The sequence below is a fragment of the Colwellia sp. BRX8-9 genome, assembly GCF_014077245.1.
Taxonomy (GTDB): domain Bacteria; phylum Pseudomonadota; class Gammaproteobacteria; order Enterobacterales; family Alteromonadaceae; genus Colwellia_A.
In genome coordinates this window covers 173,014-230,684 of record NZ_JACGVN010000004.1, presented here as the reverse complement: position 1 = coordinate 230,684, position 57,671 = coordinate 173,014, and the positions used below count along the sequence as shown (strand labels likewise).

Here is a 57,671-nt window from a genome sequence, read left to right as displayed (position 1 = left end):
TAGAAGATATTAAAGATTGTGTTGAACGCGGACAACCTGTGCTTGTTGGTACGATCAGTATAGAAACCTCTGAGTTTTTATCTGACTTCTTAAAGAAAGCAAAAATTAAGCACAAAGTATTGAATGCTAAGTTTCACCAGCAAGAAGCTGAAATTGTTGCTGATGCGGGTAAAGTTGGCGCAGTAACTATCGCAACTAACATGGCAGGTCGTGGTACCGATATCGTCTTAGGCGGAAACTTTGATGCGATTGTTGCTAAATTAAAAGACCAAAGTAAAGAAAGCATCGCTAAAGCGAAAGAAGAATGGATAATACAGCACAATAAAGTCTTAGAATTAGGTGGCTTACACATAGTTGCCACTGAACGCCATGAGTCTCGTCGTATTGATAATCAATTACGCGGCCGTTCAGGACGTCAAGGTGATGCAGGTTCAACTCGCTTCTACTTATCGATGGAAGATGCCCTGATGCGAATTTTTGCTTCAGAACGTATTTCAAACATGATGCGCAAGTTAGGCATGGAGCACGGCGAAGCCATTGAACATCCATGGGTAACTCGCAGCATCGAAAATGCTCAGCGTAAAGTTGAAGGTCGTAACTTCGATATTCGTAAACAACTTCTTGAGTTCGATGATGTTTCTAATGATCAACGCCAAGTTATTTATGAACAACGTAACGAGTTAATGGACGAAGCTGATATTGCTGATGTTATTAAAAATATTCGTACAGATGTAGTAACTGGTATTATAAATCAGCATATTCCTCAGCAATCTATGGAAGAAATGTGGGATATCTCTGGTTTAGAAGAGCGCTTTAAGGGCGAACTATCTTTAGAGTTCCCTATTGCAAAGTGGCTTGAAGAAGATACTAAATTGCATGAAGAAACTTTACGCGAAAAACTACTAGCAGAAGTTGAAGCTAACTATACCGAGAAAGAAGAGCAAGCTGGTGCCGATGTTATTCGTCAATTTGAAAAAGCGGTTATGTTACAAAGCTTAGATTCTCATTGGAAAGAACATTTAGCAGCGATGGATCATCTACGTCAAGGTATACATTTACGTGGCTATGCTCAGAAAAACCCTAAGCAAGAGTTTAAACGTGAATCTTTTGAGTTATTTGGTGAATTACTTGAGACCCTGAAATATGACGTTATTAGTATTCTTAGCAAAGTAAAAATTCGCGCTGAGTCTGATGTTGAAGCCGTTGAAGAGCAACATCGTAAAGCTGAAGATATTCCAAAAGAATATACCCACGAATCTGCTAGCAGTACAGAGACAAAGCCAGAAATACAACGAGTAGGTCGTAATGAAGCTTGTCCATGTGGTTCAGGTAAGAAATATAAGCAATGTCATGGTAAATTAACCTAATCGTTATTTATTAATATGTATGAAAAAAACGCCAGTTATTGACTGGCGTTTTTTATATGCGCAATGCTAATGACGATTATTATTGCAGTGTTTAGTTATAATTTTTGTTACAGACGAATCATCATTAACTAAATTCATTCGGACAATGTCGTTTTCACAGACATGGCAATGCATGGTTATGTAAAATTATGCGTAGGGTATGATTAGACGCTTTGTTGTTTAAGCTAGGTTCGTCTTCTGCGTTAACAACGAAATCATTGATTAATTTAAAACTTTAGGAAAGAGTTATGCAAAAAGTAGTACATGTAGCTGTCGGTGTTATCATGCGAGAAGAGCAGTACTTTCTTACCAAGCGCCTCGCTAATGCTCATCAAGGCGGGAAATGGGAGTTTCCTGGTGGTAAGGTGGAAAAAGATGAAACAGTTGCTCAGGCTTTACACAGAGAGCTTCAAGAAGAAGTAGCAATAGATGTTCTATCTTGCTACCCGCTCATTGAAGTTAGCCATGATTATGGCGATAAAAAGGTGCTATTAGATGTTTATGTGGTTGATAACTTCCAACATGAACCTATTGCCCAAGAAGGACAGCAATCAGCTTGGTTCACATTAGCGCAATTAAGCCAATGTGACTTTCCCGCCGCTAATGTTGCGATTGTTGAAAAACTGCTGATGAACAAATAATACTATTCTGGTTCAACAAAAAACTTATTACTTTGTAAAAACTCACCTTCAAGTGCGTCAAGCATCTCTTCGGTTAACTGAATATCACCTTGTAATGGCTGGCTGATTTTATGTCCTTCATCAGCCCATTCACCAATATCAATTAACTGGCAACGTTTGCAGCAAAAAGGGCGAAACTGACTCTCTGGTTGCCAAATAACTTCTTTTTGACACGTTGGACAAGATACTTTTAAGGTCATAGTTGGTGCTTGTAATTAAATACTTAGTGGTAGGATTATACCCTTCCTACTCCAAGATGAAACCTGCATATTGAATGGATAAAGGGTATTTGTGAAATTAATTAAGCCAATGCTAACAGCGAGCTAATTGAAATGAAGTGGCCTTATTCGAATACTTACGTCCGGTTTCATCACAAAGAGACATAAAGCGAATAGAATAACGCAGACGATTACCACTTACCGTTGGGTAATAAGGTGATTTTTGGTCGACTTTAATACGAAGTAATAAAATACCTTCACCATTATCTTGGTAAAAACCACTCTCGGTATCTATCTGTTTGAATTCAGCCCGTTGGCGAATAAACTTTAATATCATATCTAAAGCGCTTTTAACTTGTTCAAGAAGGGCAAGCCAGCCTTGGACATCTTTAGCAAGAATCTCACTGTCTTGATGTAACCAAAACTGTAATTGTGGTAAATCGAAACTTGAGCTGCCACCCTGCATGGCAAAGCGTTGTTTTAAGGTCGCCAGAAACTTGTCGTGTTTGAGTTGTGCCCACACAGGAGTATTTGGTTTTAATTGACAAATAAGCTCGACAGTTTGTTGTAGATTTTCAGCTAAGATACTGTCATCTATTTCAGGCGCTTGTGACCATATCACTAAATTTTGTTCTAGTTTTTCAAGATCTTTAATTAAGTCACCGCGAACATCATTTCGTTCTAAGGTATCAATAATGGCAAATAAGGCGTTAAAGAAAACTTGATGGCTGACTGAAATTTTACGCTGCAGACAATCTTGTGCCTGAGCAAATAAATGTTCAAGTTTAAGGTAGTTACGGATCCGTTCGTTAAGCGGATGTTCATATAAAATTTTAGTCATTAACCTAATGTCATCAATAAAGCTGAGTGTTTAGCTTTCCATACTAACGACACCCAACAGAAATGGCGAATTTTTTTGCTAAAAATAGTAAAATTTGTACAATTTTACTAACTCGTTGCTAAATTTCGATATTTTTGGTCTAGCTTAATGACACTCGCTTTTATTAGGCTCAAGTCAGAACTGGAGTTATCAATAATATCATCGGCATGTTTTAAGCGATCTTCCCTTGATATTTGACTGGCAATAATACGCTTTATTTCATCTGATGAGCTAGGATCACGCAATACCGCACGCTTAACTTGTGCTGATTCACTGATATCAATTACTAAAATACGTGCAACTAAACTCTGTAAGTTGTTCTCGATAAGTAAAGGTGCGACAAGCAAGCAATATGGTGACTGACTTTGCTGGATCTCTTCGAGCATGGTTTGTCTTATTAACGGGTGAAGTAAGTTATTAAGCCATTGTTTATCTGATTCATTACTGAATATTTGACTGCGTAATAAGGCCCGATTAAGGGTGCCGTCTGGCATAATAAACGTCTTGCCAAAATGCTGAGATATTTGCAGTAATGCGCCGCTGTGAGGTGCGACAACTTTTCTTGCCGCGATGTCGGCATCAATAATATCGATGCCTAAGTCGGCAAAAAAATTAGCAACGGTTGTTTTGCCACAACCAATACCGCCGGTTAAACCAATAACGATCTTTTTTGCTATAGTCATTTTCATTCGGCTAAAGCACTTGGACTAAATACCAAGACCATATATTTTCACCCCATAAAAATGTGATCCAACCTGCGATCGCAAGATAAGGGCCAAAAGGAATCGCCTGATCTTTTTGATGATTTTTAAAAAGCATTAAACTAATGCCGATAATGGCACCGACTACTGATGCCATTAAAATAAGTAAGGGTAATAATTGCCAACCTAGCCAAGCACCAAAGAGTGCAAACAGCTTAAAATCACCAAAGCCCATGCCTTCTTTGCCAGTCGCTAATTTGAACAGCCAAAAAACGGTAAAAAGGCTGGTGTAGCCGGCAATAGCGCCGATAACAGCATCTTCTAAAGGCACAATTCCATTTGATAGATTTACGATTAAGCCTAACCACATTAATGGCAGAACAATTTGGTCGGGGAGCAGCATATGATCAAAGTCGATCATCGTTAAGGCAATTAGGCCCCACGTCAATATTAAGGCGTAACAAGTGATAACAGTGACACCAAAATGTTGAGCAATAACTAAACTCAATAAAGCGGTACTTAATTCAACTAATGGATAACGCGCAGAAATTTTATTTTTACATTGGCTACATTTTCCTTTCAACACTAACCAGCTAACCACAGGAATGTTTTCATAAAAACGTATGCTATGTTGGCAATGTGGACAGGTAGAATCGGGCGTTGATAAAGTAAGGGGTTCTACTTGCTTTGTCGATGATGGCTTGAGCTCATCGGCAAGAAATTCTCGACACTCTTGATACCAACCTTGTTCTAACATTTTTGGAAAACGATAAATAACTACGTTTAAAAAGCTACCTATCATTAACGAGAAAACAAAAACAAAGCCATAAAAAAACAGCGAGTTACTTTCTAACAGATGAATAAATTCAGACAAGATAAAACCTTTTATTATTTATTAATTATTAATTATTATTTATTAATTATTATTTAACTATGTTGAAAACTAATATAAAAATATTAGCGTGCGCACTAAACAACTTTACCTATTTCGAAAATAGGTAAGTACATAGCGATAATTAACCCGCCAATCACTACACCAAGCACTGCCATTATCATCGGCTCTAATAAACTGGTCAGTGAGTCTACTGCGTCATCAACTTGTTGCTCATATATTGTGGCAACTTTGGCAAGCATATCATCTACAGCGCCTGATTCTTCACCAATTGCGACCATTTGTATAACCATGTCAGGAAAGATATTACAGTTACGCATTGCTAAATTCATTTGCATACCCGATGACACTTCGGCGCGAATTTCAAGGATCGCTATACGAAAAACCGCATTACCAGACGCACCCGCAGCCGACTCTAATGCGTCAGGTAAGGGAACACCGGCGGCAAAGGTGGTAGATAAAGTTCTCGCGTAGCGGGCAACGGCTGCCTTTTCGAGTAAGGCACCAATAACCGGAATTTTTAATATTATTCTATCAACTCGGTCTCTAAAACTTTGGCTGTTAAGATGAGCTTTTTTAAAAAAGAAACTGGCAATAAATAGCCCCGCTAAGCCTAAATACCAATAAGCTTGCATAAATTCTGATATGGCAATAACAAATAAAGTAAACGCAGGTAACTCAGCGCCAAAGCTGGCAAAAATATCTTGAAATACCGGCACGACAAAAATTAATAATATTGAGGTAACAATAAATGCTATCACTAATACAGAAATAGGATAAGTCATCGCTTTTTTAATTTTAGACTTTAATGCTTCGGCTTTTTCTTTGTAAGTCGCAATACGATCATAAATGGTCTCAAGTGCGCCCGATTGTTCGCCAGAACTGACTAAATCACAATATAAGTCATCAAAGTATTTAGGATGGTCGCGTAAACATTCTGATAAAGGAATACCCGATTGCAGTTTATTATTGATATCACCTAACAATCTTTGCATATTGCCATTGCTATGACCTTTACCAATCATTTCAACGGTTTGTACTAAGGGGACACCAGCGCCAAGCATGGTGGCAATTTGCCGTGTAACAATGGCAATATCTGCAGGTATTATTTTTTTGTCATTGGCATTCCCAAAAATTGATTTGGCTTTCTTTTTTACTTTCCCTGGGGTAATGCCTTGTTTGCGTAGCTGAGATTTTAGCTCTAGCATGCTGGTCGCGGGTAGCTCACCATTAACTTTTTTACCCTTACGGTTTACCCCTTGCCAAACAAACGTATCAAGAGCTTTAGCTTGCGGTAATTTTCTTTTTTGAGCCCCTGAAGTTGCCATATAGTGTTTACCTGTAAAGTTAAAATATTAATCATTGTTAATACTAGTCAAGATCACTAAAAATAAAAAGTGAGTGGTTTATTGTTATGCAGACGTTATTCGGTTTATTTCTGCCAAACTTGTTACCCCTTGATGGGCTTTTTCTAAACCCGATTGGCGTAAGTTATTGTAACCTTCTTTTTGACACTGCTGAGCGATATCCATAGAATTTCCGCCTTCCATAATAATAGAAGACATTTTTTCACTGATTTTTATCACTTCATAAACACCAACACGACCTTTATAGCCGCCCGTACATTGATCGCAACCTACGGGTTTAAATAATTTTATTTCACTAAGTTGTTCAGGGGTAAAACCTTGCTTTTCTAGTTCAGGTCTAGGTATAACATCCTCAACTTTACAGCGATTACATAAGCGTCTGGCTAAACGCTGAGCAATAATAATACTGACCGAACTGGCAACGTTATATGAAGGAACGCCCATGTTTAATAATCGAGTCAGGGTTTCTGATGCCGAGTTTGTGTGCAATGTGGACAACACTAAGTGACCCGTTTGCGCGGCTTTAATCGCTATTTCAGCAGTTTCAAGATCACGAATTTCCCCTACCATAACAATATCAGGATCTTGACGAAGAAAAGAGCGCAGCGCATTAGGAAAGGTTAAGCCGGCACGCACATTAATTTGTACTTGATTAACGCCGTCTAAATTTATTTCTACCGGATCTTCTGCTGTTGATATATTACGTTCTTCGGTGTTAAGAATATTTAACCCGGTGTAAAGAGACACTGTTTTACCTGAGCCGGTCGGGCCCGTGACTAATATCATACCTTGTGGCTGCGCTAAAGCGTCCATGTAAATTTGCTTTTGCGCCGGCTCATAGCCGAGCATTTCAATACCTAACATCGCACTTGAAGAGTCAAGAATACGCATTACCACTTTTTCGCCCCACATCGTCGGTAGCGTTGAAACACGAAAATCAATTGATTTTTTCTTGGACAAGGCTAATTTTATCCGTCCATCTTGGGGAACTCGCCGTTCAGCGATATCGAGCTTTGACATGACTTTTAAACGTGCCGCCATTCGAGAGGCAAGTGATACTGGCGGCTTTGCCATCTCAGTTAAAATGCCATCAACACGAAAGCGTATACGGTAAGATTTTTCGTAAGGTTCAAAGTGTAAATCTGAGGCGCCTTTGCGAATAGCATCAAGTAGTATCTTATTGATATAGACAACAATCGGTGCATCTTCTTTATCACCGGTAGCGCTATCATCTTCTTGGCGCTCCTCTTGAACGTCAATACCGGCAAGTTCAGCAGCATCAATATCAGTAATATCTAAAGCATCACTTTCTTCTTCCAGAATTTTATCAATAAATATTTGTAAATCTTTATCGTTAGTCAACACTAATTCGGTAGGAAAACCGGTGTTGAACTGAATATCTTCTAATGCATCTAAATCAGTGGGATCAGACATCGCTACGAATAATACTTTACCTCTAAGAAATAGCGGCAATGCATTATGTTTGCGGATCAATTTTTCGTTACGGATCCCTTCGGGGATCATAGCCGTGTCAAAAGCGTTTAAATCTATGAGAGGATAGCCAAAACTGCGAGAGAGTATTTTGGCAATATTTTCAGCGTCTAAACTCTTATCTTCAATAAGAAAACGAATGAAAGGTTTTGATTGTTTAAGGAAGTCAGCACTTATAATGTCAACCTTATTTTCGGCGACAATATTATGTTTTAAAAGTGTAGATAATACACTTAATTGTCTGTGATGTCCTTTCATAGCAACCTTTTATTGTGAACTTTTAGATATATGCAAGTCATTATGTATTTACTCATAATGTTTACAATAAGTATAGCTTAACCCGTGATTGATTTAAGTAATAACAACGAGTTAATAAAGTTTAGACAATAAAAAAGCTCCCAAAGGAGCTTTTTTATAAATATTTACTAACTTATATTATTTTGCTTTACACCAGCCGCTAGTTAAACAACTAGCTACTGTTGAAGTTATCGTCCAAGTTAAAGGGCTTCCTGTAGGAGTAGCAATCATATTGGAAGAATCAGTCGCTGCTGTTGAAGCTGCTGTTATAACACCGGCTGCAATAGTCATAGTGTCAAGGTTTGCATAAGTACCACTAGTTACTTCAGCTGGAATACCTCCGACGCCTTGATTACATGTAGTTAATGCACCTTCAGTTTGGAAGCAAAGCTCAACTGCAGTTCTCGCTGCACCAACCATTGAAACTACTTCAGCAAACTTCGCTTTTTTTGTATAATCTTGATAAGCAGGTAGTGCAACTGCGGCTAAAATACCGATGATCGCAACAACGATCATTAATTCAATAAGGGTAAAACCCTTTGCTTTATTTAAAGATTTATTTCTTAAAGATTTAACATTGTTCATAATAGGTATATCCATACATGATTACGGGGGCTGAATTTATATTGCGACAAAAATCAGGAAATGTAAAATTTTGTGACACTTTTTTTATCATTTTTTTGATATTAGTTAAAAAAATATCAATAAGTAACATTTTTTTAACTAATTGTGACACGCTAAAATGTTAAACAAAGCGCATAGAAAGGTCAATAGCATTGATGTTTTTAGTTAATGCGCCCACTGAAATAAAATCGACACCTGCTTTTGCATAGCTTTTTAGTGATTCTATGGTCATATTGCCAGAAACTTCTAATTTGGTTTTACCTTGTGAAATTTCAGCGGTTGCTATAACCGCTTGCTCAATCATTTCATGACTAAAGTTATCAAGCATAATAATATCGCTGCCAGCCTTTAATGCTTGAGTGAGTTCTTCGATATTTTCAACTTCAACTTCAACCGTTTTATTTGGATGGTTTTTTCGAGCTGTTTGAATCGACTTCTCGATGCCACCACAGGCGGCAATATGATTTTCTTTAATTAAAAAAGCATCAAATAAACCAATACGATGATTAACACCGCCGCCACATGTTACCGCATATTTTTGCGCGCTACGTAAGCCAGGCACTGTTTTTCGGGTATCAAGTAACTTAGTGTTACTCGCCGATAATTCTTTAACATAGCGACTGGTTAATGTAGCGGTTCCTGAAAGGGATTGTAAAAAATTTAAAGCACATCGTTCGCCAGTAAGAAGAACACGTGCGTTTCCAGATAATTCAAATAAAGTGCTATTGGCTTTGACACTTTCGCCGTCGTTAACAAACCAAGTAATATCCGTTTTTGTCTTATGTATCACATCGAGCTGGGCAAAAACTTCGTTAACCCAAGCCACACCACAAATAATACAATCTTCACGGGTAATGATATTAGCAACCGCTATATTTTCCAGTGGAATTAACTCAGCTGTAATATCTTGGCTATTTTTTAATGCGTCGGCGTTATCAACACCTAAATCTTCACATAATGCCCAAGTTACTGTTTTTTTAATATCGTGTTGTAGTTGCACAGAAAGCATTGAATTTTATTCTCTTGTTGGTAAATAATTAAGTGAGTTTTTAGTGGGGCGTTTATCGCCAGTAAATCACAGCAGATAGATCATTGCTCGCGTAAAATAAGTTTCTTACCTATCTGGCTGAATTCTACCCTTTTTAATGCACTCATGCCCAATAGAATTTCATTAGACTGCATGCTGGGATTGATGTGGGCGCTAACATCATACAAATAAATATTACCAATACTGAGCTGTTGTAATTCAGTTTGATAAACAGTGGTAGTGCCATTGGCCGTATTAACGAGTGACGGTCTGTTTCCCTTGAGCTGCAATTGCTCTGCTATATGAGCGGGAATCGACACTTGTGTTGCTCCAGTGTCGAGTAAAAAAACCACAGGCATCTCATTTATTTCACCATGTACTACATAATGACCTTGGCGGTTTTGTTGTAATGTTACTTCCGCTTTACCCTGTGTATTTAAACTCATCTGTGGATCTTTGTTAGGATCCCATTGCTTATCAAGTACATCTTGAAAAAAAAACACCATTAACGCCAACGCAATTAACCACGCTAACCAAATAAATATTTTTCCCATTTTGTTTGTCGAATCAAATTCAGTCATACTCTGTTCACAAATCTTGAAATTAAATATTAACGCTATTGTATGACGAAAGACTTAAAAAATAAATTGTCCACCAAGCAAAATAATAATATGCCTATTATCAGTGGCTGGCTTGTTAATGAAGAACAACAAAAATCACCACATTTTAGTGTGCGAGATAAAAATGATACGGTTCATTTATTGGTTGTACATAATATCTCATTACCGCCAAATCAGTTTGGTGGTAGCTATATTACTGATTTTTTCTTAGGAAAGTTAGATAGCAAAGCACATAGCTATTTTGAAGAGATTGCCCAGCTAAAAGTTTCTGCTCATTGTCTGATAACCAGAGTAGGGCATATTATTCAATACGTTTCATTTGATGATAAAGCTTGGCATGCTGGTGTATCCTCCTATCAGGGGCTTGATAAATGTAATGATTTTTCTATTGGTATTGAGCTTGAAGGCGCTGATGATATTCCTTATGAAGCGGCGCAATATCATACTTTGGCGCAATTAACCCAAGCATTGCAGCAATGTTATCCCGACATAAAAAGTAATATAGCCGGGCATAGTGATATTGCGCCAGGGAGAAAGACAGATCCGGGTGATGCTTTTAATTGGCAACATTTTCATGATTGTTTAAAGTCTAGTTAATTCAATAGCAAAGGGTATATACTCGTTACCAATGAAAATGCAGATATCAGAGTGTTTGAATGGCCACGGCGATATACTCATTTTACAAGTGGATAATAAATTAGGAAAACTATATGAGTCTTATTAGCTTACTTATTGCCTTGGCGGCAGAGCGTTACTTGTCGACGACAGCGTGGCAATTTCAAACCTATTTTCATGCTTATGTTGATCTATTTAAACGCACTAAATTAATGCATTTAGCCAAACCGTCAATTGTCTCACAGCTTATCTTTATTGCCATCCCCGTTGTTGTTTGTGACTTATTGCTCGAGCTTGTTGATGATGGCTTACTCTATTTAATCTTTTCAACCTTGATTTTGATTGTTTGTTTTGGTTGTACGAAAACGCGGCAGAGCTACAAAGCTTATTTATTGTCGGCTTTTCGAGGCGAACCGACAACATGCGAATTGCATCATAGCCAACTGCAACAAGATACTTGCAGCGCACCAATGAGTTTTGGTCAATTATTGGTATGGTTAAATTACCGATATTTTATCGCCATTATGATTTTATTCGTTGTCTTTGGACCCGCTGGTGCATTATTTTATCGTCTACTAGTGACCATGAATGAATGTCCTGAAGTGCTTGCAGAAGAATGTTCAGACAAGCAAGAAAAAGCTAACGCTGAGGTTGATGAAGCCGATGTTAAAGTAAATAATGAGGCTAAAACAACAGATTCTATGGAAAAAAATGAATCTCAGTTATTGAAAGATATGCTCTTTTGGGTCGACTGGTTGCCAGTACGCATGGTTGCTTTTGGTTATATGCTGGTAGGACACTTCTCAAAAGCCATGCCGGTATGGTTAGAAAATTTATTTGATATCAACAAGCAGCCCAACCAAATATTGATTAGCGTTGCGCAAAAGTCTGAAGACTTTATGGTTGACCCTGATGACTGTACTGCGGAACCTTGTTTATTAGTGAGGTTGGCAAAGCGGACTCTGTTGTTGTGTCTAGCTGTTATAGCGGTATTAATATTAACAGGTATCCTTAACTAATCTCTTCTTTATACTTTTTGGATGGCACCTCGTGACATCCTTTTTCAAGTACTGAATCGAGTCAACCACATAGTGATATTTTTGCATAAGCGATAGTATCACTATTAATTTGAACGTGTTCAATCACCAGTAAAATATTACCCTGCCTTTTTAAAGCGCGTGTTTCTTTTTTATTTTCGCTTAAAAGGCACTTTGGGTAATTGCTCAAAAGACTGTTGCCCCAAGCCTACCTTTAATCCTGCAGTTGGCATACTTGTCCTTTGACTCTGCTAAAACTCGTAATTCACCGATAAACGTACTGTTCTTGGTGTTTGCCAACTAGTTGGTAAACCGTAACTCGCGCTCTTTAATGGCGAAGTTACCGCTATGGTATTATCTTCATCGTCCCACATTTCATCCACTTGGGTAACACTGGCTGAATTTAACAGGTTGAATACTTCGACACGTAAATTAACAGTAGAGTCGTCTAAGTCAAACTGATAGCTAGCAGACACATCAAGGGTCATCACACTGTCGGTCCGACCTTTTGAGCCGCGGGGTACTAATTGTCCTTGGGCGTAAAACGATTCAGCGTCATAGGCTTGTGCACTTTCATCCGTTGGGTGATAACCAAATGCGTTGACTGGACGGCCCGTTTGATAACTGAAATTAGCCGCTAAGCTTATTTGTTCAGTGATTTGATACGCCCCGTATATTTTGACTTGATGACGGCGGTCGTTGGGTAAATCACCGTAGGAGCCATCCATTAGACCCGGCAGGTCATATTGTGTCGTTATCCCAGTATTGATGCCAGTGTTGTCTTGGCGGTTGTCTGAGCGAACTAAGCCTTCATAATTACCTTTTGACTTCGACCAAGTATACGTGGCATTTAACATCCACAGACCGTCCCATGCATGTTCAACTGAAAAACTCATCGCCGTATATGTGCGCTCGGGCTTTGCGTGGCCTAAGTCGGCGGCTGGAATCGTATATTCTTGATATTGGAGTGGCCCTTCATAGTCTGGGTTCGCTTTGATGGTCACATCTTGTCCTGGGTTGGCCAATACATAGTAACGAGAACCTGAGCACCGTGTACAACTGGCATTAAATTCTCGCTCAAGATAACGATTAAAGCTCGCGTCTACGTTTATATCTTCAACCGCCATAGCTAAATTACGGTAAGTACCTTCAATAGTCAGCAGCCAGTTGTCCGTGACGGGTATTTGAAAACCAATATTGACGTTGTCAGACGTCATTGGTTTTAAATCTTTATCGGTAATGTCGTAGTTTTCAGGAGGAGACCCATTATTATAATGGTCAAAGTAATAGATTGGAGTGCCGCTAATATTGGGGATTTGTAAAATCGGATCGGCGAAGCCATCAAAGGCATAATAATCTTGCCTGTAGGTTTCATTCCCTGCGAGTCGCAAGTTTGCATTCATTGGAATAGGTGAGTAAAAGCGACCGGCATTTAGCCAAAGTCGCGTTCGGCCATCTGCTGATAAGTCATAAGTTAGGCCCAAACGTGGTGCCCAATGGTTATCCATGGTTGAGAAGTTTTCTCCGACTCCATCAGCATTTTTGAAGGAGTCGCTGCGCAAGCCAAAGTTTACTGTTAACAGGTCGGTGGCTTGCCATTTGTCTTCAAGGTAGTAGGCGATATTTTCCGACTCATAGCTACCGCCCGATTCATATTGGCGGTGACGGACCTGCCTGAATTGGGGGTTGTCGGGATCGGTATAATCGTCGACGTAAAGTAAGTAATAAGCGCCACCCGAGTTGATGGTACGCTGGTTTGCCGTTAATTTCTCGGCGTCGAGTCCAAAACTTAACTCGTGACTACCGAGCGTCCAATTAATATCAACACGAATAGTCTGGCGTTCATCGTCTCCTTCATCAATTAGAAAATTAAGAAATTGGCCCTGTTTAACAAACTCTCCAGCACTTTCATAAAGGTAATACACCACAGGGTTGTCATCCAGTTCATTTTTACTGGTACGTTCAGCTTCATGGACACCGTACTGCACGCTTAACGCTAAATCATCGGTGATAATCGAGGTATATTTTAGCGTCCAATTTGTGCCTCCCGTGTAGTCAACCCCATTGCGCGACTCTATCGTGTCGCCATGGGGGCTGACGATTTGGGTGGCGTTATTACTACTATCGGAAAACAGCGTGAATTCGAGTAGATTGTTATCGGTAATATAGCCGTCGAGCTTCATTCCCCAATACGGATCTTCTTCCGTGACTTGATATCGGGCTTTATTATTCGGCCCCGGATTAATCGGATCGCTCACAAAATTACTATACTCCACTTTTCTAGGGTTGAATAAAACATAGAAAAATAGCTGATCTTCAATCAATGCGCCCGACGCCCAAAGATTAGTGTCGATATTTGAGTATTCACTGGCCCGATTGTCAATAAAATATGAACCATCCGCTAGCGTAACTGATGGGGACGACTCTCGAAGAAAATCAGGTTCATAATTCAGGTTTATACCCGCCTTAAATTCGTTACTCCCCGATTTTGTTTGAGCATTGATCATGCCACCGTGATAACGGCCGTATTGAGCGGAATAACCATCGGTTATAACCTCGACAGACTCGAACATATCAAAAGGTACAGTCGCAAAACCGGTATTATTTCTAACATTGGTGATATTAAGGCCATTGACATAAAACACATTTTCAGCGACAGAGGCGCCATTAATAGCGGGTAAATTTCCAAACGCGGTGTAGCCTTTTACGGTACCTGGTGTCAGCATTACCACGTCGGTGAGTGAACGACCTATTGGAATTTTATTGTTGACCAAGTTATTTGTTGATTGGTCTAATGCATCGACTACCTTATTACTAGATCCGTCTTTTGTTACCGAAGAGAGAGTCTGTTTTGCATGTTTGTTGATCATTTTGCTGGCGATGATATTATTTGCGAATGCAGAACTATGACAGACTATTGTAAAGGCCACCGTAACTAGGTTTTTATTAAACTCTTTCATTTACGATCCCTATAATTTGAGCTTGTTTGTCTTTGATTTGTACTTACTTACGGAGCTTGAGAAAGTACTAAGACTATTATTATTAACTCTAGTTTGCATTATGGGTATTTATTGTGCAAGTCTCTATTTTTTAATCAATATTTGACTAACCCTTTTACTGTTTTTGTAGTATTAAAATTTCCCCAGTATGATCTTCCATTATAACGGTGAGGCCTAACTTTGCTGTAATATCCAATAATATAGTTAACTACTGAGTTTTCAGCTTCAAAAAATGAGCGATAACCCGTTGTTGGTATTCATTGTTTTTTAAACGTCTAAAAACCCTTTCATTGAGCTATTATCGCAACAGTTTCCACGACGACTCATTTCTCATTTTATCAGCTCTCCATGAGTGTCAAATTAATATTCGCACTTCATTTCATTGCTTTAGTCAGTAATGATATTATTGATATAGTCATAGCAAGATAGGGTTAAAATTAAATACAGATACTTAATAAACTAACGAGTCTACTCTAGACAATTAGCTTTAATAGATGATTTTTATGTTGCTCGCTTTCTATTTCTTTTTTTAGTAAATCTTCTTGGGGTATTGGATTGGGGCAAATCAGTAAATGCAATATCTTTAACTTCAAGGATGAGTTGTTGTAAGTTTTTTTCAACTCCTTTAATAAAGAATTGGTAGTTGAGTGTTTTATTACTTATTGATTCTAGCTGTGACTCCCATAGTGCTGTCATGTCAGGCTGGGAGATTTGAACGGGTAAAGAGGTAATGAGTTTTTTCCCAATCTCTGTTGCTCTTATATCCTTTCCTTTTCTCACTAAAAATTGACGCTTAAACAGGAGTTCTATAATACCAGCACGTGTTGCCTCCGTACCTAGTCCATCAGTATCTCTTAGTAACTTTTTTATTTCAGCATTCGTCACATAACGAGCTATGCCGGTAAGGGCACCTAATATCGTTGCATCAGTAAAGTATTTAGGTGGGCTAGTATTTTTTTCTACAAGCTCGCCATGTAAACAATGCACGCAATCACCCGCTATAACATCGGGTAACTTAATCGCAGAAAATTCGGAATTATCTTTACTTTTATTAGAGCTAGGAAATAAATCTTTCCAGCCATTTTTAATGATATCTTTTTGCTTACTGATAAATAAACCACCATCAATAATAGTGTCTATTTGCTTGTCCATATATTCAAAATTTGGATAAAATTGTGCAATATACTGCCGAGATATTATTTCATAAATTTTAGCTTCATCATTTGATAGTGCGCCAGTTGGGGTGTTTTTAGCTGTGGGTATAATAGCATGATGAGCACTGACTTTTTTATTGTTCCAAGCTCTACTTCTTATCTTTAAATCTGCATTTTTTAACATATCGGCTAATTTCTCAGATACGTTACTCATAGCGTTGGTTACGGCAGGTACATCATTGAGGTGTTCGGTCGGTAAGTATTGGCAATCAGATCTAGGGTAAGTTATTAATTTGTGCTTTTCATAAAGTTGCTGACAGATATCTAATACTTGCTTTGCACTCATACCAAAAGCTTTAGCGGCTGATATTTGTAAGCCAGATAAACTGAAAGGTAATGGTGCTACTTGCTGTTTTTTATCCTGTGTAACCTTTTCAATTTTTGCCGGTTTGTCATTAATACGATTGACTACATTTTCAGCTAGCTTTTTTGATAATATGCGTTTCTCTTCATCCATGAAAGGCTCACAAGCCTTACTTGGCTTCCACTTACCCTGATACTTTTCACCGTTTTTTGTCGTGATATGAGCAAGTACTTCATAAAAAGGCTTTGAGATGAAATTTTCTATTTCAATATCTCGGTTTACCACTAAACCTAATATCGGAGTCTGTACCCGACCAATTGATAATACGCCTTGATAGCCTGATTTCTGCCCTTGTAAAGTACAAAGACGAGTCATATTTAAGCCATAAAGCCAATCAGCTCTAGCTCTTGATAATGCTGAAACAGCAAGAGGGATATAATTTTTATTAGATTTTAAGTTATCTACCGCTTTTTTAACCGCATTAAAATTCATATCGGTTATTAGACACCTCAAAGCATTATCTATTTTGGATTTAGATGCTCCGCTAAAGCTAATCGCTTCATCAACTAATATTTGACCTTCACGATCCACATCACCAGAATTTACGATGGTATCAGCTTGTTTTATTAGCCTTTTTATAACGGTCAGTTGTTTTCGAGTTTTTGGTTTTGGTTTTAACTTCCATTGCTCAGGAATTATGGGTAAATGTTCAACTACCCATTTTTTATATTTAATATCGTAATCTTCAGGTGGAGCTTGTTCTAATAAATGTCCTATGCACCAGGTAACGACATCGCCATTACCTGCTTCTATATAACCATCATTTTTTTTATGAGGTTTAGGTAGTACGTCTACAATTGCTCTTGCTAAGCTAGGTTTTTCTGCAATAAATAATTTCATAAATATTAAGCCTGGTCTAACAGTGGGTTGTGATTGTCAAACAGAGTCAAGAACAAGCTCTTTTTTTGTATGTATTTGTCAATAATAGTGAGGCTTTTTTTCAACGTTTTTAGCTTGGTAACTGCGTCAAGCTTATATCGTGATAATATGACCTTGTTTATTGAATTATATAATAAAAATATAGTGTCAAACTTATGGTGATTGATTGTTACATCATTGCCGTGCGCTATATAGCCTTGTTGACTTTTATGGGGATTGGGTAAAACTGCCGCAATGGCACGCCCTAAACTTGGCTTTTCGACAATATATAGTTTCAATAGAATTTCCAAGGGTTCAATACAGACCATTAGAATAAGCTTAGCACAATAACTGTTTTTATATACAGTATTTATTCTCGGTTATAGTCAAATTGTTTCATCCGTAACCATATTTAGTTAGGAAGCGACCCACTCATTCACTATGTGGTGAGTAGGTCATTATCACAGCGGTAGGATAAAAGTGGTTTTACTTGTCTTTAGGTAAATATTTAAAGCCGTGGATCATTGAAGAAACAATAGAATGTTTTTCACGTCGTTCAGCAAAAAATACGGCTAAAATATGTAGTGGGATCAACAGCAACAAAAAGTAAAAGCTATAAACGTGAGCAGTTATAAAAGGCTTTCTTACATTGCGCATTTCTTTATAAGCATCTGCATCAACATTTTCTTTACTGTAGGGCTTAATCAAGGCTACTTGGCTTTTATCTTGAGCTATGCTGCTAGCAAAGTATTGCCCAAAAGGAGGATAATAAATGTCAGTACCCGCAATCACTAAACCTGAAACCATTTGAATAGAAAGACTTAACATTAAAGCGCCAACCATAAGTTTCCCCAGTGGACTATGACCTTTAAATGTCTTATTTTTATCTTTTTTGAAATCGGCTAGTTCTTGTTTAAAGACTTTATTAAAAGGCAGTGTTTGTCCCCAACGTTCATATCCTTTACCAATAAAACCAAGAATAATTCTAAAAATTAAATTTGCAGCAAAAACATAGCCCACACATACATGTATTGTTTTAAGCAGTATTTTACCTTCTGTTGAGATACCTAGGTCTTTACCAAAATAAATAACGCTACCAATAACAATAAGCAAAAGTACTGACAAGACATTCAACCAATGAAATAAACGAATGTTTCTACTCCAAACAAAAGTTTTTACTATAGTGGAAGTGATATTTACTGGGTTATCTTGCATGATGATGACTCTTTTTATTTGTTAACGTTTTGCCTGTTATTTTAATAATAACCGAAATATTTATCCGCTTCTAACACTAAGTGATAGTTATTTGGATTAATGGTTACAAGATATCTTAAAGTAGCTGTGTGTCTTTTCAATTAAGCGGCGTTATTTTAGTTTACTGACGATTACCTAGCAGATAATTTAATTTAATTTTCCGCAAGTGTCAGCGTTTTTCAAGATAAGTTCCTGTAAACTAGCCAAACAGCCGTAAAATAATTCTGTGTATTATAGTGTGTATTATGGGCACCCATTTAACATTTATTTGTTGAAGATAATGCAGCGAATAAATAACCAAGGAAATTTAGCATGAAGAAAATTGTCTTATATAGTATGAGTAACTGCCCTCATTGTGACACGGCGAAAGCGTACTTAGATAAAAACAACATTGCTTATCGTTTATGTAATGTAAAAACAGCCGCGGGACAAAAAGAGTTTCGCAGAGCAAACTTTAGATCCGTACCGGTAATAAAGATTGGTGAAGAGTATCTGCAAGGATTTAAAGTGGCGGCTTTTAAAGCGCTTTACGAGGATTAATATTGGTTAATATATCGCTGATGATACAATTTTATGGCTTTAACTCGTTTTAAAAAAAGGTCTATGTTAAGGTTGAAATACTTACATGAATTAACAAGATCATTAATTACGGATGTGTAATGAAATTTGATTTTTATCGGTTTTTTTCGGTTGTTGTTATTATCTTTTTTTTTTCCTGTAGTCAATCACAGGCAAATAGTAGTGGCCAATTAGCGGTAGAACAAACCGATGAGCTAAATCGCTTATTGAACATGGATGAACAAATACGCCAACAACCTCTACAGTCTTATCAACAATTATTAAACGCAGAAAAATCTTTTTCAACTATGCCAAAACTACAACAATCTTGGTGGTTGTTACGTAAAGCTCAAGCAGAAAATTTACTCTATTTTTATGAAGACTTTAATAAGACCATCGCACAAGCCGTAGCGCTTATCGACGACAAAACCCCATTAAAAATTCAAAGTCACCTTTATATTTATCAGGGGTTAATTTATCGTCGCCATGCTCAGTATGCAGATTCTGTACTTATTCTTCGAAAGGCTATGTCTATAGCAAAAAAAAATAATTTAACTTACCTTTTTATCCTTGCTAAACAAGAGCTTGCTTTTACAAAAAGTATCACTGAACTCTTCGAACTGTCATTGAATGAAATGCAAGAAGCTTACTTAGATGCTTATTCACTAAAAGAACACTTTCTAATTGCTGTTATCAATGAAACCTACGGTGCTATTTATGGCTATATGGACGATTATGAAAAATCGATAGAATATTACCAAAAAGCATTAAATACTTATGAACGTTTAAATTATCCAGCTCATGTTTCAGAGGCTATTTACGGCATTGCTATAACCTATCGATATTGGCAAAAATATGATTTGGCGATTCGCTACTTTGAGCTTTATCAAGAAAAAATTGCCTATACCCCTAACACTGAAATTTCTTTTTTTTCAGCGTACGGTTTAGGTATGACACTGGCCGAAAAAGGCGATTGTGTTAAAGCTATCGATGTTATTAATCATGCTCTAACGTTAAATGGCTTGATTGATTATAATGCCGAATTATATAAGCAACAGGTTCACTGTTTTATTATCTTGGGTGAGTTAGAACAAGCGCAGGCATCGTTGACTAAAGCTGAAAATATATTCATGTCTTTACCTGAATTAGTCGGCACTAAGTGGCAATTAGAAGTTATAAAGCTTGGCTCAGAGCTTGCTCACGCAAGAAATAATGACAGTGAAGCTTTTCAATTATCTCGACAGTATTATCAAAAATACAATGAGTTATTGGTCAAAAATTCCAGCACACGATTAACTACAGCGCGCGCTGCGATGGAAAATGAGCGAAAATATGTTGAACAAGCACTTACCCTGCAACGAAAAAAGGTCGCCGCTTTAGAAAATGATTCCTATCATCAACAAAAATTACAGAACCTTTATCTACTGATTTTTATGTTATGTGCCGGCGTGGTTGTCATTATCGTGATAACTATTCAGTATAAAAATAATAAGAAAATGTATGCACTGTCAATTAAAGACCCATTATCAAATTTATATAACCGCCGCTATATTTTTGAGTACTTATCGAACTACCTGAACGATGTCTTAGTCGAAAAAACTGAACTTTCGGTGATTTTATTTGATATTGATGACTTTAAAATGGTCAATGATAAGTTTGGTCATCCTGTTGGTGATAAAGTTATTAAAAAAATAGCTGATCTTTGTCATGATGTCTTTCGTAATGGAGATGTCATTGGCCGTGTTGGCGGAGAAGAATTCTTATGTATTTTACCTCGTACCGACGAAAAGCAATGTAAAGTAATTGCTGAACGTTTTTTAAAAAAAATAAGTCAGCAAGTTTTCCAAGTCGAGCCAAGTTTACAGTTAACCGTAAGTATCGGTATAGCAACCTTGTCTCAACTTAGCCCAACGAGTGAAATGTTATACCTACATGCCGATGCTGCCCTTTACCAGGCAAAGCATAACGGTAAAAATAATGTGGTTATATATCAATAGAAAGCCATTATCTCATATGAATAATACAACACCGTTCGCCGTTCAAGCTATTATATTATTACAGAATTATATAAAACAGCTTGGCTTTACTCCTGTAATTCACTTTGAATTAGAAGGTTGTTATCAGCTCGATAGTAAAATAAAAAGATTTTCACTAGATTATCAAAGAATTAATCGTCAGTTAGCGCATGCAGGAATTGACGGAGAATTAGTGCCAGAGTATTGGTATAGTCAGTGGGAGTATGTTTCTTTATTTAATGGCCAGTCGCCGTTAAAAGAGGCTAATAATTTAAGCCAAGCGTTACACCTTTTACCTCGTTTTTTTGCCGAACAAGGCATAAGTAAAACATTAATCAAACCGGTTGTTTGGTCTGGTGATAAAGGCAAGTTAGCCAGTGGTAGTGGTGATATTTTCACCACAGAAACACGGGCAGTGCATATCCCTAATGCTGTTCAAATGAATATTAGTGCGCTTGATAGTGAAGGTAAAAACATTATTATTGAACGCGGCTTTGGTGAATATTTACAGCAATGCTTTCTTGATACTAGTTTAAATTGTTGTTTGATTTATTTACCTGAAGAAGAAGCTTTTGAGCGACTAGCATTAAAAACTAAATACGGTTTAGCGGCTGAGTTATGTTCACCCGTGGATATTTCAGGCGGACACCAAGGCAGTATTGCCTTGTATAAAGAAGTGGGTAAACATAATCAAGCGATGGGCGAAGAGCCGGTACTTTATAATCACAAAAATGAAGTACTAGTTAAGCGACAAAATTGGCAAAAAACTGCTCGTATCGAGCACAGAATTGGTGCTTCAAGTATGCAATACAATGCTTATTTTAATATTATTTACTCTTTATTGAACTTAATTGACGCGCTTGAAGTATATAAGGTGGATAACTGTAGCAAATTGCTCCGTAAAGAAGTTCATCATCAAAATTTACCTTTTTCATTGTATGATAATACAGAGCAAGAAAAATTGGGCGCAATATCACTATTTGCAAATGATCACTGGTTAAGCGAAAGTTTAAATAAGCTATCGGGTCAATTTATAAATGGTGAGCAAATATCAGGGCAGTTGCAGTTAGGTGACAAATTAAAGCAAATGATTTTAGCGCCGTATCAACAAAAACTTATTCTCACTCATACATCATAATTAATTTAAAAATAAAATATGACTCTTATTAATAATCAAAATATTACCCCGCAGCTTAATGGTTTATCTATAGATGATAAACGCGCCGAGCTAAAAAGCTACTTCCATAATACTTGGACGACTTACGAGTCGTTGTTTGCTTTAATCAACAAAGATGAAGCCTATTATTTACGGCCTGAGACTTTACGCCATCCACTTATTTTTTATTTTGGCCATACGGCTACCTTCTTTATTAATAAATTACTTTTGGGTAAGTACATTAATAAGCGTGTTAATACCAAGTTAGAAGCTGTTTGCGCTGTTGGTGTTGATGAAATGAGCTGGGATGATCTCAACAGTGAACATTACGACTGGCCTAATGTTGATGAAGTAAGAGAATACCGTCAACAAGTTTTCACTGTGGTTAATAACCTTATTGATACCATGGAAATTAGCTTACCTATCAAACAAGACTCGTTAGCTTGGGTGATATTGATGGGCTGTGAGCATGAACGCATCCATCTTGAGACTTCATCAGTTATTATGCGCATGTTACCGCTAGATTGTTTAACACAGCCATCTGAAGTAGCGGGACAATGGACAAGTTGTGCTAATTTTTCAACGGCTCCAACGAACGAGTTACTACCTGTTACAGAACAATCTATTGTATTAGGGAAAAAGTTAACCGATGAAACTTACGGCTGGGACAACGAATATGGTGAGTTATCTGTTGAGGTTAGTGCCTTTTCAGCGTCAAAATATTTAGTCTCTAATCAAGAGTTTTTAGCTTTTATCGATGCAGGTGGTTACAAAAAACCACATTATTGGAGCGAAGAAGGGCAAAAGTGGCTAAGTTTCACTAAAGCTGAAATGCCGCGTTTTTGGCTAAAAAATAACGATGAATACGTGCAGCGTAACTTACTTAATGAAATGCCTTTACCTTTGAATTGGCCTGCAGAAGTGAACTACTTAGAAGCGAAAGCTTTCTGTCATTGGAAAAGTGAACAAACTCAAAAAAATATTGCTATGCCTACTGAAGCACAGTGGCATTGTCTAATCAATAATGCCAGCGATAATGAACAACAAGTATTAGGTAATATAAACTTAGCCCGTTACGCTTCTTCATGCCCGATTGATGAATTTTCAACAGGGGATTTTTATGATGTTATTGGCAATGTATGGCAATGGAATGAGTCAGCAATAGATGGTTATGAGGGATTTAAAGTTCATCCACTTTATGATGATTTTTCTACGCCAACCTTTGATGGTAAACATAACTTAATTAAAGGCGGTTCATGGATTTCTACCGGCAACGAAACCATTCCGTCATCTCGTTATGCTTTTCGTCGTCACTTTACTCAGCATGCTGGTTTTCGTTATGTTGAAAATATCGATGGCAAAATACCATTAACGCCGGTTAATCGATATGAAACTGATCGTGAAGTTTGTCAGCAACTCGAAAGTCATTATGGTGATCAACATTTAAGTGTTGAAAACTATTCACAACAAGTTAGCCAATTATTGCTTAATAAAGTACGAGCTCTGGGCATTAATACCGACAAGTTATTGAACTTAGGTTGTAGTGTTGGACGAACCGCTTTTGAGTTGTCAGAGCATTTCCAGCATATTGATGCGGTAGATTTTTCTGCACGTTATATTCAATTTGGTGTGCAACTTCAACAACAGAAAACACTCCGTTACACCAACGTTATTTCTGGTGACATACAGAGTTTTCATGAGGTGTCTCTTAAGGCGTTATCGCTAAACAACAACGCTGACCATATTGTTTTTAGTCAGGGTGATGCTAGCAATTTAAAACCGATTTTTAACGGTTATGATGCGATTTTAGTTGAGCATGCGCTAGAAAAGAGTTATCAACCTAAACAGTTGTTAGCCACACTGTCTAAGCGACTTAATAAACAAGGTTTACTTTTTGTATTAACCGACCATCAATATTCAGCGAAACACACTGAAAAAGAAAATTGGTTGGGTGGGCTTAAAGTCAATGGTGAAAATGTTATTGGCTTTGATGGTTTACAGGAAAAACTAGCAGAAGAGTTTACTTTTTTAGACGCACAGCCATTAACGCGTGTGATTAAGCAAAATCAATGCACTTTCACCGTAACCACCACCGAAATGTCGGTTTGGCAGCGGAAAGTATAGCAAGGATGAAAAATATTTTACCGGCACATATCGCCTTTGGTCAACAGCTTGCAGAAAATCAAAAGGTCACTATTGAGCACAATTTGAGTAACTCTTGCGGACAGTCGTTGTCCGCAGCACAATTGTGTCTACTCGGTGAAACGAGTCTTGATAATCTACTGGGCGAACAAGCGTTATCCTATGCGTCGATAAGTGGCAGCCATTATTTGCGATCACTTATTGCCGGTTTTCATCAAGACTATAATCATCATCAAGTTGAGTTAACTGCTGACAATGTTCTAACTTTTTGCGGCGCTCAAGAGGCGTTGTCAGCTATTTACCAAACAGTACTTAGCGAAAATGAACGAATGCAAGGTAATACAGTTGAGCAACAAGCAGCGATTGAAATTGTTGTTATTACACCTTGCTATCCCTCTCTGGTGACGATGGCAGAGCAGATGGGGATTAAAGTAAGGTGCCTTACGGTTGATTTCCAACAAAACTGGCAAATTAACCAAGCGGCACTTTTAGCCCTAGTAAACGAAAATACCCGACTAATTGTCTTGAATTCTCCCCATAATCCCAGTGGTAGCATAATAGACACTCAATTTTCGGAGCAAATATTAGCCATTGCAAAACAGTTCAATTGTTACCTTTTAGCCGATGATGTCTCTCAAGCGAGTAACTATAATGATCTTAAATTAGCTCATCGCTATTTAGATTATGAGCGCACGATTGTTGTCTCGGTATTATCGAAAAGTTTTGGTTTGGCGGGGCTACGTATTGGTTGGGCAGTGTCTAAGGATAAATCACTGCTAAAAAAATTATTAGCGGTAAAAGCTCAAGGCTCAATTTGTACTTCAATCGTTGATGAAAAGCTGGCAGAGCTTGCTTTAGAAAACCATGTTAAAATCATCAGTAAAAATAATCTTATTATCAAAGATAATATCGCTTTATTTCAGCAGTTTATCGACAAAAACCAGTTGCATTTTAGTTGGTGTCCTCCTCAGGCAGGCTTACTAACATTAGTGAAGTGCCATAGTGATTTACCTATGCTTGAATGGGCTGAGCAACTCGCTGAACAAGCGGGAATATTCGCTTACCCATCATGCCTATTTGGGCTTACGGGGCCATATTTTCGTTTAGGGCTGGGTGCAAAAAACTTTTCAACGATACTGGAATCATTACAAGGGTTTGTTGATAGTCGCTAATTACTTACTTTTCACTGAAAGCTTAATTAATTTATTTTTGCTATGAACCTATTAATTAGTAGCCGCATTCCAATTACTAAGAAAGTTGACGATAACTCGAGAATCAAGCCTAAAAGCCTGCAAAGGCGATAGCGTTTTAACGGCTGATCTAGGTATAAATTAATTTACCATCCTCACCAGCAACTATATCTCTGGTTATTTCTTTTGTCAGCCTTATCAGCGCTTATAAGTAGAAGTAAATCATAAAGAAGTGACATGCCGCGCCACCTAAAACAAATAAATGCCAAATAGCATGGTTGAAATGTATACGCTTTTGCACATAAAAAATAACCCCTAAACAATAAATAATACCGCCAAGAGCAAGTAGTGTTAAGGCTTGATTTGATAATTTGTCATTTAGCTGTTCAATAATGGTTATAGATATTAGTCCCATACCTAAGTAGGTGATCAGCGAGGTTTTTTTATAGCGGTGACCAAATTTCATTTTAAAAAACACCCCTAATATAGCCATACTCCAGATAATTGTCAGCATAATAGTACCGAGTTGGTCGTTTAAGGCAACCATCATTAAAGGGGTGTAAGTTCCTGCGATTAACAAGTAAATAGCACAATGGTCGAGTAATTTAAAAAGCCTTTTTTTGTCAGGATCTTGAAAGGCATGGTAAAAAGTTGAAGCGGTGAATAATAAAACCAAACTGGCACCGTAAACGGCATAACTCACTATTTTTACTAATGAGTTATCAGTAAAAGCTGCAGTGAGTAGCATGTAACAAGCCATAACAGACAATATTGCGCCAAGAGCATGAGTCAAGGTGTTGGCTATTTCTTCATTTTTACTGTAACTAGCTTGGCTTGTCATTTGTTATCCTGTTATTTTTCATTGTTTCTTTAAACTTAATCTCAGTGTACACGTGTAAGCTGAGATTGAATAATAACAGAAAAAACAATTGAAACAAGAGGTCAGACCAATGAATTTAAGGTATAAAAAAAGAGCTTAGTTAAGCTCTTGATTAGATGAAAAATAGTAAAGTTACTTTCTCAACGAATAATTGGAGAAGGGTAAATTTTAATGAAAAACGCTACAAAGCTAACTCAATCACCATAGCTTTGAGTTCTTCTTTGGAAATTGAATTATTATGATTAACATCAAATTTATTAAAAATACTCTCACACATACGGATGCCTTTATCTTGCAAAAGACAGTCAATTAATTCAACAAATTCACTTCGACTAATCGCACCGTCTTTATCTTCATCAAAAAATTCAAATAGTTCATCAACCCACTGATTAATGTCCATCAGTTATCCTTATTAGTAGTATTACATCTACTAAATACTTTATCTTTTATTGTGCTATTTGTGAATGATTAATTGCAACATTGCGTTAATAAGCGTGATTTATTATCTACTAGCGTAAAGTTTCTACACAGCACAAGTATCAAAGCTACATTTTCTAGTAAGTAGAGTATATACTTTAACATATTTAATCATGACTAAATAAAATGACTATTATTAGGCAAGAAACAAAAACACGAATGAGCCGCATCGTTAAGCACAATGGTGTTATTTATTTATGTGGACAAGTTTGTAAAGATGCCAGCCAAGGCATTGAAGAACAAACACGTTCAATGTTAGATAAAGTTGATGAATTACTTGAACAAGCAGGTAGCGACAATAAGCATATTCTATCGGCAACTATTTATATAAAAGATATGAATGATTTTTCAAAAATGAATGAAATTTGGGATAATTGGATCCCTCAGGGGTTCGCTCCTGCAAGAGCTTGTGTCAAAGCTTCAATGGCAAGAAATGAATTACTTATTGAAATATCGGTAATAGCGGCCGAAATATAGTTATTTTTTAAACTTGTTCTCTAACATTTTTAATATATTAATCTACACTTCATTAGGTTAGCTTGCCTGTAAACGAATCGATTTTAATAAAAAAATTTTAATAAAACATAAGCACGTAAAAACATAAGCACGTAAAAATATAAACTCTAAGGTGGATAATATGAAAAGTAAAATAGCGGTACTAGCGCTTGCTAGTAGCTTTATTTCCTATACGGCTCAAGCAGATATCAATTTAAGTGGTTTTGCTTCAATAACAGGTGGTATCACTACATCGAGTGATGAAACACTGTATGGCTTTAATGATACTTTTGACTTTAAAAATGGTTCATTACTTGCCATTCAAGCATCAAGTAACATAGGTGAAGGCCTTGATATTACTGCACAAATTGTTTCTCGCGGTGAGAATGATTGGGATACTGAATTTGAGTGGGCCTACGTTAGCTATAACGTAAACGATAAATTTAGGGTTTTGGCTGGGCGTCAACGAGCACCTTTCTTTATGTATTCAGACTTTTTAGATGTTTCGTATGCCTACCCGTGGATAACACCACCAAAAGGTGTTTACGATTTAATTTTTAATACTTTTGACGGTCTTAGCGGCATATACAGCAGTACTCTTGGAGAATTTGATACGACTTACCACTTTATTGCGGGTAATAACTCCGATGAAATCGAAGTCTTTGATGAAAAATCATCACCTAACATGGATAATATCTTAGGTGGCGCAGCTACCTTTAATAGAGATTGGCTAACCTTGAGAGCTGCTTATTTTAATGCTGATGTATCAATTCCTTCAACAGGGTTAGATGGACTTGCTAATAATTGGAATGCCTTTGGTTACGCTGCATTTGCAGACAATACTAGTATTTTTGAAGACAAAGCAACGTTCACTGAACTTGGCTTTCAAATTGACTATGAAGGCATCTTAGTTGTCGGCGAATATACTACGCTTAAAATAGATAATACGTTATTAGGTGAAGAAGAGTCTTATTATGTGATGCTAGGTAAGCGCTTTGATAATTACTTAGTACACGTTACTTACGGTGTTGATGAAGACACTGCGGCGAACGATTTTACTAGCGTTATACCGTCTGGAACTCCTCTTGATGCTTTAAAAGTACCAACACAAGATGTTATAGCTAGTCAAAAAAATGATTCAAGCTATGTTACTGTTGGTTTACGTTGGGATTTTCATAGCTCTGCATCATTAAAGTTTGAATATACCGGTTTTAATGATGACCTTAATGGTGCTAATGATGCTGGTTTATTCCGCACTTCACTTGTTACTGTTTTTTAGGGGATTGATGATGAAATATATAAAAGTCACTGCGATCTTACTTTCAATAGGCTTTAGTTTAACGGCTTCTGCCGATATTGCTGTTATTGTGAATCCGGCTAATTCTAGTGCGCTTACCGACAGAGACATATCTCGGATTTTTTTAGGTAAAAATAAGAAATTTACTAACGGTGCTTCTGTCATGGCAGCCAATTTAAAAGATGAAAGTCCCGCTCGAGAAGAGTTTGAAAGCAAAGTGTTGCAAAAGACTAGCTACCAAGTTAAATCTTATTGGGCTAAGCTAATTTTCTCTGGTAAGGCGAAACCTTTAGCAGAATTTGACAATGATGCCGATGTGTTAAGTTTTGTTGCTGATAACCCTGATGCTATTGGCTATATCGATGCTGCTAATGTCAGTGATAAAGTTAAAGTGATTAAAACCTTTTAAGTAACTCTGTTATTATAAAACGAGTATCAACAGTGATTTTCAATTGACTGTTGATACTCGTTTTTTTAATTCATTTATTTAATAGGTATTTCTTGTGTCATCTCTTGTTAACTCACTCAAGCAAATCTTTGGTTTTGATGCCTTTCGTGATGGACAGCAGCAAACGATTGAACAGCTCCTCAATAGCCAATCTTCTCTCGCTATATTTCCGACTGGCTCAGGTAAATCATTATGCTATCAATTAGCGGCTATAGAACTACCTCACTTAACTATTGTTGTTTCTCCCTTGCTGGCGCTAATGAAAGATCAATTAGCCTTTTTAGCGACGAAAAATATAGCAGCGGCAAGTATCGATTCAACATTAACGCCACAGCAAAATCAGCAAGTCATGGCGGATACGCGTTCAGGTAAAATAAAAATTCTTATGGTGTCGGTTGAGCGTTTTAAAAATGAGCGTTTTCGCCAATTTATTGAGTCTGTGAATGTATCTATGTTGGTTGTTGATGAGGCACATTGTATTTCTGAATGGGGGCATAACTTTCGACCCGATTATTTAAAACTCCCTAACTATCGCCAAGAACTCAACATTCCGCTGGTGCTTTTGTTGACCGCCACAGCGACCAAAAAAGTCAAGCAAGATATGGCCACTAAATTCGCTATCTTACCAGAGCACATCGTACAAACAGGCTTTTATCGTCAAAATTTAGATTTGTCGGTGTTAGCGGTTTCAACAAAAGATAAAAATCAACAATTGCTAACAAGTATCGCTGATCAAACCGGTTGTGGCATTGTATATGTGACTTTACAGCAAAGTGCTGAATATGTGGCAAACTTTTTGACGCAACAAGGTTTGAATGCGCAACCTTATCACGCCGGATTTATAAGTGAAAAACGACAGAAAATTCAAGAAGATTTTATGTCGGGAAAAGTACAAATCATCGTGGCTACTATTGCTTTTGGCATGGGCATAGATAAAGCAGATATCCGCTTTGTTATTCATTATGATTTACCCAAGTCAATTGAAAATTACAGCCAGGAAATTGGCCGAGCAGGGCGTGATGGTTTAGCATCAAATTGCATTACCTTGGCAAATTTAGATGGGCTAAATACCGTTGAAAATTTTGTTTTTGGTGATACACCCGAACTGAGTGGTATTGAATGTGTTATAAAAAACATTCAACAAGAATGCCAAAATGATCGCTGGGAATTACAAGGTTTATCGCTGTCAAATGCCAGTAATATCCGCCAATTACCCATGAGAACCTTACTTGTTCAGTTAGAGCTGCAAGGTGTTATTAAACCACTATTTTCATATTTTGCCGATTTTAAATATAAATTCACCACCAATAAAGACGAAGTGTTAAATTTATTTGAAGGTGAGCGCAAAGATTTTCTTGCGACTATTTTTAAATACAGCGGCTTTAAAAAAGTATGGGGAGAGCCAGACTTTGATGCACTATTTCAGCATTATGGCTGTGACCGTGGCCGAGTGATTGTGGCTTTGGAATACCTACAAGAGAAGCAATTAATCACCTTGGAAACAAAAAAAATCACTGAAGTATTTAGTGTTAACAAGGCCTTATTGTCAGCTAATATACTTGCTAAGTCACTACATGATTATTTTGTCGAAAAAGAAGAAAAAGAAATAAAACGTATTGCGACACTGGTGCGCTTCTTTGAATTATCCTCTTGCCTAAGTCGAAATTTATCCTTGTACTTTAATGATAAAAACACCCCTGAAAATTGTGGACATTGTTCAGTATGCCGTGGAAACGTTGCTAAGCTAAGTTACTCACAAGAAAGTATTCTGCCAGATGACACTGCGATAGTTGACATGCTAACGGCACTTATTGAACATATGTCGACCAAGCACAAAGGTGTTTTATCTTTAGAAACGATGTGCCGATTTTTAACTGGATTAACCGTGCCGCTTTTTAGCCGTAATAAAATAAAACAGTTATCTGGTTTTGGCTGTTGTGAAAATATTCGCTATCAAGAAGTGCGTGAAAAAGTGATCAGTGTGATGAATATTTAGCGGTAAATAATTAATAAAAAAGCGAAATATAAGTACTTATATTTCGCTTTTTATTTTTCAAACTCAGTATATATGAGGATTAGTCGTGGTTGTGGCCACAACCCCCTTCACCATGGACATGTCCATGTTTCAATTCATCTTCTGTGGCATCACGGACTTCTAAAATTTCTACATCAAACTTTAAATCAATGCCTGCCAAAGGGTGATTTCCGTCAACGGTTATTTCATCATCGGTGACATCTATAACAATAACTGTTTGCTCACCATCATCAGTCGTTGCACGTAATTGTGAACCAACCGCAAGATCTTCAACACTTTCGAACATACTTTTTGGTACGGTTTGTACAAACTCATCGTGGCGATCGCCATAAGCATTTTCAGCGCTAACTGCGACTTCGAATTTATCATCAACAACATGATCTGTTAAAGCATCTTCTAAGCCCGGAATGAGATAACCTGTACCGTGAATGATAGATAAAGGGCTGTGATCATAAGAGCTGTCGATGAGTGTATCTTCGCTGTCGGATACGGCATAGTGTAAAACGACAACTTTGTTTTCTGAAATTTTCATGATATGTCCTAAATTTTAAATAAATGTAACTCGCGACTATTCCGCTAAGTTATAAGGCAATTCTACTAAGCTTAATGCTGAGTTTTCGTGGTTTTTAATCCGTAAGTTTGTGGTGCTATCGATATCACTGGCTAAAACAGCCTGTAGATAATAAATGCCATCATCACTAATGTAGCTCGCTAAGATGTCACCAGCTTTACGCCAGTTTGCACCTAACTGTTGCTCAATAATATCACCTGCTTGCAAGGTTATTAACTCATTATTTGCTGATTTACTCTTTAACGAAAATAAAGCGCGTTTGTTTTTTCCTAAATACTGCATTCGAGCAACAGTCTCTTGTCCTAAGTAACAGCCTTTAGTAAAGCTTATGCCGTGAATTGCTTGTAAATTCAACATTTGTGGCACATAAGAAGCAACTGTTTCTGGTGCTAGTAAAGGAAAACCTTCATTAATTTCGATTAAATTCCACAGCGCTTGAGAATAAGTGACTAAGGCAAAGTCATTAATAATTTTTTCAGCAGTCTTCGCCTCATCAATTATAAGATAACGTTTTAATTTTCCTGCGAGGTAGACAATAGTGGTACTACCGACTTGTAAAACCGGTGTTAAACTATTAGGTAATTCAACAAACTGTTGATGGAGTATTTCTGTTGCCTTTTTTCCTGCAACCGCATAAAAAGCTAAATCTGTGGCTTGTTCAATGGTTACTTTGGCAAATACGCCAAATTTTTTCAGTTCGGCTAATGATTGGCTAATACTGGTTTTAGGTTGTAAAAGTAAATGAATATTTAGACGATTTATCAATCTAAATACTGAAAAAACTTTACCTTTAGCGTCGCAATGACCACCCAATAATAAATTATTATCTGTCAGTGTATTTACATCACAAGTCACTTGTCCTTGTAGGTATTTACTTTGTTCTGCTCCATGTACAGCAATTGCACCATATTCAGCTAAACTAATGATACAAGCATCAGGAAGGTTATCGTAACTAGGTAAGGTATTTTCAACAGAGATTGTCATAATTAAATTAGCATTTTTGTTTTATTGATAGGTTAAATAATGAGGACTTTCTTGTGAAATTCAAGGTGTATATGATATTCGTTAGTTTATTTTTCTAGATCTGATAAACAATATTGTAATGGCAAATGACTTTGTTAGAATAAGCCTAAATTTTATTTTACTGGGTGTTACATGTCTTTAACTGATAATAAACCGCGTTTAAGATGGGCTTGCCGTCGTGGAATGCTCGAATTAGATATACTTTTTATGCCTTTCGTTGAAGAGGCTTATGATTTGCTCTCAGAAAAAGAGAAGCTAGTTTTTGAACGTTTACTGGAAGAGCAAGATCCGGAATTATTTGCTTGGTTTATGGGGCATCAAGTTTGTGAAGACAAAGAACTCAACGCCATGGTGCAACTTATCCTTAAACGAGTTAAAGTTTAATATAGTTGTTGAGCATACGCATAATAAATTTAATTTTATGCGAATGTTCTATACTGAACCTAACAGTTTTACTCTTGATATAATGGGTGAATGCCAGTTTTCGGCTAAAGGTAAAAGACAGTTAAGCGCGTCTAGTCGTATTGGTTTTTGGGGGTGTTGGTTGGTCTTTGAAGATAATTTACCAGCACAAGTTATCTGGCTGAAAAATCATTTTTTAAAAAACTGTCTCGCGCAACTGAATTTACCCAGCTACTTTATTTTCAAAACGAGTTTGTCTGCTAAACATTATTCAAGGTTATGCCGTGTTATCGTCAAGTTAAATAACCCAACTTAGGGTGATTAAACCTTTGATAACTCAGCATAACACTTAATATTAAGGACGTAGAATAGTTGGGGTTGCTACCTGACTTAATTCAGGATAATCAAGCGTGTAGTGCAAACCACGGCTTTCTTTACGTTCCATCGCACATCTAATAATTAATTCAGCTACTTGTACTAAGTTTCTTAATTCTAATAAATTATTACTGACTCGAAAATTTTGATAGTAATCTTCTATTTCTCTTTGCAATAACTCAACACGGTGCAGCGCTCTTTCTAAACGTTTTGTTGTTCTGACAATACCGACATAGTCCCACATAAATAATCGCAGCTCATGCCAGTTATGTTGTATAACAACTTCTTCATCAGAATTTGTCACGCGACTTTCATCCCAAGCGGGTAACGCAACAATACTCTGTTGACGGTCAATTTTTTGTTCTATGTCTAATGCCGCCGCGCGAGCAAACACTAGGCATTCTAATAACGAATTACTCGCCATACGATTAGCGCCATGTAAACCGGTATAAGCGACTTCGCCAATAGCATACAAGCTCTCGATATCTGTTTTACCTTGCTTATTAATCATTACACCACCACAAGTGTAATGGGCAGCAGGTACAACGGGCATAGGTTGTTTGGTAATATCGATGCCTAAAGATTGAGTTTTTTCATAGATATTAGGGAAGTGTTGCTTAATAAAATCAGCAGGTTTGTGGCTGATATCTAAATACATACAATCAGCGCCGAGGCGTTTCATTTCAAAATCAATAGCGCGGGCAACAATATCTCGAGGTGCAAGTTCGGCGCGTTCATCGAAGCTTGGCATAAATCGACTGCCGTCAGGGCGACGTAAAATAGCCCCTTCGCCGCGTAATGCTTCCGTTAACAAAAAATTTCCTGCATCAGGATGGAATAAACATGTCGGGTGAAATTGGTTAAACTCCATATTAGCGACACGGCATCCTGCTCGCCACGCCATTGCTATACCATCACCGCTGGCAACATCAGGATTTGAAGTATATTGGTAGACCTTACTTGCACCACCCGTCGCTAAAATGGTTTTACGGGCAAATATACGTTCAACGCATTCGCTATTTCGGTTCCAAATGTAGGCACCAATGCAGCGCTTTTGCTGGTTATTGGTATCGTTTGGTTGTTCACAGACTAAATCAACAGCATTGTAGCGTTCAAAGATTCGAATACGGGGATGATTTTTAACTTGGTCGACTAACGTGGTTTGAATGGCTTGACCTGTGGCGTCAGCAGAATGAAGAATTCTGCGATGGCTATGACCCCCTTCACGGGTTAGATGGTAACGTAACTCACCTTTTTCATCTTCTTCTTGATCAAAGTCAACACCTTGGCCAATTAGCCATTCCAAACATGCTCGCGCATTTTCAGCGGTAAATTGCACTATTTCTTGGTCACACAAGCCTGCACCAGCAATTAAAGTGTCATTTACATGAGCAGCAACACTGTCATTCTCATCAAAAACAGCAGCGACACCCCCTTGGGCGTAAAAGGTTGAACCTTCATTAACCAAGGATTTGCTGAGTACAACGATATCGGCATTATTTGCTAAATGTAAAGCAAGCGTTAAACCCGCGGCACCGCTACCAATAATTAATACGTCACAGTTGTGTTGTTTGTTCATAAAGTTATGATTTTAATGTATTCTACATATAGCAGGAATCTTAACGGTTATTCACCTGTGGTAACAGATAAAATGGGCTGTATTTAGAAATAAACACGAAATTTGGATAGTTTTATGATTTATTTTAATTTTTTTCGAACTTTTTCAAACTAGTGTAGTCCTACTTGATGTGTTTACCATGAGCCAAATGTTGAACCGGATTTTAGAAGTAAGTAATAATTAGGAGTATTGGCTCAGATGAGCGAAATAAACGTTGACCAAAAATTGGTTGAACGAGTACAACGCGGAGATAAAAATGCTTTTAACCTTCTGGTGACAAAGTATCAGCATAAAGTAGCAAATTTAGTGTCGCGTTATGTAAAAAATCACAGTGATGTACCCGATATAGTTCAAGAAGCATTTATTAAGGCATACAGAGCTTTACCTAATTTTAGAGGGGATAGTGCTTTTTATACTTGGCTTTATCGTATAGCCGTTAATTGCGCAAAGAACCATATGGTGGCGAGTAATCGAAAACCACCGGGCTCTGATATAGAAGTAGAAGATGCTGAAATTTATGATTCAGGTGAAGCTTTGCGAGAAAATGCTTCTCCTGAAAAGTTATTATTAACCAATGAAATCAAAAAAGTTATTTTTGATACCATTGAACAACTACCCAATGATTTGCGAACGGCAATTAACCTTCGAGAGTTAGAAGGGTTAAGTTACGAAGAAATAGCACATATTATGGATTGTCCTGTTGGGACTGTCCGTTCGAGAATATTTAGAGCTCGAGACGCGGTAGATAAAAAAATTAGGCCATTATTACAAAGCTAGCTATTAAGAGTAGATTTTTGGTATAGAAGATAAAATTAATTTAATTCACACGAATGTAAGTGTTAATTTTTAAGGTGTATATATGAGTGAAGGTAAGTTTGAAACAGTGTCATCTTGTGTTGATAATTTTCAACATAATGATAAAACGTTTGATGATATTATCAACGATGAACATTTGTCGACTACTTGGGATCGTTATCATTTAATTGGAGATGTTTTACGTAATGACACTCCTGATGTTTTACAACTTGATTTATCTGCTGAAATAGCAAAAGCGATTGCCGCTGAGCCGACCGTTTTGGCACCGAAAACGACTAATGTTTTCATGCTTAAGTTAAAAAATAAAGTGGTCGAGTTTGCTAAACCCTTTGGCCAATTAGCGATTGCTGCTTCAGCCGCAGGTTTAATGGTTTTAGGTGTACAAAGTAATGTTGCACAAAATAATGAAACTATTTTACCTAGCCAAATAGTAAAAACTATTCCTATGGCAGGTTTCGCTGAACCGGTAAGCTTGAACTTTCAAGAACCAGACAGAGCTTCACAAAAGCAAGCTTTTATTGATCAACAACGTCGTTTTCATGCTTTGCTGTCTGATCACCAACAACAAATTAAATTAGGTTCACTGACAGTTGATACCACAAATACAGACAATGAAAGTGAAACAACTAGCATTGACAACAAAAAGGCAAATAAAAGTAATTAATGAAATTCTTAAGTTATGTTTTACTGCTGTTAAGCATCAGCTTTTCCGCGGTTGGTGAAGAAAGTGAGTCGGCAAAAGTTTGGCTCGAACGTTTATCTAGCGCATTAAATAAACTTAATTTTAGTACGTCTTTTGTTGTTGTAAAAAATAATCAAGCTCAGCCATATCACTGGTTTCATGGTGTCGATGAAAGTGGTAAAGAACTTGAGATACTTTCTTTACTCAATGGACCGCGTCGCGATATTTTACGCAAAGGCAACGTAGTTAGCTATATCGAACCTGAACTGCCTCCTTATTCAGTAACTTCTCAACAAATTAGTGGTCCTATTCCTGCTATTTTAGCGGGAGATATTTCTCGCTTAGAAAATATTTATGATTTTATTTCTGTTGGCCGAAGTCGTGTATTAGGCCGACCTGCACAATTGATCAGAATAGAAGCAAAAAATACCCACCGTTATGCCTATTGGCTTTGGTTAGACCAACAATCAAGTATGCTATTAAAGTTGTCTATTGTGACGAAACAAGGCCAACAATTAGAGCAGATTCAGTTTACGCATCTTGAAATTACAGAAAAACCTTCAGAAAGTGTCTTACAGTTAAATGAGACTGAACTTCCTGTGCTAGTTGATATTCCTGAAGAATACCAACAGCAAGAACTGCAATGGGATGTTAACTGGTTGCCAGAGGGCTTTACGCAAATTAACGCTAATCGACATAAAATATCACTAACAAAACAACCAGTTGAATTTATGCTGTTGAGTGATGGCTTAGTAGATATTTCAATTTATGTTAATGGTAGTCAAGAAAAACAACGCAATGCGGACTTTGTTATGGATGGAGCTACTTTGGTGTTAAACCAAGTGAGTGATGGTATTGAAGTGAGCATTGTCGGAAAAATACCGTTTAAAACAGCGAAAGCTATTGCCGACGCTATCACGATAAAGCCACCTCAAAAACCATGATTGAAGAAAACGCTACTGTTGTTGCCATAGAATTAACGGCGGATAAAAATGCCGGTCTAACCGCTATGCATAAAGTGACCGTGGAAAGCCAAATCAAATCAAGCTGCAGTGGCTGTAAACAGGTTGATAACTGTGGTAGTGGTCAAGTGGCTAAAGCTTTTCCACAAGCCAAACTTAGCTTAGAATTAGAAACTGAATTAGCGGTAAAAGTTGGTGACACTGTGGTCTTGGGTTTATCAGATAAGCATTTACTATTAACCGCTTGGCAAGTTTATCTATGGCCATTGTTGGGGCTAGTCATCGCGTCAGTATTTGGCCAATGGTTGGTTGAAAATAGCATATTTAGCCACGAGTTATTTGCGATAGCGTTAGGTGTATTGGGCGGATACATAGGTTTTTCGCTCGCGAGACACCAACAAAAACGTGGTAAATATTGTAATTTGTTAATCCCCAAAATTCTCCGTATACATAACTCGATGATTAATATTGTCGAAATTACTGATTAAAATTTTTGCGACTGATTCTGTGTCCAGTACAAGTCTTTAAAGTAGACGCTTCTGCGTAATAGATATTAGCCATTAAAGAACTATTATTTGCTACTAATGCCTAGTAATTTACCTATTTTAGACTTGCTTAAACCTCTATCTCGAAGTAGAACGGCTATATACACAAGTTAACACAACATAAAGATAGCCCCAGCGCGCTAAATTCGCTAAAATCTCACCCTATTGAATTAACCACAGCATTATTTGAACTTCCATTTATGAAAAATATACGTAACTTTTCAATTATCGCCCATATCGATCATGGTAAATCTACACTTTCTGATCGCTTGATCCAACATTGTGGTGGCTTACAAGAACGTGAAATGGAAGCACAAGTCCTAGATTCTATGGACATTGAGCGCGAGCGCGGCATCACGATCAAAGCGCAAAGTGTTACGCTTGATTACCTAGCCAAAGATGGTGAGACGTATCAGCTTAACTTTATCGATACGCCAGGTCATGTTGATTTTTCTTATGAAGTTTCGCGTTCACTTGCTTCTTGTGAAGGTGCCTTGCTTGTTGTGGATGCCGGACAAGGGGTTGAAGCACAAACCGTTGCCAACTGTTATACCGCCCTTGAAATGGATCTAGAAGTTATCCCAATTTTAAATAAAATTGATTTACCTCAAGCGGATCCAGATCGCGTCAGCGAAGAAATTGAAGATATCATTGGTATTGATGCGACAGGCGCAGTGCAGTGTTCTGCAAAAACTGGCTTAGGTATCGAAGATGTTTTAGAAACTATCGTTGCCAATATCCCGGCACCAACTGGCGATCCTACGGGTAACTTACAAGCCTTGATCATTGATTCTTGGTTTGATAATTACCAAGGCGTTGTTTCATTAGTGCGTGTGATGAATGGCGAAGTGAAAAAAGGCGATAAAATGGTGGTCATGTCGACAGGACAAGTTCACCAAATTGATAAAGTCGGAATATTCACACCAAAACAAAAAGAAACGGGTATTTTAAGAACCGGTGAAGTTGGTTTTATTATTGCTGGTATTAAAGAAATACATGGCGCGCCAGTGGGCGACACTATTACCATTCATAAAAAAGAAGCTGCAAAAGCGCTTGCCGGTTTCAAAAAAGTTCAACCGCAAGTTTATGCTGGGATTTTCCCAATAAGTTCTGATGACTACGAAAATTTCCGTGATGCGTTGAACAAATTAAGCTTAAACGATGCTTCTTTGTTTTTTGAGCCAGAAAACTCATCTGCGCTTGGCTTTGGCTTTCGTATTGGTTTCCTTGGTATGTTGCATATGGAGATTGTTCAAGAGCGTTTAGCACGTGAATATGACCTTGACCTTATTACAACAGCCCCTACGGTTAACTATGAAATTGCTTGTACCAACGGTGACGTTATATCTATTGATAACCCTGGCGATTTACCAGCTATTAACAGTATTGACGAAATTCGTGAACCTATCGTTGAAGCCAATATCTTAGTACCCCAAGAACACTTAGGTAATGTTATTACTTTATGTATTGAAAAACGTGGTGTGCAAAAAGATATTATTTATCACGGAAAACAAGTAGCGGTAAGATATGAGCTACCTATGGCTGAAGTGGTCATGGACTTTTTTGATAAGTTAAAGTCAACGAGTCGAGGTTATGCTTCACTTGATTATAATTTTATCCGCTTCGAAGCTGCCGACATGGTGCGCGTTGATGTGATGATAAATGGCGATCGCGTTGATGCTTTAGCAATGATCACCCACAGAGGTAACTCGGTTGCACGTGGCCGTATGCTCGTCGATAAATTAAAAGAACTTATTCATCGTCAAATGTTTGATATTGCTATTCAAGCGGCGATTGGTAATAACGTTATTGCTCGTACTACCGTTAAGCAATTACGAAAAAATGTTACTGCAAAATGTTATGGTGGTGATATTTCTCGTAAGAAAAAACTACTTCAAAAACAAAAAGATGGTAAAAAACGTATGAAGCAAGTTGGTAACGTTGAAGTACCGCAAGAAGCGTTTTTAGCTGTACTTAAATTAGAAAGTTAGTAGGGAAGTTATGGCTGTTTATTTTTCAATATTTCTCGTTATTATTACTAGTATCACTGGCATTGTTTGGTTAGCTGATAAGTTTTATTTAGCGCCGCAACGTAAATTAAAATTAGCTGACGCTCAAGCCCAATGTCAAGAAGTTTTGCCAGCTGAGGTTATCGCTAAATTAGTAGAGCCTTCAGCAATTGTTGATACGTCGGTACAAATATTTCCGGTTATCGCTTTTGTTTTGATTTTACGTTCTTTTTTATGGGAACCGTTTCAAATACCTTCGGGCTCTATGATGCCGACATTACTTGATGGCGATTTTATTTTAGTCAATAAATTCGTTTATGGATTACGCGATCCAGTTGCACGTAATAAATTTATTGAGATCGGGCTACCAGAACGTGGCGATGTGGTGGTATTTAAATATCCACAAGACCCAAAGATTGATTATATTAAGCGTGTTATTGGTTTGCCTGGCGATAGAATTATTTATCGTAACAAATCCATATATATCAAGCCTGCTTGTCAAGAAAGTGACGTTAAATGCCCAGACTTTGAGCAAGTAATCAACACCTTTAAAAAAGAAGATCAGTCACCTGACGGTTCATATGGCTTGAGTCGTTACACAGCTGATATGCCAAACAAGACACATGATATTTTAATGGATAATCAAATACTGCCACGCACGCAGCATTTTTATCAACAGAAAAATACCCAACGCGATGAGTTCTTTGTACCTGAAGGTCATTATTATGTGATGGGTGATAACCGTGACAATAGTCTTGATGGACGCTTTTGGGGATTCGTACCCGAAGAAAATCTTGTTGGCGAAGCCGTAGCAATTTGGATGAGTTTTGATTTTGATCGTGACGAAGATAGTTTTTTACCAAAGTGGATACCGACTAATGTTAGGTTTTCACGTTTGGGTGGAATAAACTAATCGTGAAAAGCTCAGCAGTCGCACTAACTAGACTCAGTAAAAAGTTAGGATACACCTTTAATGATAATGACTTATTGCTTCAAGCATTAACACACCGAAGTGCTAAGGGAACTCATAACGAACGTTTAGAGTTTCTTGGCGACTCCATTCTTGGTTTTGTCATTGCTGAAGTACTTTATCAGCAATTTCCTTCTCATGACGAAGGAGATTTAACACGCATGCGTTCGAGCCTTGTGCGAGGTGTTACCTTAGCTGAAATTGGCCGAGGCTTTAATTTAGGCGATTACTTAATTTTAGGCCCAGGTGAATTAAAAAGTGGGGGACATCGTCGAGATTCAATTTTAGAAGATGCCGTTGAAGCGATTATCGGTGCTGTTTATTTAGATTCAGATAACGACACAACTAAAGCATTAGTGCTTAGCTGGTTTGCTGAACGACTAGACATTATTAAACCCGGTAACGAACAAAAAGATCCTAAAACACGTTTACAAGAATATTTACAAGCACGTAAAATTGCTTTACCACTTTATGAAGTCATTCACACCAGTGGTCAGTCTCATAATCAACAGTTTACTGTGCGATGTACAACCAAGGTGATAAACACCGAAGTGGTCACTAAAGGCACTAGCCGTCGTAAAGCCGAACAAGCCGCAGCGCAACAAGTACTCGCGCTCATTTTTGATAAAAAATAACTCAGCGAAATATTATCATGACAAGTGAAAATAAACATTGTGGCTTAATTGCTATTGTCGGTCGTCCTAATGTTGGTAAATCAACATTGCTTAACAGCTTGTTAGGTCAAAAAATTAGTATCACCTCACGCAAGCCACAAACGACACGCCATCGTATTTTAGGAATTTTAACAGAAGAAAATAAACAAGCGGTATTAGTTGATACTCCTGGTTTGCATTCTGATGAGAAACGCGCGATTAATCGCTTAATGAATCGTGCTGCAAGTAGTTCAATAGCAGAAGTCGAATTAGTGGTTTTCTTGGTTGAAGGAACACATTGGACAACCGATGACGAACTTGTGCTTAGCAAGATAAAAAAATCTGGCGCACGTTGTATCTTAGTGATTAATAAAATCGATAATGTCCAAGATAAGGAATCATTATTACCTCACTTACAGAAATTAGGCGAGAAGCACAACTTTAGTGATATCGTACCTATCTCTGCAGCGAAAGGCGATAACGTTGATACCATTCGTCAACTTTGTCTTAGCTCACTGCCTGAAGGTGATTTCTGGTTCCCAGATGATTATGTTACTGACCGTTCAAGTCGTTTTATGGCTTCTGAAATTATTCGTGAAAAACTTATTCGTTTCACCGGTGATGAATTGCCTTATTCAACAACGGTTGAAGTTGAACAATTTAAAATGGACGAAAAGGGTATCATCCATATTAATGCGCTAATTTTAGTTGAACGAAAAAGTCAAAAGCGTATGGTTATAGGTAATGGTGGAGAGCGACTTAAAACAATTGGTCAAGAAGCTCGTCGTGATATGGAAGCGCTTTTTGAACAGAAAGTGTTTCTTGAAACTTGGGTGAAAGTGAAATCTGGCTGGGCTGATGATGAACGTGCACTGCGTAGTTTAGGCTATGGGGATGAATATTCAGGTTAGACTTCGAATCGTCTACTGGACTAAAAATAATGGAAGAATTTGAGCAAAGTGCTTTTTTATTGCATTCACGACCCTATCGTGAAAATCAAATATTGCTTGAATTCTTAACCGCTCAACAAGGAAAAGTGTCTGCTATTTCTTATTTAGGTAAGTCTTTAAAATCTAATAAAAAAGCTTTATTACAACCTTTCTCGCCACTAAAAATTGTTTTGAAAGGTCAAGGCAGCCTCAAGTATTTACAACGTGTCGAACCCGAAAGAAAATCCTACCAGCTCAGTGGTAACTACCTCTACAGTGGCTTTTACCTTAATGAGTTACAAGTGCGTCTACTGGGTGAACATATCCCTTATGACGAACTTTTTTGTCAATATCAACAAAGCATTGAACAATTATCGGAACAACGTTCAATTGAATTTATATTGAGAAATTTTGAAAATAGATTACTAGAAGAATTAGGGTTAACTATTGATTATTCGCCGATATTTTCAGAAAATAATAATCGTTATCATTATTTCCCTGAACAAGGTTTTGTCCCGATAATAAGCAAGCAGGTACAGACTGGTTATAATGCTGAGCATTTAAAAGCGATAGCCGAAGAAGATTTATCATCTAAAGACGTAATGCAAACGTATAAAGTGCTGATGCGGCAAATTATTAATCATTTACTTGATGGTAAACCACTAAATAGCCGGAAATTATTTACAAAAAATTCATAAATTTAAGAGATATAAAAATGAGCGAACTATTATTAGGCGTTAATGTTGACCATATTGCTACCTTACGAGAAGCAAGGGGCACAAATTATCCTGATCCAGTCTATGCTGCATCAGTAGCAGAGCACGCTGGAGCCGATGGCATTACCGTCCATTTACGTGAAGACCGCCGTCATATTCAAGACCGTGATATCTATGTACTAAAGCAAACATTGCATACCCGAATGAATTTTGAAATGGCGGTTACTGATGAAATGTTGGCCATAGCCTGTGAGGTTAAACCGGTATTTTGTTGTCTAGTCCCTGAAAAACGTGAAGAATTGACGACTGAAGGCGGATTAGACGTTGTTGGTAATTTTGATAAAATTAGCCGTGCAGTGGCACAACTAACTGCAGCAGGTATAGAAACAAGTTTATTTATTGATGCTGATAAAAGCCAAATTGATGCTGCTATTGCAAGTAAAGCTCCTTATATTGAAATTCATACCGGCCATTACGCTGATGCAAAAAATGAACAAGATCAAAAAATTGAATTGATCCGTTTAATTGAAGGCATTAAATATGCGCATGCCAATGGTTTGAAAGTTAATGCTGGGCACGGCTTAAATTACTTTAATGTTAAACCTATTGCGGCAATTGAAGAGATAATCGAACTCAACATTGGTCATGCTATTATTGCTCGAGCGGTGATTGACGGATTAGACAAGGCTATTCGCGATATGAAACAGCTAATGAGAGAAGCGCGTAGTTAACTTTTAGAGCACAGCGCTTAGAAACTACCCGGCAGAGCTAATAAAGTTCTGCCTTACTTAACGAAGTGAAGCTAAATTAAATGTTAAGACAACATTTATCTAGCGCTTAAAAAAGTGATTCATTATGTCTGTAGTTGGCATCGGTACTGATATTATTGAAATAAGCCGTATAGAAAAAATGGCGATTAAGGTGCGAGACCGATTAGCGCTTCGTGTGTTAACGCCAATAGAATATGAAAAATACCAATCGTTAAAAACCCCTGCATTATATTTAGCCAAGCGCTGGGCAGGAAAAGAAGCCGCATCTAAAGCGCTTGGTACCGGCATAGCCAACGGGGTTTCATTTCAAAATTTTGAAATAAAATCATTAGCTTCTGGTCAGCCACAACTACTACTAAGTGGTCGTGCAGCAGAGTTAGCAACTGAATTAGGGGCTGAAAACTGGCACATTTCGCTCTCTGACGAAGCATTATATGCTACCGCGTTCGTGGTACTTTCTCGCTAGTTAACGCAATAATAAAATCTTTGTTGGTAAAATCTGTTCTATACTTACGTTAGGCACCGCTGTTTATCTGGGCTATATTGATACAATGACGTTAGTATTTATTTAACGGGTGGGTAAGTTATGCAACAACAAAAGCAACCTTTCAATGAGAGAAGGCACGAATCTCCTGAGCATTCAGTTTGGTGGGAGAAACTGACACTCGCTCAAAAATTTTCAGCAGGTAGTCTTGGTAAGTTTGGCTATGAATTGCTTTTTATACGTAATAATAATGGACGTAGCATTGCTGTATTATCAAATAATAGTGGTACTGTTATCATTACCGAAGATGGTGAAATTGACGGTTCACCCGATATCACTATTCGTTAACGTATCTATTTAAAGACTCCTTAGTCCGCCAATAGCAATTTATTTTGCTTTTTTTTAACCCAATAATGACAGCGTTGTCATTATTGGGTTTCAATGTTAATCTTATTAGTAGACAATTATCTTTTTTCATTTTAATGGAAATTTAATAAGGCGTATTCGACTTTAGTTGAGTAGTCGCACTAATTAACTTCCTATATGATGTTGTCACTGTTTTAAAAATAACCTCAAAATCTATTAGTGCTTAGATGAATATCAATAGCATTTAAGCAATAATCAACTTGATATAATATCAAGTCAGCAATGAAGGACTCAACATGAAAGAATTGAAAAGCTGTTATCCAGTTTTAGAACAAGCTAAAGCACACACTCATATTGATAGTGCAACATACGATGCGATGTACAAGCAATCGATTGAACAACCTGATGTATTTTGGGGTGAGCAAGCTGAAAAATTTCTTGATTGGTATAAACCTTGGGACAGTGTCAGTGATGTTGACTTGAAAACGGCTGATATTAAATGGTTTTCTGGTGGTAAATTAAATGTAAGTTATAACTGTATTGATCGTCACTTAGCTACTAAAGCCAATGATACTGCTATCATTTGGGAAGGCGATGATCCCAGCGACGACAAAAAAATTACTTATCAAGAATTACATGATCATGTTTGTCGTTTAGCGAACTTATTAAAAGCACGTGGTGTTAAAAAAGGTGATCGTGTTTGTATCTATATGCCGATGATCCCTGAAGTGGGTTATGCCATGTTAGCCTGTGCTCGAATTGGCGCGGTACATTCTGTTGTCTTTGGTGGTTTCTCAACTGAAGCGATACGCTCACGAGTTGCTGATGCTGATTGCCAAGTTGTTATCACTTCTGATGAAAGCTTACGTGGCGGTCGTGTTATTCCACTGAAAGTGAACGTTGATGAAGCTGTTGCCGAATGCCCCAATGTACATACGGTTATTGTTGTTGCTCGCACCGGTGGTGATGTCGCATGGAATGACAAAATTGACATCAGTTATGAAGAAGAAGTTGCCAAGCAATCAGCCGTTTGTGAACCAGAGGTCATGGATGCAGAAGATCCATTGTTCATTCTCTATACATCAGGTTCAACAGGCACACCAAAAGGTGTTTTACATACCTGTGGTGGTTATTCGCTCTATGCCGCGATGACTCATAAATATGTTTTTGACTATAAAGATGGCGAAATTTATTGGTGTACAGCAGATGCAGGTTGGATCACCGGTCACTCTTATATTTTCTATGGCCCGTTAGCTAACGGTGCAACTACACTAGTATTTGAAGGGGTACCTACTTACCCGGATGCTGGACGTTTCTGGCAAATATGTGAAAAACATAAAGTTAATATTTTTTATACTGCACCTACTGCGATAAGAGCCTTGATGAGTATTGGCGACGATTTAGTCCATCAATCAGATCTTTCATCGTTGCGTTTACTCGGTACGGTTGGCGAGCCTATTAATCCTGAAGCTTGGCATTGGTATTATGAAGTGGTTGGCAAATCTAACTGTCCTATTGTCGATACTTGGTGGCAAACAGAAACGGGGGGTATTTTAATTACTTCATTACCCGGTGCTGTTGATATGAAACCAGGTGCAGCAGGTAAACCCTTTTTTGGTGTTCAGCCAGCATTGTTTGATAAAGAAGGTAATACACTTGCAGGTGCTGACCAAGGTTTGTTAATGATAACGGGTAGTTGGCCTGGGCAGTTACGCACAGTTTATGGCGATCATGATCGTTTTTATCAAACCTATTTAAGCCAATATCCTGGTAATTATTTTACTGGAGATGGTGCACGTCGTGATGAAGACGGATTTTATTGGATCACCGGGCGTGTTGATGATGTCCTTAATGTTTCGGGCCATCGTTTAGGTACTGCTGAGATCGAAAGTGCTTTAGTGCTTCATCCTGCTGTAGCTGAAGCTGCTGTTGTTGGTTATCCGCATGAAATTAAAGGCCAAGGTGTTTATGCTTATGTGACTTTAATGGCTAGTGCGAGTGAATCACCAGAGTTACTGAAAGAATTAACTGAGTTTGTTGCTAAAGAGTTAGGCCGTTTTGCAAAACCTGATTATATTCAGTATGCACCTGGCTTGCCAAAAACACGTTCTGGTAAAATAATGCGTCGCATCTTACGTAAAATTGCTGAAAACGATATTGATACCTTAGGGGATACATCGACCTTGGCAGATCCTAGCGTTGTAGAAAACTTAATAAGTAATCGAATTGTTCACGCTAGTTAGTCACTAACAAGCACTTAATTAAAAGCGCCTTAGGGCGCTTTTAATGTTTTTATTGGCGGGAAAATGGCTTGAATACGTGCACTGATCTCGTCAATAGAACATGCTGCGAAAGGCCATGCTCGACTCACCCTTGGACGCTTCGCCCTGCATTATAAATAGCCGCAGTTGTGAACAGCTACCTTCTTTGCCGTCTCGGTAAATGCTCCTACGTTACTCTACTTCCTATGTCCATTTAGTCACGGCACCACGTTATACCGTTCACCCTGAACATAACCTAGAATAAAAACACTAAAACTACTGTACCTTCAAAAAAAACCCATGTAAGATATTGTGTACAAACAGAGTAAATAATTCTTTACGATATAGCGATTAGCGGAACTATTATGAAAAACCAACAACATCGATATTATTACTAGCCCTTCTTTTGCTAAGTCACACTTAGTTCTTTTGTTCTATATTTACTTTAATAAACAATCTTGCGATAAATGGAAAATACAATGTCTAACTCATTACCGAACGTTCAACCTAGTAAAGGTCCTCACATAAAAACCCTTAACGATATTCATGTCAATTCAGAAGATGTATTAATAACGCCTGATCAATTAAGAGATGAACTCCCCTTGTCAGAAAGTGGACGTAATTTCGTTAAAGCTGCCCGCAAGGTGATCGCTGACATTATTCATAAAAAAGATCATCGCTTACTCGTTATTTCAGGTCCTTGTTCTGTGCATGATCTCGAGGCCGCTAAAGAATATGCCCAAAAGTTAAAAGCCTTACATGATAAGCATCAAGACAGCCTTTATATTGTTATGCGTGTTTACTTTGAAAAGCCTCGCACCACCGTTGGATGGAAAGGTTTAATAAACGATCCTCATATGGATGGTACCTTTGATGTTGAAACCGGTTTGCGTAAAGCTCGAGAATTATTGATTTACTTAACTGATTTAGGTTTGCCATTAGCCACCGAAGCGCTTGACCCCATTAGCCCACAATACTTGGCTGAACTTTTTAGCTGGTCGGCGATTGGTGCCAGAACAACTGAGTCGCAAACACATAGAGAAATGGCGTCAGGTCTTTCTATGCCTATTGGTTTTAAAAATGGCACCAATGGTAGCCTAGATGTAGCTATTAATGCTTTGCAGTCAGCAGCGTCTTCACATCGCTTTATGGGGATAAACCGTCAAGGACAAGTATCATTGATTAAAACCTCTGGAAACCCTGATGGTCATGTTATTTTACGTGGTGGTAAGAAACCTAATTATGATGCTGCTAATGTTGCGTTATGTGAGAAAGAATTGAGTGTACAAGGTTTAGAGCCTGGTATTGTTATCGATTGTTCGCACGGTAATTCAAATAAAGATTACCGTCGCCAGCCATTGGTGGCAGAAAATGTATTTGACCAAATAATTGAAGGTAATAAATCAATTATTGGTATAATGTTAGAAAGTCATATAAATGCAGGTAACCAAAGCACTAATGGCCCGAAAGAGTCATTAAAGTATGGTGTTTCAGTCACTGATGCGTGTATTGATTTTAATGATACGGCACTTTTATTAGCAAATGCGACCGATAAACTTAATGGTGTTTTAAAGAAGCGTTTATCTTAAATCAGTATGAAGGCGAGTACGCGAAACGTAAATGAGTAAATTAATGGATAAGAAAAGTATTGCTCCTCAGTTAACCGCATTGAGAAATGAGATTGATGAGATAGATACTCAATTAGTCGAGCTATTAGCCAAGCGCCGCAGAGTTACCACTAAAGTGGGAGAGCTAAAAAGCCGAGTTGGTATGCCAATTTATGCGCCTGACCGAGAAGCTCAATTACTGACTATGCGACGTCAACAGGCGATGGAGGCAGGCGTGTCTCCAGAATTAATTGAAGATATTTTAAGACGGCTAATGAGTGACTCTTACATCAGTCAAGATGCGAGTGGCTATCAATGTGTCAATACAGAGAGTGGTAAAATAGTTGTTATCGGTGGTAACGGACAGTTAGGTAAAGTGTTTGTTGATTTATTTGAGCGCTCTGGTTATCAGGTAGCCGTTCTTGAACAAGATGACTGGCCAAATAGTGACAATATCCTTGCCCAAGCCGGTGTCGTTATTGTTGCTGTACCTATTCGCTTAACATCAATGATCATTCAAAAGCTTTCTTGTTTACCCAAAACATGCATTTTAGCTGATGTGACTAGCGTAAAAGAAATGCCACTTTATGAAATGATGAAAGTTCATCAAGGACCGGTTGTTGGTTTACACCCAATGTTTGGACCTGATGTGTCAGGGTTAATCAAACAAACAATTATTACTTGCGAAGGGCGTTTACCCGAGCAATATAATTGGTTGCTGAAACAATTTCAGGTTTGGGGAGCAAAGATTTATCCCGTCGATGCGTCGGCGCACGATCAAGCAATGTCTATGGTACAAGTTATGAGACATTTTTCAACAATAGCCTACGGTTATCACTTAATGACTGAAGGGGCTGACATTTCTCAACTTGTTGAAATGAGTTCGCCTATTTATCGTTTAGAGTTAATTATGGTTGGTCGTTTATTTGCTCAAGATCCTGTGCTTTATACTGATATCATTTTTTCAAATCAAGATAATGTCGCGATGATGAAACGTTTCGCTTATCGCTTTCTAGAGTTGTTAGAAGATGTTGAAATGGGTGATAAAGATGCTTTTGTTACCATGTTTAGCCAAGTATCCGATTGGTTTGGTGATTATGCCGATATCTTTTTACAAGAAAGCAAAGTCATGTTATTAAAAGCTAACGAATTAAAAAAACATTAAACATTACCGTGCTACTAAAAAATTGCTAAACAGCTAGGTTGCAGTAGCACGGATATAACATAAGCAGAGTCGCAATGATAAAAGTCCTACTCACAGTATTCACTATAGCTTTTTGCCATCTATTGTCATTATCAGTTCACGCGGAGGATAATAATGGCTTTGCCTTAGGTGTGATCAGTGAAGCTAGATTGTTGAGTGACTTTAGTGCTTTTAATAAAAACTTCAATGAGTCTTTAATTACTGAGCAAGAAAAAGAAATTGTTGCGCAGTGGCCTGAATCGTTAAAAATAGACATTTATTTTGCGACTTGGTGTCATGACAGTGAACGTGAAGTGCCTAAACTACTTAAATTACTGCAAGGCAATAAGCAAATTAGTGCGACACTTATTGCACTTGATTACCAAAAAGAAGACCCACAGCAATTAGCCAAAGAAAATAATGTCAAATACACGCCAACTATCGTTGTTTATCTAGATGAAAGTAAAACCGAAGAGCTGGGGCGAATTATTGAAAGGCCCAATACTAGTTTAGTTGCCGATATTAATCAGCTGTTACTTGATTAGCCTTTGAATATTCATAGCCTTTCAGGTCCTGCTATCAGCTTTAACCTGGTCACCTTTACCGAAGCGCTAACGCCTATATTTAACCTTAAGTAAGTCATTGAGCCAATAACCCTAGCGGTGTCACTTTTTTTTAAAGCTAAATAATCATCAAATAATTATTAGTGCTCAATGTTAGGCTTTTTATTAAAAACTTCTGGTGCTTGATTAATGACATTATCAATGTGTTCAAAGAATTCAAAAAATTCAGGTTCTAAGTCATCGATAGTGACACCACTTTTCAGTTCTGTTTCTATCTGATGAACAACACGTCCTAGGCTGGGTACACCCGAGTAACAGCAAGCACCGTTAAGCTTATGAATAAGTACTTTTAATTGCTCAACATCTTGCGAGGTCAATGCTTCAGAAATATTCAGTTTTGTTTCAGGCAGGCTTTGCACTAAACCTTTAAACATCTCTTTGGCAAGTTCTTCTTTATTGCCTGCTCGTTTTAATGCTAAAGGCCAGTCAATTACTTGATGGTTTCGTCGGTGCATAATCGTTGCGTTGTTAGTATCAAAAGCTTGTTGATTTAAATCTGTGTTATCGATATTTTTATTTTTCATTGTTTTAATATTTTGTGGCTGTGTTAAATCACAATATTCATAAATACAGTGACGTAACATAGCTTCGTCAATAGGCTTAGTCATATAAGAGTCAAAGCCCAGTTTCAACAGTTTATCTTTTTCTTCTTTAAGGGCATGGGCGGTTACTGCGATCACGGGAGTGTTGTCATTAAAAGTGATTGCTTTAATGCTTTTTAGCGCGGAGATGCCATCCATTATCGGCATTTGAATATCCATGAATATCATTGCAAATTTTTCATGTTTACAAATATCTACCGCTTCTTGGCCATTGACGACAGTAGTAACTTCATTGACTTGTTCGAGTAAAAGTTCATTAATAAGCTTTAAATTGGCTTCATTATCGTCAACCGCCAAAATTTTAACTGGAATTTTATTGTCTTCTGACGTTGATCTCACGATATCTAGCAGGTGATTTCTCGGTAACAGTACCTTATTTAATCGCTCTGGCGTAATGGGTTTACTTAAACAGCTTTTCGCTCCACAAGCGATCAATGCTTCCTGTAAATTTGGCGAGTTACTGTTAATCGCTAAATGAATTTGAGTCACGTTTTTTGAGAGTGTGACGATAAGCTCTTTTAGCTCAACTAATGCTGTCGGCGTTATATCATGACTTATTAGAGCAAAATCAAAATGTACCTTTTCATTCAATAAATCGTTAACTTGTACTAAGTTTTGGACCGGATGAACAGCCAAGTTCCAATCGGTAAGAATTTCGCTGGTCGCAATACGGCTATGCGTATGAGGTTCAAAATAAAGAACACTTTTACCTGCTAACTCATGATTATCAAAAATATTATCAATAGAGATAGGATTTACTTCACAACGAAAAGTAAACCAAAATGTTGAACCTTGACCTTGCTCGGTAGAAAAACCCATATTGCCGTTCATTTCAGTGACTAAGCGTTGAGAAATAACTAAGCCTAATCCTGTGCCACCATAAAGCCGCGTAACACTTTTATCAGCTTGACCAAAAGCCTCAAAAATAGTTTTCTGTTGCTCATGGTTCATACCAATACCAGTATCTTTAATTGTTACTTTTAAAACCGCAATATTATTTTCAATGCGTTCGCTGTCGACATCAATATCAACAGAACCTTTGTCAGTGAATTTCATGGCGTTGCTGGTCAGGTTGATCAATACCTGCTTAATTCGCATAGCATCACCAATGAGAGCATCAGGTAATTGCGGATTAACACGTAAAGATAACTCAATATTTTTCTTATGAGATGTTGGCGCAAGTAATGTTAATGTTTCCTCGACCGCTGCTCGCATCGAGAAAGGAATGTTTTCGATAACCATTTTTCCAGCGTCTAATTTCGAAAAATCTAAAATATCATTAATAATGGCTAACAAGTTAGCTGAGGATCGCTCTATGGTTTGTAAATAATCGCGCTGGGTAATAGTCAGCGGTGTCTTTAATACCTGGCGAGTAAAACCAATAACACCATTAAGTGGTGTGCGCAGTTCGTGACTCATATTGGCTAAAAATTCTGATTTAACTTTATTCGCTTCTTGTGCTTTTCGTTTAGCGATATCAAGTTCAACGTTTTGTATTTCAAATTGCTCTAAACTTTCTCGTAAATCGGTCGTGGCTTGATCTATGCTGCCTTGCATTTCTTCTTGGTAATCACCTAATGATTGTGCCATCGCATTGACACCGTTTTTCAAAAAGTTTAATTCACCAATTAATTGTCCTGTGACTCGACTCTCTAGTTTTCCTTCTCTAATACGATCAACGGCAAGTACCATAGCGTCTATTGGACGCGTAAAGTTTTTAATCAATCGATAAGAGAAAAATGCACTAAAAACACTGCCAAGCAAGACAATAAGAAAAGAAAATAGCATCTGGTCTTGTTGTTTTAAACGTATATTACTGCTGTCAATCTGCATAGCAATATAGCCAATATTATCTTGAGACATTGAGCGAGTTGCCTCATTTATCAAAGTTTCATTAATAATAGGACTATGAAAAATAAAATCATCACCATTTTTAGAGAAAATAGTGCTGTTGGGAATAACTTGCCCTGCTTTTAGACGTAATAAATTGGCGTCACCGTGGTAAGAGCTGGTGACAAAAACTTGGTTATCTTTAGTAAAAACAGCAATACTTTTGATAATTGATGATTGACTGCGATGGGTGAAATTCATCAGATTACGCAGTTGAACACGATCTTTGTTTAACATACCTAAAGAGCTAGCAATTGCTAGGGGTTCAATAATACTTTGAGAGCGCTGCGTTAAAAACGTATTTAATTCGTCATAACGGCTATATGAAAAATAGCTAGCTATCGAGAAAGCGATCAAAGTGGTTGGCACTATGGTAAGTAAAATTACCCAATCTTTCAGACTTATTTTATGCATTATCTGCTGAACTTTAGTGTAAAATCATGACATTGAATAACCTTATCATGGCATATCGTCATATAAATTTATAGCACTTAACAGGTATATTTCGTTATGGCGAATTTTTTTAAAGCAACAGCTAAAAAACAAGAACTAGGTCAAGAAGTTAGTATCAAGGTTACTCGTCTTGATATTAACGGCTGTGGCGTAGGTTTACACAATAAAAAGCCTATATTTATTGATGGTGCTTTACCTGATGAAGTTGTAAAAGTGAAGGTTATTGAACAAAAAAACAAATATAGTCGTGGCAAGTTAATTGACGTATCCGTTGCTAATAAACGGCGTGTTGCCGCTAAGTGCCAGCACTTTCTCAGTTGTGGCGGCTGTGATTTACAGCATTTAGCCATTAGTACTCAGCTTGATTTTAAGCAGCAGAAGGTCAGTGATTTATTTTCGCGAAGCAACCACGAGCAGTCACTTCCTTGGCAAGCGCCTATCGTCAGCCAGCCTTGGCATTATCGCCGCAAGGCGCGTATTGGTGTGCAGTATAATAAAGCAGGCCAAGCCATTATTGGTTTTAGACAACGGGGCAGCAATCAGCTGATTAATATTAAAAGTTGCCCTGTACTTATCGAGCCGGTAAATAATATCTTTTTACCCTTAAGAACATTACTAAAAAAATTATCAGGTAAAAATGCTATCGGTCATATTGAAGTTATTGCCACAGAAAAAGTGACGGTAGTCGTGCGCCAGTTAGAGCCGCTGACCAAGCAAGATAAAAGTCACTGGCAAGCATTCAGTGATGATTTTTCTTGTGATGTTCTCTTTGACTTAGGTAAAGAGGTAGTAACGCTCGATAAAGCGACTTTAACTAGTTTGCACTATAGTTTAGCTGACAATATTGTTATTTCTTTTAGTAGCGACAACTTTATTCAGGTTAACCACCAAGTTAATAAAAGCATGATAAATCAAGCCATTCAATGGTTAAACTTGACCGAGCAAGATATTGTTTTAGATTTATTTTGTGGTTTAGGTAATTTTAGCTTACCAATAGCTAAAAAAGTTGCGCAAGTTGTAGGTATTGAAGGTGTTGAACTTATGGTCAGCAACGCGCATAAAAACGCTTTGCAAAATGGTTTAAGTAATTGTGAGTTTTATCAAGCTGACTTAAATAGTCATTGGAAAGAGGAAGCTTGGGCAAATAAAAAATATACTAAGCTGCTATTAGATCCCGCGCGTGCTGGTGCTTATCAAGCGTTACAACAATTAGTACATTTAAATATTAATAGCGTGCTATATGTCAGTTGTGATCCGGCAACCTTAGCCAAAGATAGTGAATTATTGCTAGCACAGGGTTATCGCATTGAAAAAATATCCTTAATGGATATGTTTTCTCAAACAAAGCATATTGAGACTATGGTATTGTTTGTGAAGTAGACATTCATTTTTTTTCTAAAATTTAGTAGGTTATTTTTATGGTTTCGGTACGTAAATCTCATCAAATATCGGAAATAAATTTTGAGCAATGGTTAAGTTCATTGGAGCTTAGTGAACAAAAAAATCAAGCACTTGAAAAGCTTTGGCAGCAAGTCAGTGATTTTTATGTTGACCAGCAAGAATGCCAGACTAAGTCTTTAGAGATGGTTGAGATCCTCGCCAGTTTGAATTTAGATCGCGATTCTTTATGTGCTGCATTTTTACTGCCGTTATATGAATACCAATGCATATCATTAGAATATATAGAAGAAAACTTTTCTAAGAAAATTCTAAATTTATGTAATGGCGTTAGCCAAATGCAAGCGATAAAGACATTACAGCAAGGCCAGTCTAATCAAGTGTCGGCCAATCAAGTTGATAATATTCGTAAGATGTTAGTTGCCATGGTTGACGATGTTCGTGCTGTTGTTATTAAACTTGCCGAGCGAGTCTGTTACTTAAGGCTGGTAAAAAATGCCGATGAAGAAACGCGAGTTTTAGCTGCCAAAGAAACCGCCAATATTTATGCACCTCTCGCTAATAGACTAGGCATTGGTCAATTAAAATGGGAGCTTGAAGATATTTCCTTTCGCTACCTTCATCCCAAGGTGTACAAAAATATAGCCCAACAATTAGATGAAAAACGCTTAGACCGTGAACAATATATGGCTAATTTTGTGAGTAATCTTAGTGGGCAATTACAAGATTTAAATATTGCCGGTGAAGTGTATGGTCGGCCCAAGCATATTTTTAGCATTTGGAAAAAAATGCAGCAAAAATCGCTTGGTTTTGAACAACTTTTTGATGTTAGAGCCGTGAGGGTTGTTGTTGATAAACTTCAAGATTGTTATGGCGCATTAGGTATAGTTCATACCAGTTGGCAGCATTTACCTAACGAATTTGATGATTATGTCGCCACACCAAAACCTAATGGTTATCAATCGATTCATACGGTTGTATTAGGTCCAGAAGGCAAATCAGTAGAAGTACAAATAAGAACTCAGCAAATGCACGATGATGCAGAAATGGGTGTTGCGGCTCATTGGCGTTATAAAGAAGGCAGCACTGGCAGTAAGAACACGGATAAAAAAACTGGTTTTGATGAAAAAGTTAGCTGGCTAAGAAAAATTTTACAATGGCAAGATGACGTCAGCGAAAGTGGCGATTTACTCGATGAATTACGTAGTCAGGTCTTTGAAGACCGTATTTATGTATTTACACCTAACGGCGATGTTATTGATTTACCTGCTGGCTCTACACCTTTAGATTTTGCTTACTATATTCATTCAAATGTAGGTCATTGTTGCATCGGCGCGAAAGTCTCTGGACGGATTGTACCTTTTACTTACCGCTTAAAAACAGGCGATCAAGTCGAAGTGTTAACCAGTAAAACACCTAATCCAAGTCGTGATTGGTTAAACCCTAATCTGCATTATACCCATGCACCTAGAACACGGTCAAAAATTCAACATTTTTTTAGATTACTCGACCGTGATAAACATATTGCCATAGGTAAAGAACAGTTAGAGACAGAATTATCTAAAATCGATTTGACCGAGACTGATTTAATGTCAGCGAGTAGGCGCTTTAATATAAAATCGATTGATGATTTATATGCAGCTATTGGCTCAGGTAATGCCCGTTTAATGCAAGTGATTAATCATTTGCAATATCATGACGAGAAAAACAAACCACCGGTAGATCTTGACCCACAAAGTTTGGTCAAACCTCAACAGGCACAACAAAAATCTCAAACCGATGCTAATGGCATTACGGTATCGGGTGTCGGTAATTTATTAACGCATATGGCAAAATGTTGTCATCCGGTGCCAGGCGATGATATTGCTGGCTTTATTACTCAGGGACGGGGTATCTCGGTGCATCGCAATGATTGTGACCAATTAGCGAATTCGTTAGTTCAGCAACCTGAACGAGAAGTAGAAGTACAATGGGGTGAGCAGAATCAACAGAGCTATCTAGCAACAGTGAAAGTTATAGCGAGTGACCGTCAAGGTTTAGTGCGTGATATTTCTACGATTGTTTCCAATGAACGGGTCAGTATTGTTGGCATGGAAAGCCGTTCTGATCCAAGCAAGCAAACAGTCGCTATGTTGTTAAATATTGAAATTCCAAATAATGAAATATTAGGACGTTTAATTGGCAAATTACTTCAACTTGATGATGTATTAGAAGTTAAGCGACTCTAGTTGTATTTTATCTACCTTATGGAAAATGTATTAATATGTTAACTGAACAAGCCTCAATGAATAAGCTACGTTGGATCATGACCGAGTTACGCGACCCTAAAACAGGGTGCCCGTGGGATATCAAGCAAGACTTTGCTTCGATAGTACCGCATACCATTGAAGAAGCCTACGAAGTTGCTGATGCGGTCATTGACGCTGTTGAACAGCAAGACTTCTCAGAATTAGAAAAAGAATTAGGTGACTTGTTATTTCAGATTGTTTTCTATAGTCAGCTCGGGCAAGAACAAAAACAATTTGA

General features: G+C 37.6%; 52 protein-coding genes and 1 pseudogene (2 of these 53 only partly in view). 34 read left to right on the top strand and 19 right to left on the bottom strand.

Annotation, left to right across the window (positions count from 1 at the left end; translation table 11 throughout):
- Window positions 1-1,367: the 3' portion of a preprotein translocase subunit SecA gene (secA, locus tag H4J70_RS05240; protein WP_182202586.1), read on the top strand. The gene continues 1,333 nt to the left of window position 1, outside the view; the window shows 1,367 of its 2,700 coding nt (coding positions 1,334-2,700); the start codon falls outside the window, past its left edge; it ends in the stop codon at window positions 1,365-1,367.
- A 287-nt stretch (window positions 1,368-1,654) separates the two neighbouring features.
- Complete coding sequence (gene mutT / locus H4J70_RS05235) at window positions 1,655-2,047, top strand: 8-oxo-dGTP diphosphatase MutT (protein ID WP_182221129.1); 393 nt, start codon at window positions 1,655-1,657, stop codon at window positions 2,045-2,047.
- Window positions 2,048-2,049: 2 nt separating this feature from the next.
- Here the strand turns inward: mutT and yacG are convergent, their stop codons facing one another.
- The 9 genes from yacG to H4J70_RS05190 form a co-directional block, all read right to left on the bottom strand.
- Window positions 2,050-2,286, bottom strand: coding sequence for a DNA gyrase inhibitor YacG (gene yacG / locus H4J70_RS05230; RefSeq protein WP_070374766.1), 237 nt, complete (start codon window positions 2,284-2,286; stop codon window positions 2,050-2,052).
- A gap of 112 nt (window positions 2,287-2,398) precedes the next feature.
- Window positions 2,399-3,145, bottom strand: a complete 747-nt coding sequence (gene zapD, locus H4J70_RS05225; protein ID WP_182213328.1) for a cell division protein ZapD — start codon at window positions 3,143-3,145, stop codon at window positions 2,399-2,401.
- A 107-nt stretch (window positions 3,146-3,252) separates the two neighbouring features.
- The gene (gene coaE / locus H4J70_RS05220; protein ID WP_182229975.1) at window positions 3,253-3,867 is read right to left on the bottom strand and encodes a dephospho-CoA kinase; all 615 of its coding nucleotides are present in this window, start codon (window positions 3,865-3,867) and stop codon (window positions 3,253-3,255) included.
- Window positions 3,868-3,877: 10 nt separating this feature from the next.
- Entirely contained in the window at window positions 3,878-4,759 is an 882-nt protein-coding gene (locus H4J70_RS05215; RefSeq protein ID WP_259366316.1) for an A24 family peptidase, read from the bottom strand.
- A 95-nt stretch (window positions 4,760-4,854) separates the two neighbouring features.
- Complete coding sequence (locus H4J70_RS05210) at window positions 4,855-6,105, bottom strand: type II secretion system F family protein (RefSeq protein WP_182221127.1); 1,251 nt, start codon at window positions 6,103-6,105, stop codon at window positions 4,855-4,857.
- An 84-nt stretch (window positions 6,106-6,189) separates the two neighbouring features.
- On the bottom strand, window positions 6,190-7,893 hold the full coding sequence (gene pilB, locus H4J70_RS05205; protein ID WP_182221126.1) for a type IV-A pilus assembly ATPase PilB: 1,704 nt from the start codon (window positions 7,891-7,893) through the stop codon (window positions 6,190-6,192).
- A gap of 177 nt (window positions 7,894-8,070) precedes the next feature.
- On the bottom strand, window positions 8,071-8,517 hold the full coding sequence (locus tag H4J70_RS20875) for a prepilin-type N-terminal cleavage/methylation domain-containing protein (protein ID WP_182250729.1): 447 nt from the start codon (window positions 8,515-8,517) through the stop codon (window positions 8,071-8,073).
- Window positions 8,518-8,677: 160 nt separating this feature from the next.
- Window positions 8,678-9,556 (bottom strand): carboxylating nicotinate-nucleotide diphosphorylase, encoded by an 879-nt coding sequence (nadC, locus tag H4J70_RS05195; RefSeq protein WP_404842390.1) that lies wholly within the window; start codon window positions 9,554-9,556, stop codon window positions 8,678-8,680.
- Window positions 9,557-9,645: 89 nt separating this feature from the next.
- Entirely contained in the window at window positions 9,646-10,164 is a 519-nt protein-coding gene (locus H4J70_RS05190) for a TIGR02281 family clan AA aspartic protease (RefSeq protein WP_182221124.1), read from the bottom strand.
- A 42-nt stretch (window positions 10,165-10,206) separates the two neighbouring features.
- Between H4J70_RS05190 and ampD the strand changes: the two genes are divergently transcribed.
- A complete protein-coding gene (gene ampD, locus H4J70_RS05185; RefSeq protein ID WP_259367997.1) occupies window positions 10,207-10,800 on the top strand; it encodes a 1,6-anhydro-N-acetylmuramyl-L-alanine amidase AmpD in 594 nt (197 codons plus the stop codon).
- 113 nt (window positions 10,801-10,913) lie between these two features.
- Window positions 10,914-11,837: a beta-lactamase regulator AmpE gene (gene ampE / locus H4J70_RS05180; RefSeq protein ID WP_182250728.1), complete on the top strand. Its 924-nt coding sequence runs from the start codon at window positions 10,914-10,916 to the stop codon at window positions 11,835-11,837.
- Window positions 11,838-12,106: 269 nt separating this feature from the next.
- On the opposite strand, the gene H4J70_RS05175 is transcribed toward ampE, so the two are convergent.
- The 4 genes and pseudogenes from H4J70_RS05175 to H4J70_RS05165 all read right to left on the bottom strand — a co-directional run bounded on the left by H4J70_RS05175 (window position 12,107) and on the right by H4J70_RS05165 (window position 18,505).
- Complete coding sequence (locus H4J70_RS05175) at window positions 12,107-14,815, bottom strand: TonB-dependent siderophore receptor (RefSeq protein WP_182250727.1); 2,709 nt, start codon at window positions 14,813-14,815, stop codon at window positions 12,107-12,109.
- Between the two features lie 197 nt (window positions 14,816-15,012).
- Window positions 15,013-15,181 (bottom strand): annotated as a pseudogene (locus H4J70_RS20990) (IS3 family transposase); the annotation flags it as partial.
- A gap of 174 nt (window positions 15,182-15,355) precedes the next feature.
- Entirely contained in the window at window positions 15,356-17,272 is a 1,917-nt protein-coding gene (locus tag H4J70_RS05170; protein ID WP_182250726.1) for a DNA topoisomerase III, read from the bottom strand.
- Window positions 17,273-17,776: 504 nt separating this feature from the next.
- Window positions 17,777-18,505 (bottom strand): cytochrome b/b6 domain-containing protein, encoded by a 729-nt coding sequence (locus H4J70_RS05165; RefSeq protein WP_182241726.1) that lies wholly within the window; start codon window positions 18,503-18,505, stop codon window positions 17,777-17,779.
- A gap of 351 nt (window positions 18,506-18,856) precedes the next feature.
- Here H4J70_RS05165 and H4J70_RS05160 point away from each other — a divergent pair, with 351 nt between their 5' ends.
- From H4J70_RS05160 to H4J70_RS05140, 5 genes are all read left to right on the top strand, one after another.
- Complete coding sequence (locus H4J70_RS05160) at window positions 18,857-19,084, top strand: glutaredoxin family protein (RefSeq protein WP_070374757.1); 228 nt, start codon at window positions 18,857-18,859, stop codon at window positions 19,082-19,084.
- Window positions 19,085-19,203: 119 nt separating this feature from the next.
- Window positions 19,204-21,099: a tetratricopeptide repeat-containing diguanylate cyclase gene (locus H4J70_RS05155; protein ID WP_182229982.1), complete on the top strand. Its 1,896-nt coding sequence runs from the start codon at window positions 19,204-19,206 to the stop codon at window positions 21,097-21,099.
- A gap of 16 nt (window positions 21,100-21,115) precedes the next feature.
- Entirely contained in the window at window positions 21,116-22,255 is a 1,140-nt protein-coding gene (locus tag H4J70_RS05150; RefSeq protein WP_182250725.1) for a hypothetical protein, read from the top strand.
- 18 nt (window positions 22,256-22,273) lie between these two features.
- A complete protein-coding gene (gene ovoA, locus H4J70_RS05145; RefSeq protein ID WP_182250724.1) occupies window positions 22,274-24,397 on the top strand; it encodes a 5-histidylcysteine sulfoxide synthase in 2,124 nt (707 codons plus the stop codon).
- A 5-nt stretch (window positions 24,398-24,402) separates the two neighbouring features.
- A complete protein-coding gene (locus H4J70_RS05140) occupies window positions 24,403-25,587 on the top strand; it encodes a pyridoxal phosphate-dependent aminotransferase (protein ID WP_182250723.1) in 1,185 nt (394 codons plus the stop codon).
- Window positions 25,588-25,810: 223 nt separating this feature from the next.
- On the opposite strand, the gene H4J70_RS05135 is transcribed toward H4J70_RS05140, so the two are convergent.
- Together H4J70_RS05135 and H4J70_RS05130 are read right to left on the bottom strand one after the other, a co-directional pair.
- Window positions 25,811-26,446: a hemolysin III family protein gene (locus H4J70_RS05135; RefSeq protein ID WP_182250722.1), complete on the bottom strand. Its 636-nt coding sequence runs from the start codon at window positions 26,444-26,446 to the stop codon at window positions 25,811-25,813.
- A gap of 220 nt (window positions 26,447-26,666) precedes the next feature.
- Window positions 26,667-26,885: an EF-hand domain-containing protein gene (locus H4J70_RS05130; protein WP_070374752.1), complete on the bottom strand. Its 219-nt coding sequence runs from the start codon at window positions 26,883-26,885 to the stop codon at window positions 26,667-26,669.
- 203 nt (window positions 26,886-27,088) lie between these two features.
- On the opposite strand from H4J70_RS05130, the gene H4J70_RS05125 reads away from it, so the two are divergent.
- The 4 genes from H4J70_RS05125 to H4J70_RS05110 all read left to right on the top strand — a co-directional run bounded on the left by H4J70_RS05125 (window position 27,089) and on the right by H4J70_RS05110 (window position 31,198).
- Window positions 27,089-27,439 carry a RidA family protein gene (locus H4J70_RS05125; RefSeq protein WP_182213355.1) on the top strand — a complete coding sequence of 117 codons (351 nt, stop codon included), beginning with the start codon at window positions 27,089-27,091 and terminating at the stop codon, window positions 27,437-27,439.
- Window positions 27,440-27,599: 160 nt separating this feature from the next.
- On the top strand, window positions 27,600-28,736 hold the full coding sequence (locus H4J70_RS05120; RefSeq protein WP_182250721.1) for a hypothetical protein: 1,137 nt from the start codon (window positions 27,600-27,602) through the stop codon (window positions 28,734-28,736).
- A 10-nt stretch (window positions 28,737-28,746) separates the two neighbouring features.
- A complete protein-coding gene (locus tag H4J70_RS05115) occupies window positions 28,747-29,163 on the top strand; it encodes a phosphate ABC transporter substrate-binding protein (protein ID WP_259367996.1) in 417 nt (138 codons plus the stop codon).
- Between the two features lie 94 nt (window positions 29,164-29,257).
- Window positions 29,258-31,198, top strand: a complete 1,941-nt coding sequence (locus H4J70_RS05110) for an ATP-dependent DNA helicase RecQ (protein WP_182241722.1) — start codon at window positions 29,258-29,260, stop codon at window positions 31,196-31,198.
- Window positions 31,199-31,277: 79 nt separating this feature from the next.
- Here the strand turns inward: H4J70_RS05110 and H4J70_RS05105 are convergent, their stop codons facing one another.
- Both H4J70_RS05105 and ygfZ read right to left on the bottom strand, forming a co-directional pair.
- Window positions 31,278-31,769 carry a peptidylprolyl isomerase gene (locus H4J70_RS05105; protein ID WP_070374747.1) on the bottom strand — a complete coding sequence of 164 codons (492 nt, stop codon included), beginning with the start codon at window positions 31,767-31,769 and terminating at the stop codon, window positions 31,278-31,280.
- Between the two features lie 36 nt (window positions 31,770-31,805).
- The gene (ygfZ, locus tag H4J70_RS05100) at window positions 31,806-32,792 is read right to left on the bottom strand and encodes a tRNA-modifying protein YgfZ (RefSeq protein ID WP_182250719.1); all 987 of its coding nucleotides are present in this window, start codon (window positions 32,790-32,792) and stop codon (window positions 31,806-31,808) included.
- 171 nt (window positions 32,793-32,963) lie between these two features.
- Here ygfZ and H4J70_RS05095 point away from each other — a divergent pair, with 171 nt between their 5' ends.
- Window positions 32,964-33,215 (top strand): succinate dehydrogenase assembly factor 2, encoded by a 252-nt coding sequence (locus tag H4J70_RS05095; protein ID WP_070374745.1) that lies wholly within the window; start codon window positions 32,964-32,966, stop codon window positions 33,213-33,215.
- A 37-nt stretch (window positions 33,216-33,252) separates the two neighbouring features.
- Entirely contained in the window at window positions 33,253-33,549 is a 297-nt protein-coding gene (locus tag H4J70_RS05090; RefSeq protein ID WP_182250718.1) for a hypothetical protein, read from the top strand.
- 39 nt (window positions 33,550-33,588) lie between these two features.
- On the opposite strand, the gene nadB is transcribed toward H4J70_RS05090, so the two are convergent.
- On the bottom strand, window positions 33,589-35,187 hold the full coding sequence (gene nadB / locus H4J70_RS05085; RefSeq protein WP_182213364.1) for an L-aspartate oxidase: 1,599 nt from the start codon (window positions 35,185-35,187) through the stop codon (window positions 33,589-33,591).
- 237 nt (window positions 35,188-35,424) lie between these two features.
- Between nadB and rpoE the strand changes: the two genes are divergently transcribed.
- The 16 genes from rpoE (at window position 35,425) to H4J70_RS05005 (ending at window position 50,724) form a co-directional block, all read left to right on the top strand.
- Window positions 35,425-36,003: an RNA polymerase sigma factor RpoE gene (gene rpoE, locus H4J70_RS05080; protein WP_146797811.1), complete on the top strand. Its 579-nt coding sequence runs from the start codon at window positions 35,425-35,427 to the stop codon at window positions 36,001-36,003.
- A gap of 82 nt (window positions 36,004-36,085) precedes the next feature.
- A complete protein-coding gene (locus H4J70_RS05075) occupies window positions 36,086-36,706 on the top strand; it encodes a sigma-E factor negative regulatory protein (RefSeq protein ID WP_182213368.1) in 621 nt (206 codons plus the stop codon).
- The gene (locus H4J70_RS05070; RefSeq protein WP_182213370.1) at window positions 36,706-37,668 is read left to right on the top strand and encodes a MucB/RseB C-terminal domain-containing protein; all 963 of its coding nucleotides are present in this window, start codon (window positions 36,706-36,708) and stop codon (window positions 37,666-37,668) included. Before H4J70_RS05075 ends, H4J70_RS05070 begins: the two co-directional genes overlap by 1 nt.
- Window positions 37,665-38,174: a SoxR reducing system RseC family protein gene (locus H4J70_RS05065; protein ID WP_182213372.1), complete on the top strand. Its 510-nt coding sequence runs from the start codon at window positions 37,665-37,667 to the stop codon at window positions 38,172-38,174. The genes H4J70_RS05070 and H4J70_RS05065 overlap by 4 nt, the downstream gene beginning before the upstream one ends.
- A gap of 257 nt (window positions 38,175-38,431) precedes the next feature.
- A complete protein-coding gene (lepA, locus tag H4J70_RS05060; protein ID WP_182213373.1) occupies window positions 38,432-40,222 on the top strand; it encodes a translation elongation factor 4 in 1,791 nt (596 codons plus the stop codon).
- A 10-nt stretch (window positions 40,223-40,232) separates the two neighbouring features.
- Window positions 40,233-41,153: a signal peptidase I gene (gene lepB, locus H4J70_RS05055; protein WP_182250717.1), complete on the top strand. Its 921-nt coding sequence runs from the start codon at window positions 40,233-40,235 to the stop codon at window positions 41,151-41,153.
- A gap of 2 nt (window positions 41,154-41,155) precedes the next feature.
- The gene (gene rnc / locus H4J70_RS05050) at window positions 41,156-41,845 is read left to right on the top strand and encodes a ribonuclease III (RefSeq protein ID WP_182213377.1); all 690 of its coding nucleotides are present in this window, start codon (window positions 41,156-41,158) and stop codon (window positions 41,843-41,845) included.
- Between the two features lie 17 nt (window positions 41,846-41,862).
- The gene (gene era, locus H4J70_RS05045) at window positions 41,863-42,774 is read left to right on the top strand and encodes a GTPase Era (RefSeq protein WP_070374735.1); all 912 of its coding nucleotides are present in this window, start codon (window positions 41,863-41,865) and stop codon (window positions 42,772-42,774) included.
- Between the two features lie 29 nt (window positions 42,775-42,803).
- Window positions 42,804-43,490, top strand: coding sequence for a DNA repair protein RecO (gene recO / locus H4J70_RS05040; RefSeq protein WP_182213379.1), 687 nt, complete (start codon window positions 42,804-42,806; stop codon window positions 43,488-43,490).
- A gap of 17 nt (window positions 43,491-43,507) precedes the next feature.
- Window positions 43,508-44,239 carry a pyridoxine 5'-phosphate synthase gene (pdxJ, locus tag H4J70_RS05035; protein ID WP_182229991.1) on the top strand — a complete coding sequence of 244 codons (732 nt, stop codon included), beginning with the start codon at window positions 43,508-43,510 and terminating at the stop codon, window positions 44,237-44,239.
- A gap of 124 nt (window positions 44,240-44,363) precedes the next feature.
- On the top strand, window positions 44,364-44,744 hold the full coding sequence (gene acpS, locus H4J70_RS05030) for a holo-ACP synthase (RefSeq protein ID WP_070374732.1): 381 nt from the start codon (window positions 44,364-44,366) through the stop codon (window positions 44,742-44,744).
- Window positions 44,745-44,864: 120 nt separating this feature from the next.
- Window positions 44,865-45,110, top strand: a complete 246-nt coding sequence (locus H4J70_RS05025) for a hypothetical protein (protein WP_182213382.1) — start codon at window positions 44,865-44,867, stop codon at window positions 45,108-45,110.
- A 314-nt stretch (window positions 45,111-45,424) separates the two neighbouring features.
- On the top strand, window positions 45,425-47,371 hold the full coding sequence (acs, locus tag H4J70_RS05020; protein WP_182213384.1) for an acetate--CoA ligase: 1,947 nt from the start codon (window positions 45,425-45,427) through the stop codon (window positions 47,369-47,371).
- A 497-nt stretch (window positions 47,372-47,868) separates the two neighbouring features.
- Window positions 47,869-48,978, top strand: coding sequence for a 3-deoxy-7-phosphoheptulonate synthase (locus H4J70_RS05015; protein WP_182213385.1), 1,110 nt, complete (start codon window positions 47,869-47,871; stop codon window positions 48,976-48,978).
- A 31-nt stretch (window positions 48,979-49,009) separates the two neighbouring features.
- The gene (gene tyrA / locus H4J70_RS05010) at window positions 49,010-50,161 is read left to right on the top strand and encodes a bifunctional chorismate mutase/prephenate dehydrogenase (RefSeq protein WP_259364806.1); all 1,152 of its coding nucleotides are present in this window, start codon (window positions 49,010-49,012) and stop codon (window positions 50,159-50,161) included.
- A gap of 74 nt (window positions 50,162-50,235) precedes the next feature.
- Window positions 50,236-50,724: a thioredoxin family protein gene (locus H4J70_RS05005; protein ID WP_182250716.1), complete on the top strand. Its 489-nt coding sequence runs from the start codon at window positions 50,236-50,238 to the stop codon at window positions 50,722-50,724.
- A gap of 158 nt (window positions 50,725-50,882) precedes the next feature.
- Here the strand turns inward: H4J70_RS05005 and barA are convergent, their stop codons facing one another.
- Window positions 50,883-53,708 carry a two-component sensor histidine kinase BarA gene (gene barA / locus H4J70_RS05000; protein WP_182213389.1) on the bottom strand — a complete coding sequence of 942 codons (2,826 nt, stop codon included), beginning with the start codon at window positions 53,706-53,708 and terminating at the stop codon, window positions 50,883-50,885.
- Between the two features lie 96 nt (window positions 53,709-53,804).
- Here barA and rlmD point away from each other — a divergent pair, with 96 nt between their 5' ends.
- The 3 genes in view from rlmD to mazG are tightly spaced (at most 38 nt apart) and all read left to right on the top strand, a layout consistent with a single transcriptional unit that may run on beyond the window.
- Window positions 53,805-55,127, top strand: a complete 1,323-nt coding sequence (gene rlmD, locus H4J70_RS04995; protein WP_182213391.1) for a 23S rRNA (uracil(1939)-C(5))-methyltransferase RlmD — start codon at window positions 53,805-53,807, stop codon at window positions 55,125-55,127.
- A 38-nt stretch (window positions 55,128-55,165) separates the two neighbouring features.
- Entirely contained in the window at window positions 55,166-57,373 is a 2,208-nt protein-coding gene (gene relA / locus H4J70_RS04990; RefSeq protein WP_182213392.1) for a GTP diphosphokinase, read from the top strand.
- Between the two features lie 35 nt (window positions 57,374-57,408).
- Window positions 57,409-57,671 carry the 5' portion of a nucleoside triphosphate pyrophosphohydrolase gene (gene mazG, locus H4J70_RS04985; RefSeq protein WP_182213394.1) on the top strand. 556 nt of this gene lie beyond the right edge of the window, so only the first 263 of its 819 coding nucleotides appear in the window; it begins with the start codon at window positions 57,409-57,411; its stop codon lies off the right edge, out of view.

Coding starts and splice junctions, on each gene's coding strand:
- mutT (WP_182221129.1), top strand. CDS start 1,655: ATGCAAAAAGTAGTACATGTAGCTGTCGGTGTTATCATGCGAGAAGAG.
- yacG (WP_070374766.1), bottom strand. CDS start 2,286: ATGACCTTAAAAGTATCTTGTCCAACGTGTCAAAAAGAAGTTATTTGG.
- zapD (WP_182213328.1), bottom strand. CDS start 3,145: ATGACTAAAATTTTATATGAACATCCGCTTAACGAACGGATCCGTAAC.
- coaE (WP_182229975.1), bottom strand. CDS start 3,867: ATGACTATAGCAAAAAAGATCGTTATTGGTTTAACCGGCGGTATTGGT.
- H4J70_RS05210 (WP_182221127.1), bottom strand. CDS start 6,105: ATGGCAACTTCAGGGGCTCAAAAAAGAAAATTACCGCAAGCTAAAGCT.
- pilB (WP_182221126.1), bottom strand. CDS start 7,893: ATGAAAGGACATCACAGACAATTAAGTGTATTATCTACACTTTTAAAA.
- H4J70_RS20875 (WP_182250729.1), bottom strand. CDS start 8,517: ATGAACAATGTTAAATCTTTAAGAAATAAATCTTTAAATAAAGCAAAG.
- H4J70_RS05190 (WP_182221124.1), bottom strand. CDS start 10,164: ATGACTGAATTTGATTCGACAAACAAAATGGGAAAAATATTTATTTGG.
- ampD (WP_259367997.1), top strand. CDS start 10,207: ATGACGAAAGACTTAAAAAATAAATTGTCCACCAAGCAAAATAATAAT.
- ampE (WP_182250728.1), top strand. CDS start 10,914: ATGAGTCTTATTAGCTTACTTATTGCCTTGGCGGCAGAGCGTTACTTG.
- H4J70_RS05175 (WP_182250727.1), bottom strand. CDS start 14,815: ATGAAAGAGTTTAATAAAAACCTAGTTACGGTGGCCTTTACAATAGTC.
- H4J70_RS05170 (WP_182250726.1), bottom strand. CDS start 17,272: ATGAAATTATTTATTGCAGAAAAACCTAGCTTAGCAAGAGCAATTGTA.
- H4J70_RS05165 (WP_182241726.1), bottom strand. CDS start 18,505: ATGCAAGATAACCCAGTAAATATCACTTCCACTATAGTAAAAACTTTT.
- H4J70_RS05160 (WP_070374757.1), top strand. CDS start 18,857: ATGAAGAAAATTGTCTTATATAGTATGAGTAACTGCCCTCATTGTGAC.
- H4J70_RS05155 (WP_182229982.1), top strand. CDS start 19,204: ATGAAATTTGATTTTTATCGGTTTTTTTCGGTTGTTGTTATTATCTTT.
- H4J70_RS05150 (WP_182250725.1), top strand. CDS start 21,116: ATGAATAATACAACACCGTTCGCCGTTCAAGCTATTATATTATTACAG.
- ovoA (WP_182250724.1), top strand. CDS start 22,274: ATGACTCTTATTAATAATCAAAATATTACCCCGCAGCTTAATGGTTTA.
- H4J70_RS05140 (WP_182250723.1), top strand. CDS start 24,403: ATGAAAAATATTTTACCGGCACATATCGCCTTTGGTCAACAGCTTGCA.
- H4J70_RS05135 (WP_182250722.1), bottom strand. CDS start 26,446: ATGACAAGCCAAGCTAGTTACAGTAAAAATGAAGAAATAGCCAACACC.
- H4J70_RS05130 (WP_070374752.1), bottom strand. CDS start 26,885: ATGGACATTAATCAGTGGGTTGATGAACTATTTGAATTTTTTGATGAA.
- H4J70_RS05125 (WP_182213355.1), top strand. CDS start 27,089: ATGACTATTATTAGGCAAGAAACAAAAACACGAATGAGCCGCATCGTT.
- H4J70_RS05120 (WP_182250721.1), top strand. CDS start 27,600: ATGAAAAGTAAAATAGCGGTACTAGCGCTTGCTAGTAGCTTTATTTCC.
- H4J70_RS05115 (WP_259367996.1), top strand. CDS start 28,747: ATGAAATATATAAAAGTCACTGCGATCTTACTTTCAATAGGCTTTAGT.
- H4J70_RS05105 (WP_070374747.1), bottom strand. CDS start 31,769: ATGAAAATTTCAGAAAACAAAGTTGTCGTTTTACACTATGCCGTATCC.
- ygfZ (WP_182250719.1), bottom strand. CDS start 32,792: ATGACAATCTCTGTTGAAAATACCTTACCTAGTTACGATAACCTTCCT.
- H4J70_RS05095 (WP_070374745.1), top strand. CDS start 32,964: ATGTCTTTAACTGATAATAAACCGCGTTTAAGATGGGCTTGCCGTCGT.
- H4J70_RS05090 (WP_182250718.1), top strand. CDS start 33,253: ATGCGAATGTTCTATACTGAACCTAACAGTTTTACTCTTGATATAATG.
- nadB (WP_182213364.1), bottom strand. CDS start 35,187: ATGAACAAACAACACAACTGTGACGTATTAATTATTGGTAGCGGTGCC.
- rpoE (WP_146797811.1), top strand. CDS start 35,425: ATGAGCGAAATAAACGTTGACCAAAAATTGGTTGAACGAGTACAACGC.
- H4J70_RS05075 (WP_182213368.1), top strand. CDS start 36,086: ATGAGTGAAGGTAAGTTTGAAACAGTGTCATCTTGTGTTGATAATTTT.
- H4J70_RS05070 (WP_182213370.1), top strand. CDS start 36,706: ATGAAATTCTTAAGTTATGTTTTACTGCTGTTAAGCATCAGCTTTTCC.
- H4J70_RS05065 (WP_182213372.1), top strand. CDS start 37,665: ATGATTGAAGAAAACGCTACTGTTGTTGCCATAGAATTAACGGCGGAT.
- lepA (WP_182213373.1), top strand. CDS start 38,432: ATGAAAAATATACGTAACTTTTCAATTATCGCCCATATCGATCATGGT.
- lepB (WP_182250717.1), top strand. CDS start 40,233: ATGGCTGTTTATTTTTCAATATTTCTCGTTATTATTACTAGTATCACT.
- era (WP_070374735.1), top strand. CDS start 41,863: ATGACAAGTGAAAATAAACATTGTGGCTTAATTGCTATTGTCGGTCGT.
- recO (WP_182213379.1), top strand. CDS start 42,804: ATGGAAGAATTTGAGCAAAGTGCTTTTTTATTGCATTCACGACCCTAT.
- pdxJ (WP_182229991.1), top strand. CDS start 43,508: ATGAGCGAACTATTATTAGGCGTTAATGTTGACCATATTGCTACCTTA.
- acpS (WP_070374732.1), top strand. CDS start 44,364: ATGTCTGTAGTTGGCATCGGTACTGATATTATTGAAATAAGCCGTATA.
- H4J70_RS05025 (WP_182213382.1), top strand. CDS start 44,865: ATGCAACAACAAAAGCAACCTTTCAATGAGAGAAGGCACGAATCTCCT.
- acs (WP_182213384.1), top strand. CDS start 45,425: ATGAAAGAATTGAAAAGCTGTTATCCAGTTTTAGAACAAGCTAAAGCA.
- H4J70_RS05015 (WP_182213385.1), top strand. CDS start 47,869: ATGTCTAACTCATTACCGAACGTTCAACCTAGTAAAGGTCCTCACATA.
- tyrA (WP_259364806.1), top strand. CDS start 49,010: ATGAGTAAATTAATGGATAAGAAAAGTATTGCTCCTCAGTTAACCGCA.
- H4J70_RS05005 (WP_182250716.1), top strand. CDS start 50,236: ATGATAAAAGTCCTACTCACAGTATTCACTATAGCTTTTTGCCATCTA.
- barA (WP_182213389.1), bottom strand. CDS start 53,708: ATGCATAAAATAAGTCTGAAAGATTGGGTAATTTTACTTACCATAGTG.
- rlmD (WP_182213391.1), top strand. CDS start 53,805: ATGGCGAATTTTTTTAAAGCAACAGCTAAAAAACAAGAACTAGGTCAA.
- relA (WP_182213392.1), top strand. CDS start 55,166: ATGGTTTCGGTACGTAAATCTCATCAAATATCGGAAATAAATTTTGAG.